The 57,671-nt window shown below is 41.4% G+C and carries 47 protein-coding genes and 1 pseudogene (2 of these 48 cut by a window edge); 21 read left to right on the forward strand and 27 right to left on the reverse strand.

Translation table 11 applies throughout. The features are described 5' to 3' along the window. The 12 genes from A6749_RS09885 to A6749_RS09940 form a co-directional block, all read right to left on the reverse strand. A protein-coding gene (locus A6749_RS09885; RefSeq protein ID WP_066388798.1) for a response regulator crosses the window boundary here: on the reverse strand, positions 1–598 show its 5' portion. The gene continues 71 nt to the left of window position 1, outside the view; the window shows 598 of its 669 coding nt (coding positions 1–598); its start codon is at positions 596–598; the stop codon falls past the left edge of the window. Continuing rightward, positions 591–2,168 (reverse strand): ATP-binding protein, encoded by a 1,578-nt coding sequence (locus A6749_RS09890; protein WP_066388802.1) that lies wholly within the window; start codon positions 2,166–2,168, stop codon positions 591–593. The genes A6749_RS09885 and A6749_RS09890 overlap by 8 nt, the downstream gene beginning before the upstream one ends. A gap of 609 nt (positions 2,169–2,777) precedes the next feature. Further along, positions 2,778–2,972 (reverse strand): histidine kinase, encoded by a 195-nt coding sequence (locus tag A6749_RS09895; protein WP_236719649.1) that lies wholly within the window; start codon positions 2,970–2,972, stop codon positions 2,778–2,780. Between the two features lie 508 nt (positions 2,973–3,480). Next, the gene (locus tag A6749_RS09900) at positions 3,481–5,079 is read right to left on the reverse strand and encodes a helix-turn-helix domain-containing protein (protein ID WP_066388808.1); all 1,599 of its coding nucleotides are present in this window, start codon (positions 5,077–5,079) and stop codon (positions 3,481–3,483) included. 33 nt (positions 5,080–5,112) lie between these two features. After that, the gene (gene hutU / locus A6749_RS09905; RefSeq protein WP_066388812.1) at positions 5,113–6,762 is read right to left on the reverse strand and encodes a urocanate hydratase; all 1,650 of its coding nucleotides are present in this window, start codon (positions 6,760–6,762) and stop codon (positions 5,113–5,115) included. 25 nt (positions 6,763–6,787) lie between these two features. Further along, positions 6,788–7,780: an electron transfer flavoprotein subunit alpha/FixB family protein gene (locus tag A6749_RS09910; protein ID WP_066388818.1), complete on the reverse strand. Its 993-nt coding sequence runs from the start codon at positions 7,778–7,780 to the stop codon at positions 6,788–6,790. Positions 7,781–7,792: 12 nt separating this feature from the next. Beyond that, positions 7,793–8,560, reverse strand: coding sequence for an electron transfer flavoprotein subunit beta/FixA family protein (locus A6749_RS09915; RefSeq protein ID WP_066388819.1), 768 nt, complete (start codon positions 8,558–8,560; stop codon positions 7,793–7,795). Positions 8,561–8,629: 69 nt separating this feature from the next. Beyond that, positions 8,630–10,294: a urocanate hydratase gene (gene hutU / locus A6749_RS09920; RefSeq protein WP_164745765.1), complete on the reverse strand. Its 1,665-nt coding sequence runs from the start codon at positions 10,292–10,294 to the stop codon at positions 8,630–8,632. A gap of 152 nt (positions 10,295–10,446) precedes the next feature. Further along, a complete protein-coding gene (locus tag A6749_RS09925; protein WP_066388823.1) occupies positions 10,447–11,586 on the reverse strand; it encodes an acyl-CoA dehydrogenase family protein in 1,140 nt (379 codons plus the stop codon). 95 nt (positions 11,587–11,681) lie between these two features. Next, a complete protein-coding gene (locus tag A6749_RS09930; protein ID WP_066388825.1) occupies positions 11,682–12,866 on the reverse strand; it encodes a CaiB/BaiF CoA transferase family protein in 1,185 nt (394 codons plus the stop codon). 313 nt (positions 12,867–13,179) lie between these two features. After that, positions 13,180–14,601, reverse strand: a complete 1,422-nt coding sequence (locus A6749_RS09935; protein WP_066388827.1) for a sodium:solute symporter family protein — start codon at positions 14,599–14,601, stop codon at positions 13,180–13,182. Between the two features lie 460 nt (positions 14,602–15,061). Beyond that, positions 15,062–15,607, reverse strand: coding sequence for a helix-turn-helix domain-containing protein (locus A6749_RS09940; protein ID WP_066388828.1), 546 nt, complete (start codon positions 15,605–15,607; stop codon positions 15,062–15,064). Between the two features lie 359 nt (positions 15,608–15,966). Between A6749_RS09940 and dapA the strand changes: the two genes are divergently transcribed. From dapA to A6749_RS09990, 10 genes are all read left to right on the forward strand, one after another. Further along, positions 15,967–16,833: a 4-hydroxy-tetrahydrodipicolinate synthase gene (dapA, locus tag A6749_RS09945; protein ID WP_066388829.1), complete on the forward strand. Its 867-nt coding sequence runs from the start codon at positions 15,967–15,969 to the stop codon at positions 16,831–16,833. A gap of 16 nt (positions 16,834–16,849) precedes the next feature. Next, positions 16,850–18,331, forward strand: a complete 1,482-nt coding sequence (locus A6749_RS09950; RefSeq protein ID WP_066388830.1) for an aldehyde dehydrogenase — start codon at positions 16,850–16,852, stop codon at positions 18,329–18,331. A 79-nt stretch (positions 18,332–18,410) separates the two neighbouring features. Then, positions 18,411–19,718, forward strand: coding sequence for a fosfomycin efflux MFS transporter AbaF (gene abaF / locus A6749_RS09955; protein ID WP_066388836.1), 1,308 nt, complete (start codon positions 18,411–18,413; stop codon positions 19,716–19,718). Positions 19,719–19,926: 208 nt separating this feature from the next. Continuing rightward, a complete protein-coding gene (locus A6749_RS09960; RefSeq protein ID WP_066388838.1) occupies positions 19,927–21,519 on the forward strand; it encodes a phosphodiester glycosidase family protein in 1,593 nt (530 codons plus the stop codon). Between the two features lie 402 nt (positions 21,520–21,921). Continuing rightward, on the forward strand, positions 21,922–22,635 hold the full coding sequence (gene deoD / locus A6749_RS09965) for a purine-nucleoside phosphorylase (RefSeq protein WP_066388840.1): 714 nt from the start codon (positions 21,922–21,924) through the stop codon (positions 22,633–22,635). A 478-nt stretch (positions 22,636–23,113) separates the two neighbouring features. After that, positions 23,114–24,523 (forward strand): MFS transporter, encoded by a 1,410-nt coding sequence (locus tag A6749_RS09970; RefSeq protein WP_066388842.1) that lies wholly within the window; start codon positions 23,114–23,116, stop codon positions 24,521–24,523. Then, positions 24,520–25,698: a phosphopentomutase gene (gene deoB / locus A6749_RS09975; RefSeq protein WP_084797769.1), complete on the forward strand. Its 1,179-nt coding sequence runs from the start codon at positions 24,520–24,522 to the stop codon at positions 25,696–25,698. The genes A6749_RS09970 and deoB overlap by 4 nt, the downstream gene beginning before the upstream one ends. 17 nt (positions 25,699–25,715) lie before the next feature. Beyond that, positions 25,716–26,453, forward strand: a complete 738-nt coding sequence (locus A6749_RS09980; protein ID WP_066388844.1) for a GntR family transcriptional regulator — start codon at positions 25,716–25,718, stop codon at positions 26,451–26,453. Between the two features lie 464 nt (positions 26,454–26,917). After that, positions 26,918–27,466: a hypothetical protein gene (locus tag A6749_RS09985; RefSeq protein WP_066388846.1), complete on the forward strand. Its 549-nt coding sequence runs from the start codon at positions 26,918–26,920 to the stop codon at positions 27,464–27,466. A 969-nt stretch (positions 27,467–28,435) separates the two neighbouring features. Continuing rightward, positions 28,436–30,832: a DUF362 domain-containing protein gene (locus A6749_RS09990; RefSeq protein WP_201787873.1), complete on the forward strand. Its 2,397-nt coding sequence runs from the start codon at positions 28,436–28,438 to the stop codon at positions 30,830–30,832. Between the two features lie 236 nt (positions 30,833–31,068). On the opposite strand, the gene A6749_RS09995 is transcribed toward A6749_RS09990, so the two are convergent. Further along, positions 31,069–31,896, reverse strand: a complete 828-nt coding sequence (locus A6749_RS09995; RefSeq protein WP_066388847.1) for a MerR family transcriptional regulator — start codon at positions 31,894–31,896, stop codon at positions 31,069–31,071. 122 nt (positions 31,897–32,018) lie between these two features. On the opposite strand from A6749_RS09995, the gene norA reads away from it, so the two are divergent. Then, positions 32,019–33,209, forward strand: coding sequence for a multidrug efflux MFS transporter NorA (gene norA, locus A6749_RS10000; protein ID WP_066388848.1), 1,191 nt, complete (start codon positions 32,019–32,021; stop codon positions 33,207–33,209). Here the strand turns inward: norA and A6749_RS10005 are convergent. Next, complete coding sequence (locus A6749_RS10005) at positions 33,206–34,234, reverse strand: sulfurtransferase (RefSeq protein ID WP_066388851.1); 1,029 nt, start codon at positions 34,232–34,234, stop codon at positions 33,206–33,208. The genes norA and A6749_RS10005 overlap by 4 nt on opposite strands. A gap of 424 nt (positions 34,235–34,658) precedes the next feature. Here A6749_RS10005 and A6749_RS10010 point away from each other — a divergent pair, with 424 nt between their 5' ends. The 6 genes from A6749_RS10010 to A6749_RS10035 all read left to right on the forward strand — a co-directional run bounded on the left by A6749_RS10010 (position 34,659) and on the right by A6749_RS10035 (position 41,437). Further along, positions 34,659–35,516, forward strand: coding sequence for a MurR/RpiR family transcriptional regulator (locus A6749_RS10010; protein WP_066388860.1), 858 nt, complete (start codon positions 34,659–34,661; stop codon positions 35,514–35,516). A 76-nt stretch (positions 35,517–35,592) separates the two neighbouring features. Next, a complete protein-coding gene (locus tag A6749_RS10015) occupies positions 35,593–36,777 on the forward strand; it encodes a M20 peptidase aminoacylase family protein (RefSeq protein ID WP_066388861.1) in 1,185 nt (394 codons plus the stop codon). A 16-nt stretch (positions 36,778–36,793) separates the two neighbouring features. After that, entirely contained in the window at positions 36,794–37,627 is an 834-nt protein-coding gene (locus A6749_RS10020) for a GNAT family N-acetyltransferase (RefSeq protein WP_066388862.1), read from the forward strand. Beyond that, positions 37,624–38,733, forward strand: coding sequence for an o-succinylbenzoate synthase (menC, locus tag A6749_RS10025; RefSeq protein WP_066388864.1), 1,110 nt, complete (start codon positions 37,624–37,626; stop codon positions 38,731–38,733). Before A6749_RS10020 ends, menC begins: the two co-directional genes overlap by 4 nt. Before the next feature lie 388 nt (positions 38,734–39,121). Continuing rightward, complete coding sequence (locus A6749_RS10030) at positions 39,122–40,201, forward strand: YkvI family membrane protein (RefSeq protein WP_066388867.1); 1,080 nt, start codon at positions 39,122–39,124, stop codon at positions 40,199–40,201. Between the two features lie 375 nt (positions 40,202–40,576). Beyond that, complete coding sequence (locus A6749_RS10035; RefSeq protein ID WP_066388869.1) at positions 40,577–41,437, forward strand: transporter substrate-binding domain-containing protein; 861 nt, start codon at positions 40,577–40,579, stop codon at positions 41,435–41,437. 219 nt (positions 41,438–41,656) lie between these two features. On the opposite strand, the gene A6749_RS10040 is transcribed toward A6749_RS10035, so the two are convergent. The 5 genes from A6749_RS10040 to A6749_RS10065 form a co-directional block, all read right to left on the reverse strand. Beyond that, a complete protein-coding gene (locus A6749_RS10040; RefSeq protein ID WP_236719650.1) occupies positions 41,657–41,851 on the reverse strand; it encodes a histidine kinase in 195 nt (64 codons plus the stop codon). Between the two features lie 352 nt (positions 41,852–42,203). Further along, complete coding sequence (locus A6749_RS10050) at positions 42,204–43,187, reverse strand: glutaminase (RefSeq protein ID WP_066388873.1); 984 nt, start codon at positions 43,185–43,187, stop codon at positions 42,204–42,206. 70 nt (positions 43,188–43,257) lie between these two features. Next, positions 43,258–44,685: a M20 family metallopeptidase gene (locus A6749_RS10055; RefSeq protein ID WP_066388878.1), complete on the reverse strand. Its 1,428-nt coding sequence runs from the start codon at positions 44,683–44,685 to the stop codon at positions 43,258–43,260. Between the two features lie 50 nt (positions 44,686–44,735). After that, on the reverse strand, positions 44,736–45,980 hold the full coding sequence (locus A6749_RS10060; protein WP_066388880.1) for an MFS transporter: 1,245 nt from the start codon (positions 45,978–45,980) through the stop codon (positions 44,736–44,738). Between the two features lie 280 nt (positions 45,981–46,260). Then, a complete protein-coding gene (locus A6749_RS10065) occupies positions 46,261–47,565 on the reverse strand; it encodes a hypothetical protein (protein ID WP_066388882.1) in 1,305 nt (434 codons plus the stop codon). Between the two features lie 406 nt (positions 47,566–47,971). Here A6749_RS10065 and A6749_RS10070 point away from each other — a divergent pair. From A6749_RS10070 to A6749_RS10080, 3 genes and pseudogenes are all read left to right on the forward strand, one after another. Then, positions 47,972–48,591 (forward strand): annotated as a pseudogene (locus A6749_RS10070) (purine-nucleoside phosphorylase). A gap of 24 nt (positions 48,592–48,615) precedes the next feature. Next, entirely contained in the window at positions 48,616–49,341 is a 726-nt protein-coding gene (locus A6749_RS10075) for a GntR family transcriptional regulator (RefSeq protein WP_201787874.1), read from the forward strand. A gap of 50 nt (positions 49,342–49,391) precedes the next feature. Beyond that, complete coding sequence (locus A6749_RS10080) at positions 49,392–50,084, forward strand: SDR family oxidoreductase (RefSeq protein WP_066388884.1); 693 nt, start codon at positions 49,392–49,394, stop codon at positions 50,082–50,084. A 330-nt stretch (positions 50,085–50,414) separates the two neighbouring features. Here the strand turns inward: A6749_RS10080 and A6749_RS10085 are convergent, their stop codons facing one another. After that, the gene (locus A6749_RS10085; protein WP_066388887.1) at positions 50,415–50,870 is read right to left on the reverse strand and encodes a hypothetical protein; all 456 of its coding nucleotides are present in this window, start codon (positions 50,868–50,870) and stop codon (positions 50,415–50,417) included. Between the two features lie 33 nt (positions 50,871–50,903). Here A6749_RS10085 and A6749_RS29370 point away from each other — a divergent pair, with 33 nt between their 5' ends. Then, positions 50,904–51,119: a hypothetical protein gene (locus tag A6749_RS29370; RefSeq protein ID WP_407937543.1), complete on the forward strand. Its 216-nt coding sequence runs from the start codon at positions 50,904–50,906 to the stop codon at positions 51,117–51,119. A 5-nt stretch (positions 51,120–51,124) separates the two neighbouring features. Here the strand turns inward: A6749_RS29370 and A6749_RS10095 are convergent, their stop codons facing one another. The 7 genes from A6749_RS10095 to A6749_RS10125 form a co-directional block, all read right to left on the reverse strand. Beyond that, on the reverse strand, positions 51,125–51,979 hold the full coding sequence (locus A6749_RS10095) for a sulfurtransferase (RefSeq protein ID WP_066388894.1): 855 nt from the start codon (positions 51,977–51,979) through the stop codon (positions 51,125–51,127). A 405-nt stretch (positions 51,980–52,384) separates the two neighbouring features. Beyond that, positions 52,385–53,308 carry an aminopeptidase gene (locus A6749_RS10100; protein ID WP_066388896.1) on the reverse strand — a complete coding sequence of 308 codons (924 nt, stop codon included), beginning with the start codon at positions 53,306–53,308 and terminating at the stop codon, positions 52,385–52,387. Positions 53,309–53,393: 85 nt separating this feature from the next. Continuing rightward, a complete protein-coding gene (locus tag A6749_RS10105) occupies positions 53,394–54,158 on the reverse strand; it encodes an IclR family transcriptional regulator (RefSeq protein WP_066388898.1) in 765 nt (254 codons plus the stop codon). 109 nt (positions 54,159–54,267) lie between these two features. Continuing rightward, complete coding sequence (locus A6749_RS10110) at positions 54,268–55,536, reverse strand: M20 family metallopeptidase (RefSeq protein WP_066388899.1); 1,269 nt, start codon at positions 55,534–55,536, stop codon at positions 54,268–54,270. Further along, positions 55,536–56,486, reverse strand: a complete 951-nt coding sequence (locus A6749_RS10115) for a DUF1177 domain-containing protein (protein ID WP_066388900.1) — start codon at positions 56,484–56,486, stop codon at positions 55,536–55,538. Before A6749_RS10115 ends, A6749_RS10110 begins: the two co-directional genes overlap by 1 nt. A gap of 12 nt (positions 56,487–56,498) precedes the next feature. Then, positions 56,499–57,476 (reverse strand): ABC transporter ATP-binding protein, encoded by a 978-nt coding sequence (locus A6749_RS10120; protein WP_066388904.1) that lies wholly within the window; start codon positions 57,474–57,476, stop codon positions 56,499–56,501. Continuing rightward, positions 57,451–57,671: the 3' end of an ABC transporter ATP-binding protein gene (locus tag A6749_RS10125; RefSeq protein WP_066388906.1), read on the reverse strand. The gene runs 811 nt beyond the window's last position; 221 of the gene's 1,032 nt are visible here — the last part of the coding sequence; the start codon falls outside the window, past its right edge — the gene reads right to left on this strand; it ends in the stop codon at positions 57,451–57,453. Before A6749_RS10125 ends, A6749_RS10120 begins: the two co-directional genes overlap by 26 nt.

The following is a 57,671-nucleotide window of genomic DNA, read 5'->3' on the forward strand; positions in this document are numbered from 1 at the left end:
TACCAGCTAGGAAATCTAAATATTTCCTAACTGTTACTCTGGCCATTCCTAAGTTTTGTCCTAATTGTTCTGCCGTTATCGGGGGTTCCGCAGACCCTAAACCAAGCAAAATTTGTTTCATGGTAAATTCATTCAAGCCTTTTGGCAAATCAATTCCATTTTCTGAATTCCCCAGCCATTTATCAATATCCTCTTGATTTAACATCTGAAGTGATTCGATTTTGCCCACCATTTTACAGTAATTTTGAAGTGATTGTTGGAATCGTTGCAAACGAAAAGGTTTTACCAAATAATCAATGGCTCCCAACCGCATCACTTCCTGGATCGTACCTGCATCACGAGCGGCAGTAATCATAATAATGTCAGAAGGAATTCGTTCCGTTCTTAGTTGGACCAATACATCCAACCCCGAAATATCTGGCAAAAACATATCTAGCAAGACAAGCTTTGGCTTTAGCTTTTTTATTTTTTCCAGGGCATCTTTTCCGGATGTAGACATTCCAATAAGAGAGAACTCGTCCATTTTTTCCAAAAACCCTATATTTACCTCTAATACAATTGGTTCATCCTCAACGATAAATACAGAAATTTTATTCATTGTCGATTCCCTCTCCCACTTTTATTGAAAAGATCGTTCCACCATCAGGTTCTGTTTTAGCTGAAATTTTCCCTTTATTTGATTCCACAATTTGTTTAACTAATGCCAAACCAATTCCTCTGCCTTCTTTCTGTTTGGTGCTATATCCGTATTCAAAAATTTTCTCCGCATCTTCCGGTAAACCGCTTCCATTATCCCGAACCTCAATATATAGAAATGTTGCATTTCCCTGGAGTAAAAGATGGACGATACGTTGCTCGCGTATTAAACAGGCTTCCATCGCATTATCCAATAAGTTCCCGATCACCGTGACCAGGTCCCCGCTTGAAAATCCATTTATCACTTCCAATAAACAGGATTTTTCATTGATGATCAATGAAATCCCTAGTTCTTTGGCCCGCGATCTTTTCCCCAAAAGAAGACCAAGAACGGAGTAGTCAGAAATATGATCTTTTAAAAACTGTATAACGGTTTGTTCATCTGAAATCTCATCAACAATCATACTTAAGGCCTCATCCGATCGTTCTAATTGAATCAATCCGGCAATACTGTGCAGTTTATTCATATATTCATGGTTTTGGGAGCGCAAGGCATCCACAAGTGTTTTAATCCCCGTTAATTCTTCTGCGAGCATGTTGGCTTCCTTGCGATCCGTCATCATGATTAACGAACCGACAGGACGTCCATTCACATTTATGGGGTATATTTTAACTAAGTACATCACTTTCCGGCAAAGCAAAGGACGGTAAACGACTTCCTTACTTATAGAAAATTGCTTGCCCAGCCATGTTTCCGGAAATAGCTCGGAAATATTTATCGATTCCCCGAAAAAATTTGTATATTGAATAGCCAACCGATTCATAAACGTTATATTCCCTTTATCATCGGTTGCCAAGATGCCGATATCCATCGACTGCATCATACTCGAACGTTCTTCCACTAAGCGGGCAATTTCATAAGGTTCCAGATTGAGCGTTTGTTTTTTTAGATGATTCGCGATAAAAAAGGAACCGATAAGACCGATTAACAATCCCCAAAACAATGAAATAAACATGTCCTTCTGATATTCCAAAATAAGACTTTGAAGGGTGGGAGACATAATCCCAACCGTCACAACACCAACCTGTTTTACTCCTTCTGCATTCATAATTGGTACAAATGCGCGAATCGCATAGCCTAAAACCCCCTGAGCCTTTGAAATATATTCATGCTCCGATAATGAAGGTAATTCATCCCCGCCTTCAAAGGGTGTACCTAACTTGCTTTCGGAAGGGTGAGAATAGCGAATCCGATCCATATCAAAAACAACTATATAATCAACATTCGTCGCTAACCGCACCCTCTCAGCCATTGGCTGAATAATTCTTGCTCCGCCATTTTTCCCGACATTTGTTTTGATATCAGGCAGCTGAGCAACGGTTCGCGCAATCGCTATCGCGCGTGCCCCAAGCTCTTTTTCAAATGCAGTGGAAATATTAAGGATCATGAGCCAACCGCTTGTCATAACGGAAAAAACCACTAAAATAAATGAAAAAATAAATATCTTCATTCGTAAAGAAACTCTTGTCATTACAGTACCCCGCTGCTAAAAAACACACTATTAAGATGATTATTTCTGAAAAATATTCAAGCCAACACTTGATTTACCAACTAATATTATAGCATTTTTCAAAACATACATTTCGAAAAAATTAGAATTACGAGAATAGTAGAACAGCGGGTCTGGGAGTTGGTGATAGAGGAAGGATGAATGACTGGGAGAAAAATTTGCCCATGATGTTCTCCTTATCGTCGCAAACAAAAAAAGTAACCATCGTGCCAAGCGGACGAACGGCTACTTTTTTAAAAATAAACCAAAAATATCGCGTATATAATCCAAGATATAAAACTCGCAAAATCACCCAAAAAATAAACGGAAGCAGTTCTACAAATTTCTCAAGGATGTCAACCAAACAAACGTTTATTTAAAAATGCCAAATTACGCACTGCTAAAGGGTTTTATATGGAATGCAGCTAAAAATTTTGTCAGTCAAACAAACGTTTATTTGAAAGTGGCTCCAGCCCGCAACAATACAGTACGTTAGCGTTGTTTCTGGGATAAACAATGTCGATTCCTGTGAGTGAAGGTCTGTAACAATTTAATGCGTTAAACTTTAGCTGAGTGGGGGTCTGCCCCCAATTAAGGCCGCTTCTTCCCTTCGTTCTCTGGAAAAAGAAAATAGGATATGACTCCTGAGAATAGCCCCGCTCCGATTGCAATAATGAGTCTAGTGCCAAATTGTATATCTGAATACCCATCATTGAGCATCCAAAGTGCTACAACCATAACGATAATCATGATGGGAACGACAAATGTAAATCTTTTCTGCTTCAAATTTCACCTCTCCCTTCTGGCCCCTTTTTACCCTATTATACAGAAAAGAAATGGATAGATAATAAAAAAGGAGAAGGAGGACTGCTAAAGGCGTCCCACTTTTTAACGAGAGCAACATTGTTTTTCAGGGGAATTTTTTTGCATAAAGGAAACATTTTGTAAAAACTTAAATATAATAAAAATAAAGGAAGTTGATTTGGATGTATTTGTCTAAACGAATTAGAAAGAAAATTATAGTAAGTGCTTACCTTTGCAGGCTGTTTGGGGTTATTGGGCAAGAAGATTATCATTCAATGGTTAATCAATCAAAGTCTAATCATTAAGTTCGTCCCCGCAGGTGATCGTTCTGTCGGTGCTACATTGTCGTATAAAGTAGTTCGTTCCTATTGAAAGCTGCCAATTACGGCAGCTTTTGTGCATTTCCGGTCTGACCCAGATTCGCCGACTTCTATTACACTCTTTAACGCGGTAAACTTTAACTGAGTGGGGTCTGACCCCGCATCCCCATCTACCCTTGTGATCCGAGCAGGGAGTTTCGGTATTTGCTTGGGGTTTTGCCGGAGATGGCTTTGAAGACGCGGCTGAAGTAACGGGCATCTTGGTAACCGACGGCGCTGGCGATCTGGTAAATGGTTAGGTCTAGGTCCATCAGCATAGATTTTGCTTTATCAACGCGGAGATTGGTAATATATTCAATAAAGGAAGAACCGGTTGTTTTTTTAAACAGATTACTAAAGTAGTTGGGACTTAGATGTACATGGCTGGCTACTTGTTCCAAGGAAATATTTTCAATGTAATGGTGTTCAATAAAGGCAATCGCTTTTTGGACGGATTTAAGCGTTTCTTCGTTATAGTCTAGGAATGCACGCTCCAGAAGCTGTTTGATCGCCTCTTGGAACCACTTTTTCATTTGGCTCGTATTCTCGACCATCAGTAAATCACGGGCATACTCAAGATGAATCGAAATAATATCCTGCGGCTTTGCCCCGCCATTAATGGCTGACCTGGCTAAAGTCGTTAACAAATCCAGAATTTGCAGTTTAAGAACCTCGGGGTCGACATTCTGCTGCGTAAATACAGTATTCCACACCTTTTCAAGGCTTTCCTTGACACCGGTAAAGTCACCAACCGTCAGCTTACTTGCCACCGTTTCAATTTCACTATTCGGCAGTAAAGCGGTCTCGTTTTCAAACGGCTGAATATCGGCTATATGTAAAATCGCATTCGTCCCAGAAAAAAACTTATAGGTTTGGGCCTGTAACGCTTCTTGATAGGAAACATGTAAATTGCGGGCGTCCTCATAATAGCTGCCGATCCCTATGGTAACGGTATATCCTGTTTTTTCATTAAGATGCTGCTTCATTCTTTCTGCATAAGAGACGGCTAACTGCTTGTATTCCTCCTGACTGCTGCGCAATGGAATCGACAGCAGCACAGTAATTTTGTCAGCCGCGGTAATGACGGGCAAAATGTCCCGAATCTCTAAATCCCGAAACGTTTGAATCGCCGCAATAATCTCATTCCGGATTGTTTGCTCCCAAAGCTTGCTTTTGTTTTTGGTCAAGCGAAAAAATTCATCAATATGAAGAATCATCGCTGTATTCGGAACAACTGATAAGCCGGCCCACTTGCTGCGATCCCATATTTCCTTCGAATTTTTCACATTGCCAAAAATTAAATCGTAAGCGAGATGGCTTTTTAACGAAATAAGACATTCTTTTGCTAGCCTGGCTTTGCGATCACTATTATCCTCTTTCGCCATTGCCGCTTTTACTTCATGAAGCAAATAGTAAAGACTTGTTTTGTCCGTGGATTTGGTAAGGCAATCAAACGCACCCTTCTTAAAAAATATCCGTTGTTCCTGAATGGTAAATTCCGATTTAAGAACAATCGTATAGTCAGCGAGTTTCCTCCCCAGGATGGAGCGGTCCAGCTGATCCATATCAAGGAGCAGAACCGGGCAGGGGTTTTGTCTCAGTCTATTTACCCAATCACCCGCGGCATCATATACTTTCACGTTAAAGTGAAATTTGTACTCTATGTTGACAGATTCAATCAGCCCAATGGCTGTTTCATCGTTTGAAATAATAACTAGTGTATGAGCCATTTTTAAAACACTCCCTAACAAGAAGAGTTGATTTTAAAGCGGTTTATTAATCCCGTAGGTTTCCAGCATCTTTTTCGCAGTCGGGTAGCCGGCGTCAGCGTGGCGGATGATATTTAAGCCGGGATCAATTTTTAACAGACGCTTTAATTTTTCAAACGCCTCTATACTTCCGTCTGCCACTGCGGTCATACCGGAATGGATCGAGTTGCCGATGCCGACACCCCCGCCATGCTGGATGCTGACCATAGACGCCCCGGCACAGGTGTTTAACAACCCCGTTAGAATCGGCCAATCCGCCACCGCATCGCTGCCGTCCATCATCCCCTCTGTTTCCCGGGTTGGAGCTGACATCGTGCTGCCTTCCGAATGGTCCCGTGTGATGGCGATCGGTGCTGACAGCTGTCCTGAAGCGACCATGTGATTAATGATTTCGCCTAATTGATCACGCTCTTTGTAGTTGAGCCAGCATGTACGTGCCGGCAAGCCGTAGAAATAGATTTTGTCCTGGACATAACGAATCCAGCGGCATATCCGCTCATCACTGCGAAACTCAGATAATATGACTTCATCAATTTTATAAATATCACTAGGGTCGCCCGATAAGGCAATCCAGCGGCACGGACCGCGCCCTTCACAATAAAGCGGCCGTAAATATTCAGAAATAAACCCTGGAAATTGAAACGCTTCTTGATAGCCAGCCTTCAGCGCCTGGCCGCGGATGTTGTTGCCGTAATCAAACACCACCGCGCCGCGCTCCTTAAACACATTCATTGCCTGTACATGGGTAACGATTGTTTTTGAGGCTAACTCGACATATTTTTCTGGCTTTTTATGACGTAAAAATTGCGCCTGATCCAACGTGACACCACTTGGTATATAGCCGTGGAGCAGGTCATGTGCCGCTGTTTGATCGGTTACCACGTCGGGCGTCACGCCGCGCCCAATCAACTCACTGTAAACATCAGCTGCATTCCCAAGAAGCGCAATGGCCAGCGGTCTTTCATGCTTTGCCGCTTCCTCAGCAAGTGAAAGGGCTTCATCGATGGAATGTACAAGGATGTCACAATAATTATTGAGCAGCCGCCTTTTAATCTTTTTCTCATCGATTTCTACGACGATAGCAACACCGCCGTTCATTGTAACCGAAAGTGGCTGGGCCGAACCCATACCGCCTAAGCCAGATGTAAGGACAATTTTCCCTTTGAGAGAGCCGCCAAAATTCCTTATGGCCACTTCACTCATGGTTTCAAATGTTGCCTGCAGGACACCCTGGACCCCGATATAGGCCCAGGAGGCTGCGGTTGCTTGTCCATACATGGTGAGCCCTTTTTCCTCTAAGCATGAGAACTCCTTCCATGTAGCCCAGCTTGGCACCACCATCGACGAGGAGGAGACGACCCGCGGGAAAAATGGGAAGGTGCGGAAAGAGGCAACTGGTTTTCCTGATTGAATTAATAATGTCCAATCGGGTTCCAGCTGCTTTAGCTCCTTAATAATCACCTCGAGCATCTGCTTGTTACGCGCTGCTTTCCCTGTTCCCCCGTAGACGATCAATTGTTGATTATTTTCGGCTACCCGGGGATCTAAGCTGTTCATTAATAATCGAAGTAAAGCCTCCGTCTCCCAGCTTTTGCACGAAAGCTCTTTACCGATTGGTGAGGAATACGTTTTCAAACCTGTGATGCCTCCTTCCGCCGTTACTATCTTATTAACTGACTACTGCTTCGGATGTTTCGATGATTTGTTTAAATTCTTTTGTTAACAGGGGCAGTACTTCAAATAGGTCACCGACAATACCAAAATCCGCTATTGAAAAAATATTGGCTTCCGGATCTTTATTAATGGCCACAACTACTTTGGAATTGGACATCCCCGCTACATGCTGAATCGCACCTGAAATACCGCAAGCAATGTAAAGATCAGGTGTTACCACTTTTCCCGTTTGCCCGATTTGCAAGGAATAATCGCAGTACTCAGCATCACAAGCACCGCGGGATGCACCGACTGCACCGCCAAGCACATCCGCTAGCTCTTGAAGCAGCTTAAAGCCCTCGGCTCCTTTTACACCGCGGCCGCCCGAAATAATAATTTTAGCTTCGGACAGGTCCACCCCTGTCACAGCCTTTCTGATAACCTCTTTGACAAATGTACGTAAATTCTTTATCTCTACTTTAACCGACTGGATCGCTCCTTGTCTTGTCTGATCTTTATTAAGGACAGCGATATTATTAGGGCGAATCGACAGCAGGACAGGCCCATCGATTATATGTTTTTCTTCAAAGGCTTTCCCAGCATAGATGGGACGGGTACAAATGATTTGACCGTCTGTTACCGCGATATGGATGACGTCTGAAAGTAATCCAGCATCCAACCGGGCAGCGATTTTTGGCGACAAATCCTTTCCTAATGAGGTATGACCAAATACAATTGCTTCCGGCTGTTCCTGCTCAATTATTTGCAGCAGTGCTTGACCATAACCGTCAGATGTATAGCTGTCAAGCTGTTCATTCTCGGCAAGCAGAACACGGTCTGCACCGAAATGAATCATTTCTTCAGCCATTTCCTGCTGTCTACCCCCGATTAACAGCCCGACAATCTCCCCTCCTTCAGCCACGGCGGCAGCTGCCGCAATCGCTTCAAACGTTACCTTCCTTAAGGAACCATTTCGAACTTCCCCGACCACGAGTACTTTTTTCATCATCCAGCCTCCTCTTTAAATGACTTTCTTTTCATGATAAAGAATAGAAACAAGCTCTTTTACTTGATCAGCCAGTTCGCCTTGGAGCACGTATCCCTCTTCTTTTTCCGGAGGTAAAAAAGTCCGTACCTTCTGAATACTCTTCGCAAGCTCCTCTTCGTCTAAATCGATATCATCTAGTTCCAGTGTGTCTAGCGGCTTTTTCTTGGCCTTCATAATTCCCGGTAAGGATGGATAACGCGGTTCGTTTAGTCCTTGCTGGGCCGTAACGAGCAGCGGCAAAGACGTCTCAATCACTTCTGTATCCCCCTCGACATCGCGCTGAACCGTAACCTTTGTTCCATTTAATTCAAGGCCCGTTACCGTTGTCACGTACGGGATATGTAGTAACTCAGCTGTACGCGGCCCCACCTGACCAGTAGCGTGATCAACAGAAGCATTCCCAGCCATAATGAGATCCGCTTGTTTGTCCTGAAAATAGGCCGCTAAAATTTTCGCACTGATGTGTGGATCCAGCTCCTCTTCATATTCAATTAAAACCGCCTTATCACAGCCCATCGCAAGGGCCGTCCGCAGCTCAGTTTCCGCGTCCTCTGATCCGACCGTCACAACCGTCACTTCTCCCCCATGCTTTTCACGTAGAAGCAATGCCTCTTCAATGGCATACTCATCATATGGATTGATAATATACTTAGCGTCACCCGGATCAATTTCCCCCTGTTGAACGACGATTTTTTCCTCTGTATCGAACGTGCGCTTCAGCAGCACGAATAATTTTAACATCCTTCTTCCTCCTTTTTTCGACGAAGGGAATAGAGGGGTTCCCTATTCCCTTCGTACGATTGATACCTCTTATTGCTCAAGCATCGGAATGCGGACACCCCGCTCTTTTGCCACCTTGATCGCTTTATCATAGCCCGCATCAGCGTGGCGAATAACCCCCATTCCAGGGTCGGAAACCAATACCCGTTCAATCCGCTGCGCTGCCTCCGCGGTGCCATCTGCAACAAGCACCTGTCCAGCATGCTGCGAGTATCCCATGCCAACACCGCCTCCATGGTGAATACTTACCCAGCTGGCGCCGCCGCACGTATTAATCAAGGCATTTAGAATCGGCCAATCAGCGATCGCATCACTGCCATCCCGCATCGCTTCGGTTTCACGATTTGGCGAAGCCACCGAACCACAATCCAAATGATCACGCCCAAACACAATCGGTGCACTCAATTCACCGCTAGCCACCATTTCATTAATTTTTAAGGCAAATTTATGCCGCTCTCCGTAGCCCAGCCAGCAGATCCTTGCCGGCAGCCCCTGCCATTTCACCATTTTCTGGGCCATTTCAATCCAGTTCACAAGGGCAGGATCGTGCCCAAACATTTCAAGCGCCACTTGATCAGTTTTGTAAATATCCTCAGGATTTCCTGACAATGCTGCCCAGCGGAACGGGCCTTTGCCTTCACAGAACAATGGGCGAAGATAGGCCGGAACGAAGCCGGGAAAATCAAATGCATCTTTGACGCCCATTTTTTGCGCATAAGCACGGATGTTATTGCCATAATCGAACGTTTCCGCTCCGGCTTTTTGCAAATCAAGCATCGCTTGAACATGAACAGCCATCGACTCCATCGCTTTTTGTTCGTAGGCTTTCGGGTGGTCTTTCCTTAATGCCAGTGCTTCTTCATAGCTCATGCCATGTGGCACATAACCATTTATCGGATCATGGGCGCTCGTTTGGTCGGTAACGATGTCCGGGATAATGCCGCGTTTCACCAGTTCTGGATAGATGTCAGCGCAATTGCCAACAAGTCCGATTGACGCTGGCTCCCTTTTTTCGGTAAACTCTTTTACCATCGCAAGGGCCTCATCAAGACTTTCGCATAGGTAATCACAGTAGCCCTCTTTGATTTTCCGTTCAATTCGCTGACGGTCGACCTCCACTACCAGGATGACACCTTTCGCCATTTTTCCTGCAAGCGGCTGGGCCCCGCTCATGCCGCCCATCCCTCCGGTTAAAATAAACCGGCCGCTTAAATCGGGCGTACCGAATGCTTTTTTCCCAGCCTCTACAAAGCTTAAATACGTTCCCTGTAAGATCCCTTGGGCTCCGATATAGATCCAGCTTCCGGCCGTCATCTGCCCGTACATCATCAAACCCTTTTCTTCTAATTCATAGAAGTGATCCCAGTTTGCCCATGCCGGGACAAGATTGGAATTGGCGATTAACACTCTTGGCGCCATTTCGTGTGTCCGAAATACACCAACCGGCTTGCCGGATTGAATTAACAGGGTTTCATCATTTTCAAGTTTCTTTAAGGATTCGACGATCGCATCAAAGCACTCCCAGTTTCTCGCGGCCTTGCCAATCCCGCCATACACAACAAGCTCGTCCGGATTTTCCGCTACCTCAGGATCTAAATTGTTCATCAGCATCCGCAGTGCCGCTTCTTGCACCCAGCCTTTACAAGAAAGCTCCGTCCCTGTCGGCGCTTTAATCACTCGCTTTGTTTCATTAATTGCCACCATTGTATTTCCTCCCTCTATAAATGTTGGTTTATCAATGATTTGACCTATTTCGGTGTGACAACCGCCCCTTAATTGGCTTATTGGAACCGGGCTGTTCGTGGTACAGGTAAACTTCCGCGAGCCAGCCCTATTTTTTGAAACAATTATTTTAACAAGTGGCCGGCAATGACCATCTTTTGAACTTGTGAAGTTCCTTCAAAAATTTCCAAAATCCGCTGATCGCGGTACATCCGCTCCACTGGATATTCCTTCATATAGCCGAAGCCGCCATGGATTTGCACTGCTTTATGGACCACACGGTGCGAGGCTTCGGAGGCCATCAGCTTGGCAATTGCCGCTTCTTTTGAAATACGATAGCCTTTACGGTCCTTCAGACTGGCTGCGTAGTACGTATACATTCGGACCGTTTCCACATCTGCTTCCATTTCTGCGAGCATCCACTGTAAGCCTTGGTATTGCGCGATTGGCTTGTTGAAGGCGATTCTTTCTTTTGCATAAGATACGGCTTGGTCGAGTGCTGCCTGCGATAGTCCTACAGCCATTGCCGCTATTCCAATCCGGCCGCGGTCAACGACCTGCATCGCAATCTTAAAGCCTTCACCTTCTTTTCCGACCCGGTTTTCTTTCGGAATTCGGCAGTTTTCAAAAATCACTTCATGGGTACGAGCACCCCGGATCCCCATTTTGTCGTCTCCTGCTCCGTATGTAAGTCCTGGTGTACCTTTTTCGACAATAAACGCGCTAATTCCTTTCGTTCCAGCAGCGGTATCGGTTTTGGCATAGACTACCAAAATGTCTGCTTCGGCGCCGTTGGTAATGAAATGCTTCGTGCCATTGAGGACATATTCATTGCCGTCCAATTTGGCGTTTGTTTTCATGGAGCCGACATCCGTGCCGCCGTTTGGCTCTGTCAAGCCAAAGGCGAACAGCTTTTCACCGGTACAGCCTGGGACCAGGTATTTTTGCCGCTGCTCTTCGTCAGCTGCTAAAAACAGGCCATCGATTCCTAAATAATGCGCGGTTAAAATCGACCCTGTTGCCGCGCAGGCATAGGTAATTTCTTCTACCGCAATCGCTTCAGCAATAGAATCCGCACCGACTCCTCCGTCTTGTTCGGGATAGGCAATCCCCATTAAGCCAAGTTCTGCCAGTTTGGGCATATGTTCTGTCGGGAATCGGTTCTGTTCGTCAAGCTCAGCCGCGGTTGGTAGCAGGACCTCCCGGCTGAAATCTCTTACCATGGCCCTTATACTTTGTTGTTCATCTGTTAATTCGAAATTCATGATTTAAGTCTCTCCTTTTTTAAATAGTTTGCTATTTCTGTATTCGCTTTGCTAAAAATATTTCAATTTCACTTTTTACAAAATAAATGGATTCGTTATACTTTCTGTCCTTCTAAAGCCTGTAATCTAGCAGATTCCCATTTCAACACATCTTTTAAGATCGCTTCGGTATGCTCGCCAAGCGACGGGGACGCTTCTTTTATAACCGCAGGCGTGCGCGAAAGCTTCACAGGGTTGCCCGGGATTTTAATTGGGCCGGCAACTGGATGTTCGACTTCAATGAGCATTTCCCTTGCGTTTGTATGCTCATCTTCACAAATGTCTTCGATGGTTAAAATAGGTGAACATGGAACTCCCGCTTCGGAAACAAGCTTGACTGCTTCTTCCACGCTGTAGCTGTTCAGCCAGGTTTCAATAATGGCCTTCAGCTCAGTTTCGTTTTTAGTTCGTAAGGGATCTGTGTTAAACCTCGGGTCCTCAGCCAGTTCCGGCTGCTGCATGACGGCTGCTAATTTGTTGAATAAAGAATCGTTTGCCACCGCAATCACCACAAAGCCGTCTTTGGCTTTAAAAATATCAAACGGCGAGCTGATCGGATGACGGCTGCCAATCCGCTCTGGAACAATCTGATCGACCGTATAACGCATGACATTGCTTTCTAAAAGAGCAAAAATGCTGTCTACCATGGCAACGTCGATTAATTGTCCTTCTCCTGTGCGTTCTCTATGGAATAAGGCTGCCATGATACCATATGCGGCATAAAGCGCCGCACTCATGTCCCCTAATGAGGCACCGGAGCGGGTCGGCGGATTTTCCGGATGGCCTGTAATGCTGGTCATCCCGCCCATGGCTTGGGCCACAAGGTCATAGGCTGGTCTTTGACTGTAGGGACCATATTGCCCGAAGCCGGAAATAGAGGCGTAAATGATTCCCGGATTGCATTCTTTTAAACTTTCATAATCAAGCCCCAATTTTTTCATGACACCAGGTCGAAAATTTTCGACGACTACATCCGATTGTTTGACTAACTCTTTGATCGCTTCAATAGCATGTGGATTTTTTAAATCCAGGGCCATACTTTTTTTCCCCCGGTTTAGATAGATAAAGTAACCGCTTTCTTCATTTTGAAACGGACCAAAGTGTCTCGTATCATCCCCATGTCCAGGCTTTTCTATTTTAATCACTTCCGCACCCATATCGGCCAACATCATCGTACAATACGGTCCGGCTAGTACTCTCGTAAAATCTAACACTCGAATCTTTTCAAGCGGTCGCTGCATTTCCCTTCCCCCTTTTAGTTTGTAATTTTATTATCCAGCCTGAAGAAATAACTTTATAGTCGGAATTTTTACTCTTTTGTAGACTATTTTAAGGTCAACCGAAAAAAAATCCACTAAAACCCAGCGATAGAGGCAGCAGTCGATCTTCCTATTATTAACAGTTGGTGTCAGGCACCAAATTCCATTTTCTTGAAGTTGTTATAGCTAATGTGATTGCATCAATAAGAAAAACCGGGCAAAAACCGCCCGGTCCCTGATTATTTGACAAGGTTATCATTTATTGAAAGAAGCATGAGAACCCTCTCCGTGCTGCCTAAACCACATCTCTATTTTGACGAGTATCTGTTTTCTGCATGATAGGACCTGTTGTTGGTTTAGATAGAAAGGTTATGAATAAAATGGTTACTAGGCTGGCCACAAGACCGTACAAGATGGGAACAATAGATGTCGTTCCTTCTGTAATTAGACCAATTACAATGGCGATCGTACTGATTAGTATGGAAAAAAAGACGGCCTTTGACGTGACTCTTTTCCAAAAGAAGGAGAAAATGATTGGGAAGAAAAGAGCACCCGAAAGAATGGCAAATGCAATATCCAATGCGACAAGGACATCTTGAATCCAGAGTGCACAAATCATTGAAAATACACCAATACTTAGAGTAGTTAATCTAGAAGTCCGTAAAAACTGCTTTTCATTCATGTCAGGTTTGATAAAACGCTTAATAACATCATTTACTAGTAAGGTGGAAGAAGCAATCAATGTTCCTGACGCGGTAGACATTAGCGCAGATAGCACCCCGGCCAATACGAGCCCCAATACTCCTGGTGGAAGTGTTGTTACCGCCATACTGGCAAACGCATTCTGCGGTGTGTCCAAATTGGGAATCACGACAAACGCGCACATTCCGATAATCGCAACAGCAACAGCATACAAGAGGGAATATCCGCCTGCTGCAAACGCACCTAGACGGGAAACTTTTAAGGAGCGAGCAGTGAAAACACGCTGCCATACATCCTGACCGACGATAATCCCTAAAGCGTAAAGCAAAATGCTTTTAAAAATATCAATTCCGCCTGATGTACTTAGATTAAAATAGTCTGCGGGCACACTAGCGTGCAATCCTTCCCATCCGCCGGCTTTGCCAAGACTCATCGGCAACATCACAAAGAATATCCCAATAGTCATCACCGCAAACTGAACAATATCTGTCATTGTTACAGACCACATGCCGCCAAGCACGGTATAGAATAAGACAATTCCGCCTGCTACCAAAGCAGAGATGGTGAAATTCCAGCCAACCCATACATTTAAAACGCTTCCAATTGCAATAATCTGAGTGACTGTCAGCATCGTGGTATAAGTAGCCGAAACCAAGGAACTAATCAGCCGGGCTTCTACCCCAAAACGATTTTCGAGCATTTCACTAATCGTTAACACTTTTAATTGAAAGATTTTTTTTGCTAGAAAAACCCCAATAAGCGCTAGTCCAATTCCTTGCGAAGTAACAAACCAAATGCCTGACATCCCGGATTGGTACCCTAGCTTTGCAGTCCCAATGGTGGCAGCGCCGCCAAGAGTCAGAGCAGCTAAGCATCCGAAATACATAGGAAAATTCAAATTCCGTCCAGCGATGATGTAATCTTCGGATGTTTTAGCTCTTCTTGCTCCAAGAACTCCAACCAGGGCAATGACTAACAGATACAGGACAATGACAGAAACATCGATAATACTCATTTTTTTCCCCCTTTGTAATAAAAAATTAGTGCTTTTGTTAAAATTTTATATTGATATTCGTTTCAGAATAAGTGTAATATTCTTATAATTTGTGCATAATTTTATGTACGTAAAGTTTTACTACATTAAAGGAACTTAGTTTGATCATTTTTTCCGGCTCCAAATATCAAATTTTGGAGCAAATAGAAACTAGTAATCTAAAAGATCAAAAGATTACTAAATAAAGAGGTTCGACATTTTGTATTGCTAGAAAACACAAAAAGCCAGGCGATTTAGCCTGGCTCACATCGTTTTTCCTTTTTCACAAATTAACTTTCTAAAACTCCAGCAGCCTCCAAAATGTCCTTCATTCGCTTTATGAAGTTCAAATTCCCTTTCCAAATAAAAAACATCGTTAATTACCTTTATTTAAGCAGACCTTCTATGGTCGAGAAATTCTAATTTCAACAGTGCCAGCGTGCTATACAGGAACACTAGAAATACAAAGGAATTTCACGATCGAATCGGTTTTATTCATCCAGTTGTGGGGGGTTGTGGAATTTAGGAAAATACAGTCAAAGGGATTCAATTCGTGTTCCTCGTTGTCAATTAGGACAGTAAGCTTTCCTTCTAGAACGTAAAGAAATTCCTGCCCCGAATGGGAATATGAATCCTCTCGATTAGCGCCTGGATTAAGCAAGACTAATATAGGATTAAATTGTGGATTTCCAATGTTGCCCGATAAGTCCTTGTAAAAAAATTGGTTATCAAGGGTATTCGTTATACTAATTACGTTTCTCATAATCTTTGTTTCGGCTTTCCTATCAGCTTCTGAAAAAAAGTAGCTTGGATTAACTCCAAGTGCTTCAGAAATTTTTTTCAACGATTCCAGCGTGATCGATGATTTTGAACGTTCTACTTGAGATATAAAGCTGATGGAAAGATTCGTACGATCGGCTATTTGTTTTAATGTTAACCTCTTCTCTTTACGTAAACTCTTTATTTTTACTCCGATTAAATCGCTCACTTTTCCCCACTCCCTTTACATAAAAATTAAGTGTATTTTAATGGTTAACTTGTTAAATTCAGGGCCACGAAAATATAATAAAACTCCTTACAATCAGGTTTGGTAGACCTAATGAAAGGAGCGCGCATGGATAGGATAACACACAAACCATAATTATTGTACTATTAAAATTTTTACATTGAACTGAAGTGGCACTGTAATTAATCTGAGGAGAGATTTTTATAAAATATTCTAAAAATTTTATTTACAGTGAAAATCCACTGTGTTAATATCTAGATAATTGAAGTACCACTTCAATCTAAACTTCAATATCAACTAATCTATTACAAAATAACATTACAAATGTGAGGAGAATGAAGATGAATTTTCATGGCATTTTGGTTCCTTTAGTTACCCCTTTTAAAAACGACAAAAGCTTGGATGTAGAAACCCTGCAGCAATTGACGAAAGCCTTTATCGAAAAAGGCGTCACTGGCTTGGTGGTCTGTGGAACCACTGGCGAATATTACGCCTTAAACGAAGCAGAGCGTGAAAGCGTTTTAAAAACCGTTGCAGAAGTCGCCAAAGGACGCGTTACTTTGATCGCCGGTATCAATGATTTATCAACTGAAGGAGCGGTTAACCGTGCCAAACAAGCTAAAGATTTAGGCTATGAAGGCTTAATGTTAGCGCCAACTCCTTATAGCCTGCCTGACCAAACAGGTGTCATTGCCCATTACGAAACAGTGGCTGCGGCAACCGATTTACCTATCATCATGTACAACTTCCCTGCTCGCATTGGCATTGAAATTGAATACGACACGGTCGTGCATCTCGCAAAAAACCCGAACATCGTTGCAATTAAAGAAAGCAGCGGCGATTTTAGCCGTGCTTTACGCTTACTGCAAACCCCATTTGAAGATTTTGAAGTGATTTGCGGCTGTGATGATCAACCCGTGGACTTTTTCTTCTGGGGGGCGAAAAGCTGGATTGCCGGTGCAGGTAATGTGTTCCCAGAGGAGCAGGTAGCCCTGTTCAATGCGGCGCAGGCTGGTGACTGGGACAAAGCCCGTCAAATCATGACCGATATCTACCCTGCTATTTACTCAATGGAGTCCGGCAACTACAACCAAAAAGCCAAGCTTGGCTGCCTGAAGGGTGAAATTGAGGTTGGTACGGTACGCCTGCCTTTATCTGATATATCAGAAGAAGAAAAAGCAGAATTCCTGGCTTTCTTTAAAAAATAATCTGGAGGAGAGACAAATGACCGTAACAAAAGAACAAGTCTTTGCCCTCGCCGAAGAAGGCAAACTATGGGCAGGCAACTTAATTGATGGTTATACAAGTACAGCTGGCAAATTAGAAAACCGCACCCCCATCGACAACAGTCTAATTGGCTATATTGCTGATGGTGACGCACGAGATGTTGACGCAGCTGTTAAGGTGGCTAGAGATACATTTGAATCTGGTATTTGGAGCCACTTATCCCCCGGCGAGCGCAAAAAAGTGATGATTCGCTGGGCACAGTTACTGGAAGAACACAGCGAAGAACTGGCCGCGTTGGATTGCGTGGATGCCGGCAAACCTATTACCGAATGCTTGAATACCGACATGCCAGCAACCATCGATACATTTTACTGGTATGCTGAAGCCGTTGATAAAATCTTTGGCAAAGTGGCTCCGACGGGTCACGATGCATTGGGCTTGATTGTCACTGAACCTATTGGCGTGGTTGGAGCAGTGCTGCCTTGGAACTTTCCCGCGCAAATGTTTGCTTGGAAAGTGGCGCCTGCTTTAGCAGCAGGGAACTCGGTGATTGTGAAACCGGCTGAATTAACTTCACTTAGCGCTTTCCGGATGATTGAGCTTGCTTATGAAGCAGGTGTGCCTAAAGGCGCTTTAAGCCTGGTATGCGGCTTGGGCGAGAAAGTCGGAGAACCATTGGGCAGGCACATGGATGTGGACATTGTCTCATTCACGGGTTCCACTGAAGTGGGCAGGTACTTCTTGAAGTACTCAGCAGAAAGCAACCTCAAAGAAATTGTCCTAGAGTGCGGCGGCAAAAGCCCGCAAGTGGTGTTTGAAGACGCTGATTTGGATGCGGCAGTTCCGCATATTCTATCTGCTGCCTTCTGGAACATGAGTGAAAACTGCAGCTGCGGTTCACGTTTAATCGTACATGAATCCATCAAAGATCAATTATTGGATAAATTAACATCCGGTTTAACAGACTGGAAAGTAGGTAACCCCATGGATGAGTCAGTTGCCATCGGTCCCATGGTCGAAGAAGCACACTTTATGAAAGTGAAATCGTTCTTGGACATCACACCTAAAGAAGGCGGCCGCTTAGTTACTGGCGGCAACATTCGCGGTGATCTGGGAAGCGGCTGGTACATCGAACCGACTATTTTTGACAATGTAACCCCAGAAATGACCTTGTTTCAACAGGAAGTTTTCGGTCCGATTTTAGCAGTTAGCACTTTCAAAACGGAAGAAGAAGCGATTGCCCTTGCCAATAACACCTCTTACGGTTTGGCTGCTTCTTTTTACAGCCAAAATGTCCAACGCACAATGCGCGTCGCACGAGCTATTAAAGCTGGGACCGTTTCTGTGAACGGCTTTAGCGAGGGCGATATCACCACCCCATTTGGCGGCTTCAAACAATCCGGCTTCGGCGGCAAAGACAATGGCCTAGAAGCCTTTGAACAATATGTACAAACAAAAGTAATTTGGTACATGAACTAATGGGACACAGGGACAGGTTCCCTGTCCCAAATGGGACGATGTACCTGTCCCTCTGTCCCACTAATTTGGGGGAGTTAATATGGTGAAAGCAGATAATAAGGTGCTTAAAAAAGTTGTTGCTGCATCTATGATTGGATCTGTAGCTGAATGGTATGAGTTTTTCTTATATGGTACCGCTTCTGCTCTAGTTTTTGGAGAATTGTTTTTCCAGCAGACTGGAAGCGCTATCGACGGAATCCTGGCTGCATTTGCGCTCTATGCAGTAGGCTTTTTAGCCAGACCTATTGGAGGATTAGTTTTTGGACATTATGGTGATAAAATTGGGCGTAAAAAATTATTACAGCTTAGTTTAATTATCGTTGGAATTACGACATTCCTAATGGGATGTATTCCAACATTCAATCATATTGGCTACTGGGCTCCTGTCTTACTCGTTAGTTTACGTTTAGTTCAAGGTTTTGCTTTTGGCGGAGAATGGGGAGGAGCGGTTATTTTAGTATCTGAGCACAGCCCTGATGATCGACGCGGTTATTGGGCCAGCTGGCCGCAGGCAGGCGTCCCGCTAGGTAATCTAATCGCCACTATTATTCTCTTAATTTTATCGAAAAGCTTAAGCACCGAGCAATTTATGGACTGGGGCTGGCGTGTAGCATTTTGGTTCTCTGCAGTTGTAGTACTAATTGGCCTCTGGATTCGAAAAAGTGTAGATGATGCCCCTGTTTTCAAAGAGGCACAAGAAAAACAAGCTCAATTAGAGGAGCAGCAATTAGGTATTATAGAAGTGATTAAATATCATAAAAGAGCGATTGTTGCTGGTATTGGGGCCCGTTTTGCGGAAAACATCTTATACTATATGGTTGTAACGTTCTCCATTAGTTATTTAAAACTTGTGGTCAATAAAGATACTTCACAAATTTTATTACTAATGTTTGGTGCCCATGCAATTCACTTTTTCTTTATTCCGTTAATGGGACACTTAAGCGATATTTGGGGACGTAAGCCCATCTATATTACAGGAGCCATATTAACAGCGTTTTGGGGATTTATTGGGTTTCCAATGATGGATACAGGCAATGACTGGATCATCATGACGGCCATAACGATTGGTTTATTCATTCAATCGATGACGTATGCACCATATTCAGCTTTAATGACAGAGCTATTTCCTACCCATATCAGATATACAGCTTTGTCTTTATGCTATCAAGTAGCACCCATTTTAGCAGGCTCCTTAGCTCCATTAATTTCATTAAGTCTGCTAAAAACATTTAACAGCTCGATCCCAATTTCAATTTATTTAGTTCTATCAAGTATCATTTCAATTTTAAGTATGATGGTAGTAAAAGAGACAAAAGGAAAATCCCTTACTTTTAAAAAAGCAATTTAACAATTTTCGTCAGCCTTACTCATTTGTTTGGGTAAGGCTGATGAAAATCAGCATATAGCTTCAGAGTATCCCTAAAGCTAGCATGTTGTTCCCTTCTCTTCAAATCCCACCATTACCTCCCCCAATAATTTACATGATCTTTACTAAAGAACCATCTAATCCAAACATTCCCTTGCTAGAATGGAAAAAACGCTGAAAGGAGAAAAAAATGAAAACACTTCTAGCAAAAAAAATAATGTTGGTGCCTCTTACTTTAGCTGCCGTTTTATCACCTATGACAGCCTCATTTCAACTAGACGACTCTACTGCTTATGCAGAATCTCAGGAATTTAATCAAGCAAGGGAGCTTCCTCTTGGAGAATCTGGTCTAATAGAACAGAGAAATACAAAGGTTTTGGCCCCCGGTCTAACCCATACCTCTATTATAAGGGGAGAAAAAAGCTCTGAGAGTTACTTTACAGTGGATGTAGATTTCGCTGCTGAATATTCCAATGCAAACGATATGGCAAATCGGCTTGTATCCAAAGGCTTTAAGCCTATGATCCTTACCATTAGGAATAGTCCACATAATGATATTGAAAAAGAGATACTCGGCTACTTAGTTCGTGTTGGCAGCTTTAAGGTACAATCAGAGGCCGATCAGTTAAGAAAACAAATAGCGGCTGCCGGCTTTTCCGGGTTAAAGACAACCTATTCAGGCTATGATGATGAAAGTGTTACTGGTCCTTGGTCCATCCAAGTACTTGAGATTGACAAGAATCAGTTTAAGGGGAAAATTTCTACGGCCCTCGCGATGGATCAAATAAGTGGCAAAGAAACTGTATCCAGTATCGCTCAACGTTTGAATGCCTTGGCAGCCATCAATGGAGGATATTTTGTTGTGGGAGCAACAGATGGAACACCTGGAGACCTTGCTGGGATTTCAGTTCTAAATGGACAGCTCATAAGTGAAGCCATCAACCAGCGCTCAAGCCTTATTCTATCTGGCACCAAAGAAAAGGCTCAAATCAAATCAATATCTACATATTTAAATGTACACTCCTCAGATGGTGCAACGCGAGAATTAGATGGATTAAATCGAAAAAATGGCCTCATTCGAAACTGTGGCGGTGTCGGTGGTGATCTTGTTTCTGAGCAGCCGATGCATGATGTAACCTGTATAGACTTGAGCGAATTAATACAGTTTACATCGATATACGGAACGGAAACACCATCAGGAGACGGACTTGAAGTAGTACTAAATGAAACGGGCGAAGTTACCGCAGTCCGTGAGCAGCTCGGCGGACAGATTCCGGTGAACGGATCCGTTATCGCTGGAACGGGTCAGGCTGTTGAATGGCTAAAGGAACATGCCAAACTTGGAATGAAATTATCTGTTCAAACCGAACTGTTTAGCGAAAAAGGAAAAGTATCACTAAATGAACAGACAAATATTATCAATGGCGGACCGCAGTTGTTAGAAAATCATAAGATTGCCCTAACAGCTGCAAAAGAAGGATTTTACCATGATAAGGAGTTCTTCTACCGCTTTGGAATCTATCGACACCCACGAACGCTGGTGGGAATTAAACCAAATGGAAATTTATTATTGGTAACAGTAGATGGAAGAAATCCTGAAAAAAGTATCGGGCTCAGTTTTGAAGAAAGCGCAAAGCTCATGAAAGCATTAGGGGCAAAGGATGCGATAAATTTAGATGGCGGCGGATCGACCGCAATGGCGATCAATGGACAGCTGATAAACACCCCATCGGATGCAAGCGGTGAACGCCCGGTTGCTGATGCGATTATAATTTTGCCTTAGTTTTTATTTTTAGAAAGAGAACCAAGGGAATTCCTGATATGAAACAAATTATTAAATTATGAAGGAGGACTGCTATAGGCGTCCTCCTTCATAATTTAAAGCAACATCCCCATTTTCCACCATGTTTATTATTCCTATTTTGAGTAACTTCTTCCTTACATTTTAGGTGTAACTATTTTTTTCGGATTGCGGATAATATGTGCAATCTGCTTACCATCTGCTGCCATTGCGGTTCCATCCATACAGCACCTCTCGCCCACCAAAATCCAAATCTTACCTTAATTTCAGCAAGGTACTGTTCGCCATGAAAGTGCTTGCACCAAACAATAAATTATGATATTTTTAACTTGTTTAAAAAATAGACATGTCTAAACTTCAACAAACTAAAGGAGCAAAAAAACGATGGTTACGACAAAAGAAACACCTCATATTAAACCAAACGGTGTAGAAATAGCTGAAACAATTCTATTACCTGGGGATCCTTTAAGAGCAAAATTTATTGCGGACACCTATTTAGAAAATGCCCAGTGCTTTAATGAAGTGAGAGGAATGTTAGGGTACACAGGTACGTACAAAGGAAAGAAAATCTCTGTTATGGGAACCGGAATGGGTCCGGCAAGCATGGGGATTTATTCTTGGGAATTAATTAATGTCTTTGGGGTTAAAAATTTAATTCGAATCGGTACATGTGGTGCCATGCAAGAAGACATTAATTTATATGACGTTATTTTAGGCATGGGATCTGCAACGGATTCCAATTATGGTCATCAATTTAATTTACCTGGAGAATATCCATTAACGGCTTCCTTCGAACTTTTGCAAAAAGCAAAGAAAGTTGCTGATGAAAAAGGCCAGAAGGTTCATATCGGGAACATCTTATCAAGCGAAGTATTTTATCATGCTGATCCAACCGTGATGAAAAAATGGCAGGATGTCGGAATCTTGAGTGTTGAAATGGAATCTGTTGCATTATATTGGAATGCCATCCAAGCACGTGTAAATGCTCTATGTATTTTAACGGTGAGTGATCATTTAATTACAGGAGAACACACTACTCCCGAAGAACGTCAAACAGCATTTACGAAAATGATGGAGATCGCATTAGAGCTGGCGTAAATTGGTGAGTAATTTAGACAAGCATCTTTCACATCATAAATGTGAAAGATGCTTGTCATAACAATTGTTGCACGCGCAGGTGAGATTTACTTGCGTGTAGCACCCTTTTTCTTGCGGATAGCAGGCTGTTACTTGCGTCGATGACTACATTACTTGCGCATTCGTAATTTACTTGCGTGTAGCACCCTTTTTCTTGCGGATAGCAGGCTGTTACTTGCGTCGATGACTACATTACTTGCGCATGCATAATTTACTTGCGTGTAGCACCCTTTTTCTTGCGGATAGCATGCTGTTACTTGCGTCGATGACTACATTACTTGCGCATTCGTAATTTACTTGCGTGTAGCACCTTTTTACTTGCCGATAGATAGTCATCACTTGCGGATAAGCCAACATTACTTAGTGGAAAGCGTTATCTTATATTAACTTTATTAAAAACCATCATAGAATCATGCATATTAGCGGAGGTATATTCATCATGAATAGCTCAATTGAAAAACAATCGATTGTAAACGTAAGCAAAATAGTTCCGGTTATATTAACATTAATGATTTTTTCACTCGTTATCGATAACTCTTTTAAAATTATTTCTCCCGATTTAGTAAAGTATTTTGGTGTATCAGCAAGTACGGTAAGCTGGCAAGTAACGCTGGCAGGACTAGTCATTGGGATCGGTGCAGTTGTTTATTCATCTCTTTCTGATTCGATTAGTGTACGAAATTTGCTGGCAGCGGGGATTATTTTAATTTGCGCAGGATCTTTACTTGGTTACATTGTACACACGAATTACTGGTTAATCGTTGTTTCAAGAATCATTCAAGCTGCCGGTTTAGGGGCAACAGAAACACTTTATTTAATTTTTGTCGCTAAATACGCAAGTCCGGAAGATCAAAAAAAATATATGGGCTTTAGTACGAGCAGTTACCAGCTGGCGACAGTTATTGGTATCTTAGCAGGCGGATTTGTTTCGACTTATCTGCAATGGCAAAACTTGTTTTTAATTCCTTTACTAAGCTTATTATTACTGCCATTCATTCTTAAATATTTACCAAAAGAAGAAAGAAAGAAAAATAATGTAGACTTTATTGGACTTATTTTAATCGCAGCAGTGGCTACTTCCATCATGTTGTATATGTCCTATTTCAATTGGGAACTGTTTATTCTCTTCATTGCAGCTGTTATAGTGTTCTTATTTTATATTACTAAAAAGAAAAATGCTTTTATCACCATTGAATTCTTCAAAAACAAACAATTTTTATTTGTATTAATTGTAGCATTTATCATTTATTCTACTTATGCTGCTTATGCGCTAAATACACTATCGTTCTTGTTAACCACTGTATATAATATTAAATTGGATACTGTTTCATTGATGTTCATTCCAGCATGTTTGTTAGCAGCATTAGTTGGGGCGTTATCAGGGAAAATAGGGAAATATTTAAGCAGCAAGCAATGTGTTTATTTAGCCATGAGCTTAATTACGATCAGTATTTTAATGGGTACCTTCTTTGTAGATACATCTATTGCATTATTTGTTATTTCACTAATCCTATTTTCATGCAGCTTTGCCTTGTTATATGCGCCGTTAATCGATACAAGTATTAAAAAAGTTCCAACTGAAAAAGCAGGGGCAGCATTAGGATTCTATAATTTATGCATCAATATTGCGATGTCAGCTGGTTTCACGTATTCATCGTTTTTAATAGATAAGAAGGATTTACAATTTGGCTTTTTAAAATTTACGACAGCTAATTCAGTCGCATTGAATTATGGTTCGATTATACTGATTATTGCAGGAATTGCTCTATTAGCTATTATTTTATTCTGGCTATTAGTTGGTCGTAAATTAGACAATAAAACATTAAATCAAGGGAAGCGAGCAGCTTGAAGAAATTTAAACGTATACACTTAATTGTCATGGATTCAGTAGGGATCGGAGAAGGAAAAGATGCCGAGCAATTTAATGATGTCGGCTCTCATACACTGTTACACATTGCAGAGTATATGAATGGACTGAATGTACCTAACCTGGCGAAATTAGGTCTGTCTAATATTGAAGAAATCCCAGGTGTACCAAAAGCGGACAAACCTTTTGCCTATTATACGAAATTACAAGAAAAATCAGTTGGCAAAGATACTATGACAGGTCATTGGGAAATCATGGGGTTAAATATTGATAAACCATTTAATGTGTATCCAAATGGTTTTCCAGACAAATTAATAAAGCAAATCGAGGAAATAACAGGCCGTAAAGTAGTAGCGAATAAACCTGCAAGTGGAACAGCTATCATTGATGAATATGGGGAGCATCAAATGAAGACGGGAGATTTGATTGTCTATACATCCGCTGACCCTGTACTGCAAATTGCAGCCCATGAAGAAATCATCCCTCTAGAAGAATTATATGATATCTGTGAAAAGGTTCGAGAAATCACCAAAGACCCTGCCTATTTAATTGGTCGAATTATCGCTAGACCATATGTGGGACAGCCTGGGAACTTTACCAGAACATCCAATCGTCATGACTATGCATTAAAACCATTTGGTAAAACCGTCATGAATAGTCTGCAGGATGGAGGATATGATGTCATCGCCATCGGAAAAATTAATGATATCTTTGATGGTGAAGGGGTTACAGAAGCCATTCGTACGAAAGACAATATGGATGGCATGGACAAATTGCTCGAAGTCATCGAGAAGGATTTTACAGGAATGAGCTTCTTAAATTTAGTCGATTTCGATGCCCTATATGGCCATCGCCGTGACCCGGAAGGCTACGGGAAAGCTTTAGAAGCATTTGATAAACGTTTAGATGAAGTGTTAGAATCTATTCGAGAAGATGATTTGTTAATCATTACGGCTGACCATGGCAATGATCCAACATTTGCAGGTACAGACCATACACGTGAATTTATCCCCGTGCTGGCTTACTCGAAGCAATTAATGGACTCTGGCAAATTACCTGAAAATGATACATTTGCTGATATTGGTGCAACGATCGCAGACAATTTCGATGTGGAAATGCCTGAAAACGGTCATTCTTTCTTACCATTTCTTAAATAAAGGAACTGACTGACTGAATGAATACAACGATACCAGATAAATTGAAAAGACCACTGTATATATATGTATATGACGAGCTTCTTCTTCTAATTTCAAAAGGTGAATTTCCTGTAGGCAGCAGACTCCCTTCTGAACCAGATTTAGCAAAAAAACTGGGAGTTAGTCGCGCAACATTAAGACAGGCTTTAGCACTTTTGCAGGATGATGGATTAGTAAGAAATATTCGCGGGAAGGGCAACTTTGTTATCGATTCCTTTTACAAGCAGCAGGCTAGTGTTCAGTTAGAAAAACTAAGTAACCCTATGCACAAGTGCCATATCAGCACGTTTGACAGAATCGATACCCATTACCGACTGGAAACGCAAACAGAATATACAAAACAAGTATTGAAAAGAGATTTATCTGGAGTAGCAGCAATCGAACGTTTGTATCGAAAAGGGAACGATTTGGTAGGCTATGCTTTTACGTTCATGTCCATGGAAACGGTCGAAAGGTTATCCTTGGACTTAGATAATAAGGAGCTACTGCTCGATTTTCTAGAGAATCAAGCCTATGAGAATGCAAATCACGGAGAAATGGAAATAAAGTACACCCATACCGTGAATCTAGCCGATCAAAAAGAAAAACTAATTGGCCGAAATGAATGTTTTCTACTATTAGAAAGCCTTTACGGCAATGCAGATTATCCATTAATGTATAACAAATTTTATATACCACAGCAGTTTTCGAATATAAAATTAAATATTTATAAATAGCTGATAGAAGAACACACCGTTGATTCCATGGAACATGGAGATAGTTGTAGAAATTTACGTTATTTATGCGAACCACCCTTTGCTTGTGATGGCAGTGCTACGGCGCGGGGTGGTTTTCTTGTTTTCTAAAAAGTTTTTTCCGAAAAGAAATAAGCGCTTGTTTTAATTCAGGGCGAGACAGGAACGCAGTCTGAAAATGAGCATGATTTTGCCCGGGTACTTCCTGAAACCCAGCTCTTCGGTTATTTAGAGGATTATTCTTGATAATTCAATGCAACTCCCCTTTAGCCGTGGAAAAATATTGGCGTCCAAATGATTTAGCTTTTAAAGAACTTTAATCGATCCAGCCTTCCCCTTATACTCTAATATTTTTTAGTTATATTCTTTGTTTATCGGGTACGTACATAAATAACATCCTTTACACACTCAAACGAATTGACATCTTGTATTGTAGGGGGAGCGATATGTTTGGATTCGGTGACATTATAAAATTTTTAATCTCTTTTTTTGTGATTCTTCCGATGGTTACTCTTATCCATTTAAGCGGACATATTTTTTTTGCTACGCTTTTCGGGGGATCCGAGAAAAAAATCAAAATCGGATGCGGGCCGATCGTATGTTCCTTTTGGAATGTGGAATTAAGGAGATATTACTTTTGGAATGGGGCCTGCGAGTTTAAATCGTTAAGGCATGATAACCGTGTGACGAACACCTTCATTTACCTTGGAGGATCATTATTCAATCTGGCAGGTATATTTTTAATACAAAATCTCGTATCTGAAGGAATCCTGGATAAGTCCGTTTTTTGGGATCAGTTTATCTATTTCTCCTTTTATATGTTGTTTTTCTCGCTATTTCCTATGGATTTTTCGGATGGGTCGCCCAGTGATGGGAAGGCGGTTGTACTCACATTGAAGAACCAGCATGAACGGAAAATCAGTGATGATATTCAATTCAGGAAAATAGAAGAGCAAAATGAATCCAAGGAAACTTTCAAGGATCATAATAATTAACCGATCCTTTTGGCTTTTAAACGTCTATTCTTTGTAGAAGAAACTGGTCCGTTCGTATAACTAAAGAAAAACGGTCAACACATACAAGAAAATGGGCGATAAATGTCTAAGCAGTTGATATAGAGTGCCACTGGGGTTGAAGGAAATAACTTTTGAACATTTATTAACTAACACACTGAGCACTTGAAATTCATCAATCTTCGACAAAAAAATAATTGGCCATTTTAATGCTTTTATTTTTGTCGATATCCCCTCATATTTTGTAGATATTTCCCGGGAATTTGTTGAAATTTGAATAACACCACCATAAATTGAATTTACCATGCGATATGCGTTTCTGTTTGTCTTTTACAATGAACATTATGATTTTTAAATGATTGTGGGCAAGAATCAAAATTTTGATATGTATCGGGTATTGTAATTTCTGTTTCATTGGTACCTTTTGTTATTTTTCAGATTCATATCGTATACCATTCCCCCCTTCTTAAAGTTCAAAATCCGGGGATTTTCATATATATCGCCTAGCGATACGAAACAAAAAACGGATTAGACACGGGTATGATAGCCTTGGGTTTGCAACCAAATTCCCCAGTTATCTCCGGGAACTTTAACTCTCCAATTTTATAAACCTCGACATATATCGGATGATTACTTTGTATGGATTAGATTCCGAGGAATGTATCATTAAAATTGCTTCACTGGTTGTAAATATTATATTGAACGCTACGGGAATTTTTTTAGGTAAACAGTTTTTTATAAGACAAGTATGAGGTGGCATAAGTATATACAGATAGGGATATATGGTGAAATAATCGATTATTTTCGCTTTCAAAGTTTATGCCTTAAGGAAGTGCTAATCAACATCCAAGACAGATATAATCTTTAGAAGTAAAGATGAAATTTTGGAGTTCCGTGGACCGTATTAGAATTATTTGATTTCACCTTGTCCGAAATCTTTGCAGAAAGTGAGTGAATAAATTGAAGCCCGAAATTGTCAAATCACCATTGGGGAAAGTGCATGTCGATTATAAGGGAGAGCCTATCTCTGGTGTTAGGATGGATGTTTCTAAAGCCTATGGTGAAATACCTATGTTGCTCCAGAAGGTCATCAATGACAACGATAACCATGCCTGGAAACAGATCAAAAAAAAGATTGATTATATATATTCAAATCTAAACTATGCGTTAGCAGGACTAGACAAGGAGACTTCTTTTGGTAAGGAGGTGCAAAAACAGATTAGGTCGGGTAAGAAATTGTTTTTCAAACCAAACCTGGTCAGTCCATTAGTGATCAATCCAACAACACATGGCGAAGACATAGCTGCAACCGCAGTGACTGAATGGCCTTTAATCGCCGCTATAATGAGATGGTTCCACGACAAACTAAATATCAGCTATTACGAGATGGCAATTGGTGAGGCTTCTACAAGTACTTTCTTATTTTCATCCCTTTTAAGCAAAACCGAAGGAAAAATCATTACAACAGAAGCAATTATTGAAGGACGAAGTGGAGATTTCTACGGTGGGTGGGGATTTTTCTTTGTTCGCAAGTACCTATCAGAGCGTCATCCCTCATCCCATAAAGATGATCCTATGAAAGGCTACGAGGACAGCGTTGCAGGAAGGTTCATTCCACCAGGAAGAGCTCGAGATCGACTGATGGTCTATGACCTGAACAAGCTTCATGATGGGTTCATAAAAGAAAGAACGGTAGCAGTGCCCGGTGGAACTGTTTTTAAGGAAATAACCCTTCACAAAGTAATTGTTGGTGGAGATCCTCATGACAAAAAAGACTTAAAAGATTATCCAGGCTGCGTACTGGTTAACGTCCCTAAAACAAAAATGCATGCACAAGACCTGATAACCAATGCGATCAAGAACCTTGGTATCGGCCTTTATCCTACTCAGAAATATTCTTCGTCCAAAATCGTTCCGAGCTATAAAGATAAGTTACCACATTCGCCCTGGGTTTTAAAGATAGATCCTGAGACTCATTTACCTGTCAAAGATGAGACCGGAAAATATATCGCTACAAAGACGGATGGACTTTCGGGAGTTCAATCCGACGTGATCCTGGCAGTGCAAAGCCAGAATGTGTTCATGCTGCATGTTATTGATGGTATAAATATTATAAATCTAAACCATAATGGTGACCCAATTGCTGTCAGAGTTCCGGAAGGCTATGTTTGGTCCTCTTTGGATTGTGTAGCCCTCGATCTTTTCTGCGCCAGATACTGTTTCAAGACGGTTCCCATGGATCAAGCACTGAAGCTTCAGAAGGTAAATCAATGGCCTACAGAGTTTGTCCATCATTCGCCTGAAGCCGTTATTAAAGGAAGAAATATAGAAACACAAATTGGGCTTGATTCGCCTCTGTTCAGGTATAACTTGTATCGTTATGCAGAGGAGCGAGGGGTGGGACAGCAGAAGTACTATGTCGTAGGTTGGGATAGTTTGACCAGGACACCATTGGCTTCTATTAAGGGTCATCTTGGCAGGATCGATGATAAAAAATTCCTTGAACTTATGACGCACACTATGTATTTTAATTATGGTACAATTCTCCAGGATTTTCAAAAGGGTGTTTTTAGTTATGCAAAAGCCTGCGATCAACTAACCGGTACCTCGCTCTTTAAAAATCTCATAGATACCTTCGACGAGAATGATGACGGCGTAATCGATTACGATGAGAAGGGGCGAGGAAATGAGACAGCTCAAATAGTCATACTGACCTATTCTCTCGATATTTTGGCAACTCAACCATATGGCGATCTCAAACGTAATTTTATCACTAATAGCCTAATAAAATATACTAATGAAAATTGGAACCCGCACGGTCACAATTTTATGAGCGATATGATTCTGGAAGGTGGATTGGCACAAGCATTTATAATGTCACAATCTGAAAACGTAAAGGAAGACCTTTTTATTTCAGGAATGAGTTATGGTAATGGCATGTGGCCCAGCTGGCATACAGCCCAGTATGTACTCATTACTAGCTTTATATACGGATCCCAATCTCCCAAGAACATCAGCCTTAGCTCTCTATACGGGAGTGCTTTCCAATATGCCGATAAAGTTCTAAATGCAGGGGCTTACACAGGGAATATTTCTCAATTTAACGTTGATAGTGATGATATCCAATATGGCGATAAAATTCCTGATAATGATGTAGATGATAATACCAGCAATCCTGATTCGATCAATAAATATTTTGAAGCTATTGCTAATGGTGCAGATCCTCTAGGCTTTACGTTTTATGTTCCGAAAGGGTACGGGAGCCTAGAAGGGGTAAAAATCCCCAATGTAGAGGAGACTGCAGACCCAGGAAAGACCTTCACTGTTCACTTTGAGTTTGTATGGTGACGTTTTGAGTTACGATATATAATAAAAAAAGAAAAGTGCTACCAACACTTCTCCCTTCAACCTCTACTGTCAGAGTGTTGGTTGTTTGTGTATATTTATTTTCGAGAACCACCCTTATGCTTGCCAGCGCGGGGTGGTTTTCTTGTTTTCTAGAACATTTTTCGAAAGAAAAGTGCGCTAGTTTCACGCAAAATTCCTTTAAGAATTTCTCTTCGAATTTCAAGGACAATAGAAGATTATTTTTGTTCCACTTGCATCATAATTTTGGTCACATATTGTTCCTTATGATTCATGACAACTGTATCGTAAATATACTCTTCAAAAACATACTTTCCTAATGCTAAATTTAAATGTTCCATCTCTGAAAACAGCCGCTTATAGGTTTTATTGATTGATTCCTCATCTCCAATATGATATCCAATTAGAAATTCACCTTTTACAGCCTTAAAATACGGATAACCTACCTTTGGATTTGGCTGCTCAATATATAAAAAGCTATAATTAGAGTATTCCCCCTTTAGGACCTGCTCTCGTTTCGTTATACTACCTATCGGATATCCCGAATCAAGCTGAGATATGCTCAATTCATTAATAAAATCTGAAATGACCTCTACAAATTGTTCATCAGATATATTTTCAATATTTCTACTTAGATACAGTGTTGCTTCTGGTAGTTGTTTAAGTGTAACTTGTTGAAAATCAAGGTGTGACGCTTCTTCCATTAAGGTTATTTTTGCATCAATCATTTTTTCCTTCATTTCAATCTCCTGACGCATTTTCACAATCTCTTGCTTTTGCTGATACATTAACTGTAAAAAACTTTCAGGCGATTTATTTTTCATATAATGTTGAATATCATTTAGCGACATACCAAGATCCTTTAATAAATCAATAACAAAGAATAGCTCTATTTGGTGAATAGAATAATAGCGATAGCCTTTTTCATTTTTCCATAGGGGCGACAGTAGTCCAATTTGATCATAATAAAAGAGTGTCTGTTTGTTTACTTTACAAAGCCTCGCAAATTCACCAGTAGTTAAATACTTACCATTTTTTTTATTCATTTTGACAGCACCGCCTTGACTATATAGTAACTATATACACTAGGATAAAAATTGTAAATAAATGATAAACAACATTACGTTTTTTTTGGAGTATGTAGTTTGGTTAAGGAGAATGTAAAAAAATGAAGAATAATAAAGTCGCCTTAGGGCTACTATTAATGAATTTATTCATTGCCTTTTTGGGAATCGGTCTGGTAATTCCCGTCTTACCTACACTGATGAATGAATTAGGGATAACAGGGACAACAGTGGGTTATTTAACTGCAGCATTTGCCATTGCTCAATTGATTGTTTCACCATTTGCAGGGAAAGCAGTCGATCATTGGGGCAGGAAAATTATGATCGTCATTGGCTTATTTATTTTCGGTATCTCGGAATTTCTATTCGGGATCGGCAAAGAAATTGAAGTGTTATTTATTTCTCGTATTTTGGGTGGCATTAGTGCTGCTTTTATTATGCCAGCTGTCACAGCTTTTATTGCTGATATTACTAATCTGGATACCCGCCCGAAAGCACTCGGTTATATGTCTGCTGCCATTAGTACAGGATTTATTATTGGTCCGGGTATCGGTGGATTCTTAGCGGAATTTGGAACACGTGTACCATTCTTGTTTGCAGGTGCACTTGGTACATTAGCGGCTATACTTTCCATTATTTTATTATCTGAGCCGAATCGTAAAGAAGATCATAATGAACAAGGCTCATATAGCGGGAGTGGCTTGAAACGTATTATTGCACCAAAATATTTCTTTGCGTTTATTTTAATCTTTATTGCATCCTTTGGTTTAGCAGCTTTTGAATCGTTCTTTAGTCTATTTGTGGACCACAAATTTAAATTTAAACCATCCGATATAGCCATCGTTATCACAGGTGGTGCCATTTTGGGTGCAATTTCACAAGTCATATTGTTTGATCGGCTTACAAGAATTTGGGGTGAAATTAAACTGATTCGATACAGTTTAATACTATCAGCCTTCCTTGTCTTTTTAATGACCGTTGTTCACTCCTATTTCTCTATTTTACTTGTTACATTTCTTGTTTTTGTAGGATTTGATTTGTTCCGACCAGCTGTTACTTCATATCTTTCAAATATCGCCGGCAACGAACAAGGCTTCGTTGGTGGAATGAACTCTATGTTTACAAGTTTAGCAAACATTAGCGGCCCCATTTTAGGTGGGATATTTTTTGATATAGATATTAACTACCCTTACTACTTCGCGACTGTGATATTAACTCTGGGAATAGCTTTAACACTTATCTGGAAGAAGCCCGTAAAGGAACCCGCTAACATAGTGAAGGCTGAGTGCAGCTAATGGGACAGGGGGACAGGCACCTTGTCCCACCTTTTTGCCTGTCGTGGGACGAGGGACCTGTCCCCCTTGTCCCTGGCAGCTGCAGGGTAAAACAGTCGTATTCGGGGGAAGCCTTTCCATTTAATTATATTAAGGATTGTGTCTATATAGTTTATTACAATGAACTTTCGTTGGAATGATGCAGAAGAATTGCCCCCGTTACTCCATTCCATCCATCCTCCATCGTATACACTTATATTGGGCCATCCCATAAGATGAGCAATAAAGAACGCTTCACTTGCTCTCCAGCCGGTACCACAATAAAAAATCACCTTTTTATCTGGGGGAATACCTGATCCCTCCCATAATTCTTTAATTTCCCTAAGACTTTTGAGGACACCATTTTTCTCTTCAAAATCTTCCATATGATATGGATCAGAACCCGCATATCCCCATACGGCATTTGGGATACGTCCCTTTTCTTTCATATAATCATAACCAGTGGTTTTACCGGAATATTCATTCCAACTACGAACATCAACCACAATAGAATCTTTATCGTATAAACTTTTTTCAACATCCCTTCTTGTAGAAAGATAGTTTGACTTTGGTTGTAGTTTAAAGGGACCTTTGCTTGCCGGCATGATCGAAGGATGTTCTTCCACAAGATATCCAAGAGATTTCCATCCATCAATTCCGCCATTCAACAAACGAACATCTTCTACACCTGCGTACATGAATGCCCACGCAGCTTGAGTGGCAGCCATGATCTGTTGCCCGTAAACAATTACTGTGGTTTCATTAGAAATATCTAATTGATTTAAAACGATTTCTAGCTTCTCAATGGAAACAAGATTCCATAATGGGCCATCCTCTATTAAATTTGTATCCAAATAAATGCTCCCCGGAATAAACCCATTCTTATAGTCCGTTAGTTTACCATACCCAACACAGACAACAATAGGGTTCGTTTGATAGGCGGAAACATTCATAAGTTTCTTAAGCTCGATTGGTGAAAGTAACTTGTGTTGATTTTTAAATGACACGCTATCCCCACCTTTATATAGCCACATTCCACAATATGTAAGTGCAATTTATCTTATGGCTTGTATGAGTATTATAATGCTGCAAAAACTAGGCGGCAATAATAAGGGACCGCCCTATGCCTATATTATTTAACCATCAGCAAACAAAACAAACGTTAGTTTAAAACCTCATTTTAAAAAATGACAGTAGCAGTTTATTATTCCTCAAGTGAGGTTTAGCAGGACCGCAGTTTGGTGCAATTAACAAATTCCGCCAATTTTTACAATTTATTATTATAATTTTCGAAAAATTCTTCCGTTTATCAGTTGCTAAATTTTCAGAATCATGATACTTTTTATACTATCAAAGTGAAGTTTATACTTCATCTTACAAATTTTTGAATGGACAACTTCATTATATTATTAGCAGGAAAAGGTGTTTGACATGCATGACTTCGAACAAAGCATCAAAGATAAGTTTCCAGAGCTTTCCAAGGGTCATAAAAAAATTGCTAAATATTTGCTGGAACAGCCGCAACAGTTTGCGATCAAGTCAGCAGGGCAAATTGGGACAGAAGTGGGCGTGAGCGAAACAACTGTCATCCGCTTTTGTTATTCCTTGAAATATGACGGATTTTCCGACCTGCAAAAAAAGGTGCGCGAAACCTTGCTGCTGCAAAAAAGCAGCTTGGATCAATATTATTCGAACAAGTTGAAGCTCTTGGATGAGCCACATTTTTTCGCCCAAGTGATGGAACAGGATTGTCAAAACATTAGCCGAACCGCATCACAAATGGCTGAAAGAGATGTTCAGAAAGCCGTAGAACATCTTATTGAAGGGGAACAAATCCTGATTTGCGGCCTGCGGTCATCCTTTGCCCCGGCTCATTGGCTGTCTTTCACATTAGGGCTGATGCGGGAAAATATATTCTTATATAAATCAGATACGGACGGACTCGGGGCCGTGATTGACCGGCTGAATGCCCGCTCCGTTTTTGTTGCCATCTCGTTCCACCGCTATTTAAAAGAAACGATTCATATGGCTGAGCTGGCCAAGCAGCGGGGGGCGACGGTCATCGGGATCACCGATTCGCCGGTGGCGCCTGTCAGTAAATTTGCCGATGTGCTGCTTACCATCTCGCCATCCGGCAAATCAACGCTTGATACGACACCGTCACTCTTTTCATTGTTAAACGCAATCGTGGCGAAAGTATCCGTCCAAGACAAACAACGGTTCGAAAAGCGGAAACAACAATATGAATCACTCGATATCAAACATCTATTCTACGATGAACCGCTATAAAGAGCGGAAGTGTCCACTCCAGACGGACAATTGTCCACGGATGGTGCCTGACACCAAATTCCAAAAGGAGGAAATTATGAAGGAGCAGTTAGTAGATTTGAAGCAAAGGCTTCGTGAGATATTTGCTTATTTACATGAGCATCCGGAGGTAAGCTGGGAGGAGACTGGGACGACGGCTTATCTTGTCAGGCTGCTTAAAGCGGAAGGTTTTCATGTACAAACCTTTGATGATTGTACCGGGTTGGTTGTTGAATTTGGAGAGGGGCCTTACACCGTAGGACTAAGGAGCGATATGGATGCACTCTGGCAGGAGGTCGATGGAACGTTTCAAGCCAATCACTCCTGCGGACACGATGCCCATATGACAATGACCCTTGGCGTTCTTTTGCTTTTGAAAAAACTAAACTATCAACCTAGCGGCAAGCTGAAGTTTATTTTTCAGCCTGCCGAAGAAAAAGGAACCGGGGCGCTTGCCATGGTGGAAAAAGGCGTCATCGATGACCTCGACTTTCTATACGGCGTTCACCTGCGTCCAATCCAAGAACTACAATCAGGCGATGCAGCAGCTGCCATTTATCACGGCGCCGCCAAATTCATCGCCGGTGAAATTATAGGCGAGGATGCCCACGGTGCAAGACCTCATTTAGGAAAGAACGCCATTGAAATCGGCGCCTCCATTGTACAGGAGCTTAGCAAAATTCATGTCAACCCGATGGTTCCTTACTCGGTGAAAATGACAAAGTTTCATGCTGGCGGGGAAAGCAGCAATCTTATCCCCGGGCGAGGCGCGTTCCATTTGGATCTGCGTGCTCAGACAAATGACGCAATGGAATTCATCACGCAAAAAGTCGAAACCATCACAAAGGCGATTGCCGCCATGTACGAGGTGGAGATTCCACTGGAAACAAAAGCGGAAGTTGTTGGGGCCAGCGTTCATCCTGTCGCACATGAGCTAATGGCGCAGGCCATTATGGAAACACTTGGAGCAGAGCATCTGGTGGAGCCTGGCCCGACAAGCGGCGGTGAGGATTTTCATTTTTACACGGTGAAGCGGCCGCAGCTAAAAGCCACCATGTTAGGTCTTGGCTGTGACCTGCAACCGGGATTGCACCACCCTAAGATGAGCTTTAACCAGAACGCTTTAATAGATGGCATCGAAATTTTAACGAGAACAATCCTGAACACCTTTGCCTGGCTGGAGGAAGAAAATCAGCAAGACGGCTGCAATGGAAAAACATCAACCGGCAGCCTCCGGGCATAAACGGGAGGAACACAACATGGCAGAAACAATTGAATTACGACAGCTTACAACCATTAATGAGCTCCAGCAAGTGCAGCAGCTTGAGGAAGCCGTATGGAACATGAAGCCGATCCCGATTCATCAAACCTTGACGGCTGTGAAAAACGGCGGAATCATGGTCGGCGCCTATCAAGGTGAGAAATTGATTGGCTTCAGCTACGGTTTTGCCGGTTTTCAAAACGGACGCACCTACCTTTGCTCTCATATGCTCGGGATCGACGAGGGCCTGCGCGGTCAAGGCATTGGTGCTCTTTTAAAAGAGGCACAAAAACAAGCGGCCATTGATAAGGGTTACAAGGTAATCACCTGGACGTATGACCCGCTCGAGAGCGTGAATGCCTTTTTAAATTTAAGCAAATTAAAAGCGATTTGCAGCACTTATATTGAAAACTGTTACGGAGACATGGAAGATTCACTTAACCAAGGATTAGCCTCCGACCGATTCCAAGTGGAGTGGTGGATTCAAAGCCGCCACGTAGCCGAGCGTAACATGGACGATGCGGCTGCTGCCAAACGTATTCCGTACGAGCTGACGGCGGCCGGCCAGCCAAAGCTAGTCAATGTTGACGCTTCTTTGTTAAACGAACAAGAAGCATGGCTCATCCCTATTCCAAAGCATTTTCAAGAAATCAAGAAAGATCACCTTGAACTAGCTCTTGATTGGCGCTTAAAAACAAGGCGTATTTTTCAAACCCTGTTTAATAAAGGCTATGCCGCAGTGAAGGTTGTCAAAACAGCGGATGAACCTGTCCATTATTATTTAGTTAAAAAACGCGATACGCTTCCATTAGAAAGTGAGGATCAGAAATGAAGATTAAAAACGTCATTCTAAGGCATTTGAAAATGAAAATGAAATTCCCGTTTACAACAAGCTTCGGAACGTTCCTTGATAAAGAATTCATCCTTGTAGAGGTCCAGGATGAAAACGGCAGATCCGGCTGGGGTGAATCCGTTGCCTTCATGTCACCTCTTTATAATGAAGAAACGTTAAAAACAAACTGGCATATTCTTGAGGATTTCCTCATCCCGCTCGTGCTTGATAAGGAAATTAATCATCCGGACGAGGTTTTTGACCTGTTTGAGCCAATTCGGAAAAACAATATGGCTAAATCGGCAATTGAAGGGGCAATTTGGGACCTATACGCCAAGCGCCAAAATATCCCGCTGGCAGCAGCCCTTGGTGGTGAGAAAAAGGAAATCGAAGTGGGCATCAGCATCGGCATTCAGAAATCGGTTGATGAACTTTTAACAATCATCAGCGGGGCGGTAACCCAAGGCTATCGCCGAATTAAAGTCAAAATCAAGCCTGGCTGGGATGTCGATGTCATCCGTGAAATCCGCAAGCCGTTCCCGACGATTCAGCTGATGGCTGATGCCAACTCTGCCTATCGTCTAAGCGACATCGACCTGTTAAAACAGCTCGATGAATTCGACCTAACAATGATTGAACAGCCGCTCGCATCTGATGATATTGTCGATCACGCTCAGGTACAAAAACAGCTGACAACACCGATTTGTCTTGATGAAAGCATTCACTCAGTGGAAGATGCCCGTAAGGCAATTAGTCTCGGAAGCTGCAAAATTATTAATATTAAAATCGGCCGGGTCGGCGGCTTGACGGAATCGAAACGAATTCATGACCTTTGCCAGAAGCACGGGCTTCCGGTATGGTGCGGCGGCATGCTTGAAGCGGGTGTCGGCAGGGCTCATAATATCGCGTTAACGACACTGGCTAACTTCACAATGCCGGGCGATACCGCTGCCTCTTCTCGCTATTGGGAAAAGGACATCATCGAACCGGAAGTCACCGTCCATGACGGCCTGATCACCGTTCCGAATGCACCTGGAATCGGTTATGATGTTGATTTGAATACGATTGAGAAATTGACGGTTCGGGAGCAGATTTTTTCTAAGTAAGTGATATTTATTTTGGATTCGCTGATAATCTGTGTAGATTCGCCGATATTTGTGAGAAAAATTCGCCAATAACTGTCTCAGATTCGCCGATATTTGTGGAAGTTTCGCCGATAAATTTTCGAAGCCCATGAATGAAGTATATTTTTATCCGGAATAATTCCTTTTTAGAGCTTAAACTACGGAAAAACAGCCTAAAATAAAAAACCTGGCATGCACCCGATCCGGATATCAGCGTTAGCGAATTTAAGCTTTATATTAGCGAATTTGACGGTTTTATTAGCGATTCTGCATCCCATAATAGTGAAGCATAATTGGAGGGGTCAGCCCCCTCCTTGTAACTTTAATTTTCATAATTTTTAAACAATTAAATAAATCGGAGGGTTTTATAATGAAAAAGAGCTTACAAATAGCTGGGGCCTACGTCGGCGTGATTGTCGGTGCGGGGTTTGCATCCGGGCAGGAAATTTTACAATTTTTCACCAGCTTTGGCTTAATGGGAATCGTCGGCGGCGTGATTGCGACTTTTTTCTTTGCCTTTTTGGGGATGCAGTTGACACAGCTCGGTTCCAAGCTGCAAACGGACTCTCATAAAGATGTAATTTATCATATTTGCGGCCGTTATTTGGGAGTGGTTGTTGACATCGTTGTTACCTTCTTCTTATTTGGCGTGGCGGTTGTCATGATGGCAGGAAGCGGCTCCATTTTTGAACAGCAGTTTGGGCTGCCGGCGATAGCGGGAAATGTTGTAATGGCTGTCTTAACTATTTTAACAGTATGCTTAAATGTGCAAAAAGTATTGACCATCATCAGCTGGATTACACCGTATTTAATGGTTCTTGTCATCATTATTACCGGCTACTCACTGTTTACAATGGACCAAAGCTTCAGCGCCCTGGAGGCAATTGCCAAACAACAACCGGCGGCAACATCAAACTGGCTGCTTGGCGGACTGCTTTATGTGTCTTATAATATTGCCGCAGGGGCCGCGATGCTGGCAGTTATGGGCGGAAGCACAAAAAACGCAAAGGAAGCGCGTCGAGGCGGAATTCTTGGCGGACTTGGACTCGGACTATTAATTTTACTTATTAACATTGGAATGTTTGTTAAAATGGATAGCTTGCAAGGAGTGGACATGCCGACGCTCCTTTTAGCCAATCACCTTCATCCTGTCCTTGGAGCACTCATGTCGATTGCCTTGCTCGGAATGATTTATAACACTGCAGTTGGCATGCTTTACGCCTTTTCTGCCCGTATCATGAAACCGTCTAATCCGAAATTTAAACTGTCTGTTGTTGTATTTGGTGTCCTTGCCTTCGCTGCCAGCTTCATTGGCTTCATCAAACTTGTCGGAACTGTTTATCCAGTAATGGGATACCTCGGCTTTACCTTAATTGCCGCGATTATTGTTTCTTGGTTCCGTTCCCGGAAAGAAAATGATGTAGATCAAAAACCGACGATTGTGGGATAATCTTTAAAAAAAACACGGATTAACTCTACAAATTCAAACAAAACACACTGTAATTCACGTATTGAATCACAGTGTGTTTTTTTGTCTTGACCGTTTATTCAAAGGATGAAATCCATAGTCCCGTTGTAGTTGAGGGAAACAGGATTATGGCAGTCGGAAGAACCGAGGAAAAGTCTTTTAACCTGTAGGAGAAAGGTTGACTACTTCCAGGTTACTATACCCCCATTTAATAGCCGAATCTATACATCCTTCAATGGTAGGTCATCATCCTAATCCTAGTACCTTTGGCGGAATTTTTGTTTCTTTGAAGGAATTCTATAGCCTCTATTGAATCAAATAATCTAACACTATTGAAGAAAATGGAGGAGAACTCACATGTTTAAGAATTGGAAAAAGGGTTTGCTAGCTGGAATGATCAGTATATCCTTGCTAGGTACAGGTTATGTAGGTCACGATTTGATTTCCACACCTAACGCTTTGGCTAAATCTGCATCCGAAAATGCACCTGGCCATCAAAAGAATATTGCGGCTTCACAGTTAGATAAAATTATGGAGAGGGGATATATACGGGTAGGTATGACCGGTGACTACAAGCCTTTTACCTATCTGAACCCAGAAACAAATGAGTATGAAGGTTATGATGTAGATGCTGTAAAAGAACTCGCCAAAGACCTTGGCGTTAAAGTACGTTTTGTATCAACCACTTGGCCTGACATGATGAAGGACCTGCAAGCGGACAAGTTTGATATCGCTGTTGGCGGCGTCACCCGTAATACAGCCAGGCAAAAAACAGCTTATGTTTCACAAGGCTATATTACATTCGGTAAGGTCCCTTTGATACGTGCAGAAGACAAAGACAAATACCTCACCATTGAAGACATCAACAAGCCTAGCGTGCGCGTCGGCGTAAATCCGGGTGGAACAAATGAATCGTTTGTCCGTCAGTATCTGACCAATGCCAACGTAACCGTTGTTCAAAACAATCTGGATATCCCGCATCTGGTTGCGGACGGAACGTATGACGTGATGATCACAGACACTGTGGAAGCAATGACGTATGCCAAAGCTGACCCAAGACTGTATGCCGCTCTAACTGATAAACCTTTCACCAAGAGTGAAAAAGGTTATATGATCCCCCGCGGTGATTTCATCTATGCCAGCTACCTGGAAATGTGGATGGATGAAATGAAGCTGCAGGGAAAATTTGATGTGCTCTACAAAAAATGGATGGAATAGAACGCTTAAGAATCCCAACCGCTATTAAAGTAACAACTTTGCTCAGCCGCTATGACAGGCACGTTTTTCCGAAAGTAATGAGCGCTGGTTTCACGCATTATTCCTTTTAGAATTTCTTCTAAGATATAAATTCCTATCAATCTTCGACAAATTTCGGGGAAAAAGAGTCAGTCCCCCGGCACTTTAACGTAACGGGGGACTGACCCCAAATCCCTGAAATTAACGACTTTTCTTTTCTTCATTTTCTGGAAAAAGAAAATAGGATATTACTCCAGATAATAGTGCTGCTCCTATTGAAATGAGCAGTCTAATTCCTAATTGTATGTTTGAATACTCTTCATTGAGCATCCAAAGTGCCACAGCCATAACGACAATCATGATGGGAATGACATATGTAAATCTTTTCTGTTTCAATTTTCACCTCTCCTTTCGCCATCTTTTCCCCTATTATATAAAAGAAAGCTTATCAAACTGTTGATCAAAACTAAAAATGCGTGCCATATGCAAACATATACACTGTTAGGACAATTTTCAGGCTCTTTTTTCTGAGTTTTTTGCCCCATAGGCCTTTTCTGTGGGGCAGTTTTCGGGCAAATAGATACCTTTTCTTTTTTACTGCCCCCCTTTTTTCTCATGCCATGGGCAATAGAAACATTTAGATAGCACCTCCACCCTAATACGCACGTTGAAAAGAAAAGCAAAAAATAAGAGTCAAAGAATTAGTTCCTTTGACTCGCTGGATGTACCAAAAGGTCTGACCCTATCATCAGAAAATATTAAAATCCCATTCTCTTGCAATATGTTTTAATAGCATACTCCCTGCTAGGCTATTCCCATATTCATCTATAGCCGGCCCAAAAAGTCCGATTCCGCATCCATGTGGAAATGGAGAATCAGGAGAACTGACTCGTGCCGGAACTGCTGCCATGATTCCCCCGGAAACGCCGCTTTTGGCAGGTAAACCGATATGGGCTGCGAATTTACCAGATGCATTATACATTCCGCATGTGACCATCAATGCTTTTGTTAACCTGGCCACTTCCTTGGAGAAGATCTGTTCCCTCCGAATAGGATGAAATCCGTCATAAGCAAGAACCAATCCAATCATGGCTATGTCTTCTGTATTGACTACAATAGAACACTGCTTTAAATACACCTCTAAAGCTTCTTCCACAGTTGATTCTAGAAATCCAGTTTCTTTCAAATAATAAGCCAAGGCCCGATTTCGATGGGCCGTTTGCCATTCCGACTGAAACACCTCCTCATTGATAGATGGGCGTTTTCCTACCATTTTTTCAAAAAATATTAAGAACGATTCTATCTTTTCCAGGGACGATCTTCCTCCAAGTAAGGAAGCTACGGTAAGGGCCCCCGCATTAATCATCGGATTAAACGGTCTTCCCGGCTTATGCACTTCTAATCGAACAATGGAATTAAAAGCGTCTCCCGTAGGCTCTACATCTACCCTATCCAAAACATATGGAGTCCCAAAATCTAAACAGGCAGCTATAAAGCTGATGACTTTCGAAATACTTTGTAAGGTAAAAGTGGCTTCACACTCTCCAGACTTTAAGACCGTTCCATCAGGCCCGACCATTGCAACACCTAATTGGGATGGATTCACCTTTTCTAAGGCCGGTATATATGAAGCACATTGACCTTCTTTGGCATAGGTTCGATAGTGCTCTACCCATTTATCTAAATAGACTTGATTCCTTTTGTCTTGATCAAATGAGATTGCTATAGCCATATTCCATCTTTCCTTTCTTTCGCAAAAAATAAATGATGAGAATTAAATAAATTCTCATCATAAATTGATTTTATACGCGGGCTTCCTTTTGAGGCGGCACTACATTTTCAGGAATGAGAGAAACATAGGATTCCCCTTCCAAGCGTTCTTTCCATTCAGCTTTCGCCTTTTCGATGATAACTTGATTTTGCATTGCTTCAATCGCAGTACAAGCGATAACTTTCCCGGCTTGAAGCATGCCTTTATGGGCAATAGGCATAGCACCTTGCGACACTACCTGCCAGGTGTGAAGAGGCGTTCCTAGCGCAAAGCAAGTTGTCAAACATTGCATCGTTGGAACAACCCAGCTAACATCCCCAACATCGGTGGAACCCGATAATGCCGCCTCATCGCCGAGCGGTGGAATGATCTCTGTAATGGCTTTATCTTTTAATTTCTTTGCCGTTTCTTTATCCACCCCTGCCAAATCAGCATCAATGTCTCCCTGGGAAAGTGTGGCCCGGATCTTTTTAGCAAACAGCTTGTCAAATTCATCATAAGTTGGAACACCGACAGCAGTTAAATTTTTGTACATAATCTCTGCTAATGTTGTATTCGGGATTAAATTCGAAGCAGTCCCTTCAAACTCAACCTCCATTGTTGTTCCAGTCATCAAGGCCGCACCTCTTGCAATATCATAAACACGTTCATATAATTCTGTTACTTGCTGCTTTTTCGGTGCGCGGATTAAATAGACTACTTCTGCATGGGGTTGTACGACATTCGGTGAAGTCCCGCCTGTATCTGTAATTGCATAATGCACTCTCGCTTCCGGAATCATATGCTCTCTTAAATAATTGACACCGACGTTCATCAATTCCACTGCGTCAAGGGCACTGCGGCCTAAGTGAGGGGCAGCGGCAGCATGCGCGCTCTTCCCATTAAATATAAAGGTCGCAGAGTAGTTTGCAAGCGTGCTGACGTTCCAAATACTTGGTATTGTTGACGGATGCCAGGAAAAAGCCAGATCAACATCATCAAACAATCCCGCACGAGCCATAAACGCTTTACCAGATCCCGCTTCTTCAGCCGGACAACCATAATAACGTACCGTCCCCTTCAAACCTGTTTGTTCCATATAATCTTTAACGGCTACTGCAGCGGCAAAAGACCCGGTTCCCAGCAAATTATGGCCGCATCCATGCCCATGGCCGCCTGAAACAACTGGGGCATGTTCGGCAAGGCCTTTTTTCTGGCTTAAGCCCGATAAAGCATCGAATTCCCCTAAAATAGCTATGATTGGTTTACCAGTTCCATAGCTTCCAATAAACCCCGTTTCCAAGCCCGCAACATTTTTCTCAACCTGAAAGCCTTCAGCTTCCAACGCTTTACATAAATATTCCGATGATTGATGTTCTTCAAAGTAGATTTCAGGGCATTCCCAAATTTTATCACTTAGCTCGATCATCTTGTCTCTTTTTTCTTCGATAAGATGAGAAACAACTGTTTGTAAATTCATTTACAAGACCTCCTTAAAAGTTTTTCCAGCATTAAATACCTTTTTATGGATCAGGCTTCTAATGCAAGAGCTTCTTCCTCGTTTTGTTTAAGAAGATCTCCTTTTTTATTATTTATGGTTAAAAGTGCTCCAATACAGACAATGGAAAACCCGATTAACATCCAAAATGCAGCATAAAATGAACCATTAAATGCATCAACGATAAATCCTATCGCCATTGGGGTGATAAAGCCAGCCAATTGACCTCCTGTATTGGCAATTCCCATAGCCGTACCAGTGACGGACGTCGGTAATTGTTTAAGCACAATGGCTGGTAATAGAGTCATAACAAAGGCAATAAACAGGTTCACAATCGTTTGATACGTAATAAAAGTCGGGACATTTGAAGCGGTAAACATTAAATACAGCAATATCCCAATACAGGCACACGCAAAGCCTCCTGCCAATCTTTCTCGGCCTTTTGGCAGCTTATCGAGGATATAACCACCTAAATAAATCCCTGCTAACATAGTGATACCTGGAATTGTCTGAACCCAGCCAAGTGAAACTAAATCAAGACCGCGCGTCTTCACTAAATAAGTCGGGATCCATGCTGCAAGTCCCCAGTTAACGGCATAAATACAGAAATAGGCAACAACCAAATTCCATACCATAGGTGTTTTTAACAACGAACTGAATATTCCCTTTTGGCCCGAAACAGCGGTTTGGGTGATACTGCCTTCTGAGCTGCTCTTTGGAGGTTTAATAAAGAACCAGTAAAGAGCTGCAATAATCACACCTGAGGCTCCCATTATGACAAATGTGGTACGCCACCCAATCGTCGTAAGCAGCCCTGCGGACGCAATCGGGATAATAAGTGCGATAATACCGCCTGACGAAAGCATCACCGACATGGCTCGAGCACGTTCTGCTTTAGGAAACGTAAGCGAGATGATTTTCGAACTGGCAGGCTGAAATCCACCCTCTCCGATACCAAATAGAAAACGAATCATAACCATGGAGGCTAGGGACCAAGCTGCACCAGTCAATCCAGTAAAGATTGACCACAGAATAACTGCGGCAAGGAGAACTTTCCTTGGTCCGAATCGATCTGCCAGCCATCCCCCAGGCATTTGCATAATCGCATATCCGGCAAAGAAACTGCTAAGTAATAGCCCTGTAGAGGATGCACTCAAATGTAAGTCTTCCGTAATGGACAATACGGCATAATTCATAATATAGCGATCTAGATTACCTAAAGACCAACCTAGAAAAAGTAGAGCTAGAATCCAATTTCTTGTGCGTTTTGATATCATATGATGCAACTCCTTATTTTTAAAAATAAAATAATTTTTCGGATTCGATCGTTAAAGAATGTCCCCCCAATTTTTTTGGAATAATTTTGAAAGTGCTTTCATTTCTGTGACATCTAGGATGTTGATCTTTAAGGGATAACAACACGGGAGATTTCGGAATATATTTACGAACATTTAGCGAAATTTTCGCTTTGTATATTTATTTTACGAAATATTCCGACCCCATTCAATAGTTTTTTTTTCCAAACGTAAAAAAAATAAGCATCCATAATAGGAATGCTTATTTCAATCGATAAATTTTAATGGGCCTTCCACGGTCGTAATGCGACTCTTCACCAATACTCTCCGCTAAACCTGCATCACACAGTTCAGCCACAATCCGCTGGGCATTTCGTTCACTCATCTGAAGATTAGCAGCCAAATCCTTCGTCGTAAAATCACGCCAGCGCATTTTTTGGATTAAAGCGTCAATTTTCTTAAACGTTTTGACACTAATGCTTCCCTTCTTTAATTTCTCTAAAAAATCTTTATCATCCGTACGATAGCTATAAGTCAGTTCTTGCTCCTGTCCAACTGACTCAATAATGGTTTCGTCATCCTGAATCATAACAACAATCCCTTGTTCCTCTTTTTTCTTGGACTGTTGGAGAGCACGATGAGCATTTATTTCCGCTGATAATACCGTTTTTCCAAATCCAATTCCGACAGAAACCGTTGTCTTCGCTTCAAGCGACAAGTAATGGGCTTTATCCTTTAATGACTGAATCTCCCTTTCAATAGCACCGCGGGAACTAAAAATCGTATATCGCCCATTTCCTTCCTCAAAGAGAGATCCATCTATTTTCTCACAAAGCTGGATCAGCGTTTCCTTCATCCTCAGCTCTAAATACTGGACTTGATAAGTTTTCTCCATTTTCTCTTTAATCAAGTCAAAGTCTTTTACCTCGATTTTTTCAACGCCAATCTGAGTATCTTTATAGTAAGAAGTCTTGATCTTTTCGAAAAAAATCCTGATGGTTTGAAAAATTTCAATACGCGTAGGTGACATTAAATTGGCAGGAACACCTGCTTTTTGCAGCGCCTCATTCACACTTGGGTAACATGTCAAAGCACCATCAGTCTTTTTTTGTTTCCATAAATCATAATGGAAGTTAAATAATTCCCTGGAATCAATGTCAGCTTCAAAAGTTTTCACATAAAGATCTTTTACCGTTTCTTTTAATTGCAGCAAGCTTTCCCCTTCCACTGCATGTGTGGCCGGAATCATGTCGATGCTTACCCGTTCTAGTAATCTCCCTTGAGAATAATTGAGTTCCATGAAACTTTTATAGGTACTAGATTCGGTGGAGAAGATATAGACCATTTTTTCATCTGAGGATACTATCTTTTTAGCCACCATATACGGGATATATCCTGAAAAAAGCCAGAAATCAACCTGGCTATCATGTTCTCCTACAATTATCTCTACCTCCCTTGCCTCTGTATAGGAGTAAGGGATAAATTCCATTTCTTGTTCCATTTCATTCGCTAGTTTAAGAATTCTCTCTACCGACAAACTCGGACCAACTACGCCGATTCGATACATTCGTTTATCCCACTTTCTAGACTCTTGTATGAGAATATTGTAACTTGAGCATCTAACTAAATCCACTTCTTTGCTATTTGTGACATCCTCCCCTTTACGTGTACTCTTTTTTTTAATAAATTGGGCGGTGCCAGGCAAGAATATTTAAAATCCCTATATTTATCAGATAAAAAATAAAAACACTTATAAAAATTTATATATACTTATTTATCCAGGTGACAGAGTGATCCTGGATGCCTCGAACCAAATGCAAATCGGGCACCCCTATTAATCTTTAAGCTCCTGCAAATGAAACTTTGCGTGGGGAAAACTACCATGTAAGCACTTGCATCCAATAATAAATTATGATACTTTTGGCTTGTATAAAAAATAGACATGTCTACCACTAAAGGAGCAAAAGAACACGATGAATACTACTAAACAAACGCCTCATATTAAACCGAACGGAGTAGAAATAGCTGAAACGATTCTATTACCTGGGGATCCTTTAAGAGCTAAGTTTATTGCGGAAACCTATTTAGATAATGCCCAATGCTTCAATGAAGTGAGAGGAATGTTAGGGTATACAGGTACATACAAAGGGAAGAAAATCTCTGTTATGGGAACCGGAATGGGTCCGGCAAGCATGGGGATTTATTCTTGGGAATTAATTAATGTCGGATTCCAATTATGGCCATCAATTTAATTTACCTGGACAATTTCCATTAACTGGTTTCTTTTGAACTATTGGAAAAGGCAAAAAAAGTCGCTGATGAAAAAGGCCAGAAAGTTCATATTGGAAGCATCTTATCAAGCGAAATATTTTATCATGCTGACCCAACAGCAATGAAAAAGTGGCAAGACATGGGCATTTTGAGTGTTGAAATGGAATCTGTAGCATTATATTGGAATGCCATTCAAGCACGTGTCAATGCATTATGCATTTTAACAGTTAGCGATCATTTAATAACTGGAAAACAGACTACTACTGAAGAACGTCAAACGGCGTTTACGAAAATGATGGAGATCGCATTGGAACTAGCGTAATTTAGGAACTGAATGAATACCACTATGCCTGATAAATTGAAAAGACCACTATATATATTTGTATATGACGAGCTTCTTCTTCAAATTACGAAAGGGAAATATCCCGTTGGCAGTAAGCTTCCATCAGAACCAGATTTAGCAAAAAAGCTAGGGGTCAGCCGTGCAACATTAAGACAAGCTTTAGCACTTTTGCAAGATGATGGAGTAGTAAGAAATAGTCGCGGAAAAGGAAACTTTGTCATTGATTCCTTTTACAAACAACAAGCTGGCGTTCAATTAGAAAAATTAAGCAACCCTATGCATAAGTGCCATATAAGTACTTTTGATAGAATCGATACATATTACCGGCTGGAAACGAAAACAGAATATACGAAACAAGTATTAAAAAAAGATGTATCTGAAGTAGCAGCTATAGAACGTTTGTATAGAAAAGAGAACAATTTAGTAGGCTATGCTTTTACGTTTATGTCCATGGAAACGGTAGAAAGTCTTTCCTTGGACCTAGATCATAAGGAACAACTGCTGAATTTTCTAGAGAACCAAGCGTATGTAAATGCGAATCATGGGGAAATGGAAATAAAGTATACACATACCGTCAATTTAGCCAATCAAAAGGAAAAATTAATTGGTCAAAATGAGTGTTTCTTACTATTAGAAAGTCTTTACGGTGATGAAGATTATCCTTTAATGTATAATAAATTTTATATACCGCAGCAATTTTCGAAAATAAAATTAACTATTTATAAATAGTTAACACGCAATAGATGTCATGTATTTTTTAAGCGAAAGGAATGTATCATATGGATATAAAGGTTGTCGTTATTACAGGTGCCGGAAGTGGATTAGGTGCTTCTTTGGCAAAGAAATATTCTGAATTAGGAGCCCATGTATGTTTACTTGGAAGGACTAAATCAAAACTTGATCAAACGGCTGAAACATTAACCCAGAGCCATTCCATTTACGAGGTAGACGTTACATCTAAATCAGAAGTGGCAAAGGTCATGCAATCGATTAAGGAAGCAGTTGGACCAGTTGATTTATTGATTAATAACGCAGGAGTCGGTGCATTCGATTTGTCCGAAAATATTGGAGAAGAATCTGTTCACAATATGATTGATATTAATCTAAAGGGAACAATTTTCTGTACACAAGAAGTACTGCCTGACATGAAACAGCGGAATCAAGGATTGATTGTAAATGTCGTATCGACTGCTGGAGTGGAAGGGAAAGTGAACGAGACAGTTTATTGCGCAAGCAAATTTGGTGTGCGTGGATTTACCGAGAGTTTAGCAATTGAACTACGGGATACTGAAATTAGGGTGTTAGGCGCTTATATGGGCGGAATGAAATCGCCATTTTGGGATGGCATTTACGAACCAGAGCAAACAAAGCATTTGATGGACCCTGATGATGTAGCCGATATTATTATCGAAAACACTAAACCACGAGCTTCTCTTTCCGTAACAGAAGTTATTATTAAAAACAAGATTTAAATAAACAACCTGGAAGAATGGGGGCAGACTGTCGATTGTTGAATTTGGGACAGGTCTGCCCCATCGTTTTTCACCAAAAGATTCTTTAAAAATGACATAACCTGCAGTTTATCCGCGCTTTTTCGGTTAATATCCGCGAATCTGAGCTAGTTATCCGCGAATTGCCGGGGGATATCCGCGAATTAAAAAACAACCATCTTTTAAGAAATGGGGCCTTATTAAAAATGTCCTTCAGCCGGGTTTTGAGGAACATAACTCTGTTGCTTCATAAGATGTAATACACTAATAAAATTTAAGCCCATAGGATGACACTAGAACCTCTCTTTATATCTATAGCTTCTCAATCTCCTCTTTCAGAAACCCTGTAAATTCAGCAATTTCCTCTGCCGTCTTGCCCTTTTCTTTCATTTTCTTCGCCACCAATAGCAGTGCCTCCTCTCTCCCTTCTTCTCTTCCTCTTCTTTCATACGAACTAATGATTTCCATGACTTTTTCGCCTTCTTTTGCACTCATCGCTTTCACCTCTTCAATTACTTTTTCCTCTTCTTCCTTTGTTAACTGTAAATACGTATCGAAAAACCCCATCAGCAGGGTCAACCTGGCTGGATCTAGCTGCATTCTTAGCACCATTTGCAAGAACTCTGTTTTTACTTCTATTTTCTCCCTTTCAGTATATCCCATTTTACTTAAAAGAGCCGCTGCAACGGGGTTGTCCTGACGAATATAATTACGCCAGTTTTCTGTTTTCAATTGAACGGTTAAATAATGAAAGTCGATTACTTGCATAAACGGAAAGTTCATGGAAAAACGGTCAGGTTCATGATGGATGGCATCGTAACTAAAGATGGCAATGCAATTGCCTTTGCACAGGAAGGCATTCACGTAGGTCTTGTTGGACGTACGCTTGAGAATTTACAAAAAGTAGCTGAGGAACTTAAACAGTATGATGTGAAAGTGGCAATTTGTTCATACATGGATAAAAAATGTCGAGAAATAGAGGAAAGTAAAAGGGGGGGGTTATTTCTAAAAACCTAAATGAATCATGCAGAAGAACCGTCCCCGTGACTCCATTCCATCCATCCTCCATCGTATACACTTATATTGGGCCATCCCATAAGATGAGCAATAAAGAACGCTTCACTTGCTCTCCAGCCGGTACCACAATAAAAAATCACCTTTTTATCTGGGGTAATTCCGGATTCCTCCCATAATTCTTTAATTTCTTTAAGCCTTTTGAGGACACCATTTTTTTCTTCAAAATCTTCCATATGATATGGATCAGAGCCGGCATATCCCCATACGGCATTTGGGATACGGCCCTTTTCTTTCATATAATCATAACCTGTGGCTTTACCAGAATATTCATTCCAACTACGAACATCAACCACAATAGAATCTTTATCGTATAAACTTTTTTCAACATCCCTTCTTGTAGAGAGATAGTTTGACTTTGGTTCTGGTTTAAAGGGACCTTTGCTTGCCTCCACGATCGAAGGATGTTCTTCTACACGAAATCCAAGAGCTTTCCACTCATCGATTCCGCCATTCAACAAACGAACATCTTCTACACCTGCATACATGAATGCCCACGCAGCTCGAGTGGCAGCCATGATTTGTTGTCCGTAAACAATAACTGTGGTTTCATTAGAAATATCTAATTGATTTAAAACGATTTCTAGCTGCTCAATGGAAACAAGATTCCACAGTGGACCACCTTCTATTAAATTTGTATCTAGATAAATGGACCCCGGAATAAATCCATTCTTATAATCCGTTGGTTGACCAAACCCAACAAAGACAACAATAGGTTTTTGTTCCGTTTGATATCCGGGATCATCCATAAGGTTCTTAAGCTCGATTGGTGAAAGTAACTTGTGTTGATTTTTAAATGGCACGCTATCCCCACCTTTAAATAGCCACATTCCGCAATATTTATAAGTGCAATTGATCAAATGGCTTTCATGAGTATTATATTGCAGTAAAAAATGAGCGGCAATAATATAGGACCGCCCTATTCATATATTATTTATCCATCATCAAACAAAACAAACGTTAGTTTAAAACCTAATTTTAAAAAATGACAGCAGTTGGTCCTTAATAGTTACCCACAATCCTCCAAGACACGCTGCGAGTGAGTGGCTAACTCTTACTCGACTGGAATCCCGCCCGCTATGTTACGACCTTGCTCGGTCTCTTTGACAGACACTTGTATTAAAGCCATAAAAATAAATAACAACCGGCACTGATTTATAGTGCCGGTTGTCTACTGTCTTGATAAATGTTCCTTATTTAGCGGTCACTTAAACAATTCGTTCTCCATCAATGAACACAATAGGTTCTTTGATGACACAATCAATATGAACGCCGGCTTCTGTTTGGCCGCCAAAGGATTTGTTGCTTCCAAATGCAATATGAACGGTCCCAAAGACCTTTTCATCCTCTAATACGTTGCCGGTTAACCGGGCTTTTTTGTTTGTACCAATTCCGAACTCAGCAATGGTACGGCCCTCCCCGTCACCTAAAAGTCCCAGCAGTTGTTTGCCTTTTTCACCGCTTGCTGCTGCTAATCTTCCGTTTTCAACATGTAAAGTTACGGGTTCATTTAAGACACCAATTCCTGAAATAGAGCCGTCAATGGTGATTGTACCATTTGCCGAATCCTCAAGCGGTGCAATATAACTTTCCCCTGATGGGAGATTTCCGGATTCACCCTTTTCCCGGAACACACCGGTACTTGGAATCGCTTTTCTCCCTTTAATCGTGAAGATTAACGTGTCATTTCCTTTTCTAATTTCCACCTGCTCGCCATTTTCAAGGATTTCACAATACTTCGCTGTCAGCCTCTCCACTTCCGAATAATCAGCCGTAATGGCTCCTTCTTCCAGCATATCTAAAGTCAGTCCAGGCATGGTGGCAATTCGTGAACCGCCTTTAGCGGCTTCTTTTCTTGCCTTTGTATGTGTAAGCGAGTGTTTTGTGATACAAAAAACAACATCAGCGGAGCGCATGGCCTCACTGACGATACGAGGAGGTTCCTCTCCCGACTTTGACCTAGTGGCCATTTCCATTAATACCGTTTCATTTCCTAATTCTGTCCCTGCTGCTTGGAAAATCTTAGCTATGTCCAATAGTTCCGAATCCGTTACAATTAAAACCTGCTCATCTTTTCTCACATACAAATTTTGTTGGAGAACAGATTTAGCTACTTCTATGTATTTTTGCATCTGTAACTCTCCTTTAATATTATGAATACTAGGCGGCCGTAAGCCTTTACAAAATTTTGCAGCTGCCTTTTGGCCACCTATATAGTTAAAGCCGTATCTTTAATTGATATTTTTCCATCATATCGGCTAATTCATCCCTAGCCTGTTTTAAAATAGGAATCGATTCGTTTATTTTCTTTTGCGACATTCGATAATTCGGTCCGGATACGGTTAACGAACCAATAATTCGATCTTGTTGGAATAGCGGAACGGCGATCGCAATAATATCTGGTGTGTATTCTCCCTCGCTCATGCCCCAGCCATTTTCCCTTATCACCTGTAATTCCGCTCTTAACTCGTCCGGATTCGTCTTTGTTTTTTCCGTATATTGCTTTAATTCGTACGTATTTAAATAGTTTTCAACAAAATCATCCGGCATAAAGGCCAAAATACTGCGATAAGAAGCACCTACATATAAAGGCGCCCTGCTTCCGACTGATACAGAGAACTTCACCTTATTATCAGGTTCTATGGCTTCAAAGGTAACGGCCTGATCCTTATCTAGTAAGGTAAGAAAAACAGATTCGCCCGTCTGTTTGAATAATTCCTCCAATACAGGGTGAATGATCTGTTTCAGATTTAAACTATTATACATATTCATCCCTAGTTCCCATGCAGCTAGACCTAATGAATATTTCTTCGTTACTGGATCCTTCCGTATGAAATTATTAGATTCAAAGGTTTCAAGAATCCGATATATTTTTGCGTGATCCATATTCATCTCTTGGGCAAGTTCCCTTCCGCCCCATTCCGGCTTGCTTCTTGTAAACATCCGAATAACCTTTAGTGAATCATCTAATGTCTTTAGCATATAATCCTCCCCCACCCAATCACAAAACTTGAGACATCCTAATCTATCATACCAAATTCTTAATAAATCTGGATGAAAATAGAAGGCCTCAAGTTTCTAAACGCTCATCTTATTTGGAATAGAGAAAATCAATCACAGCTGCAATATAGACTTTTGCGCAAGTAATGATTTGTTCCGTTTTTACTCTTTCGTTATATCCGTGAATCGTCGGTAAATAGGCCGGACCATATTGAAGTACTGGAATATCGTATTCTCTAAAATGTTTGGCATCACTGCTCGCCCATTGCATCACGCCATACGCTTCCTCATCTGTGACGAAGGTAATATTATCAACAATCGCTTTACATACTGGATCATTGGCATCCGTATAATTTGCTTGACTTCTGAAACCGAAGCGGCGTAATTCATATCGAATTCCTAATTGATCCAATTTGTCCGTTAGTATGTCCGTTACTTCCTCTTGCGTAATGCCAAACGGCAAACGGCAATCGACTTGAACTTTACAGCTTTCAGGAATGACATTTGATTTTGTACCGCCTTCAATAGTGCCAATATTTACGGTGATTTTTTCAAATACATCGATGTATTTCAATCGTTCGGTCTCTACTTCCCGCATGTATCGGTGGGTTACCTCAATTAACGGTTTAACACTTTCCGGAATTTCGATGGTTAAATCCCATAATTTCTGAACCTCAAGAAGTGCTTTTACCATATCACTGATGGCATTTTGACCAGCCAACGGAGATAAGCTTCCATGTCCCGGCTCGCCAAACACTTCAAGCTCAAACCAGTATGAACCTTTTTGACCGATCGTTGGATTTCTTGGTGAGGACGGCTCCGCAATTAAACAGCCATCGCCTTTTACGAGGCCCTTTTCTAAAAGCCATGGTACCCCAAATTCACCGCCAGTTTCTTCGTCCGGAACAATGACAAGTGACAAGCTTCCAGGGAGCTCAATATTCAAACGTTTTAAGATCGTTGTGGCAAAAATTAAACCTGAAAGCCCTGCCTTCATGTCACTTGCCCCTCTTCCAAGCATCCAGCCGTCTTTTATTTCCCCGCTGAATGGATCAAAGTCCCACTTCGAACGATCTCCCGCAGGAACAACATCGGTATGGCCACAGAAAATCAGATTTTTTCCTTCGTTACTATTTCCCACTGTGGAGATTAGATTATACATTTTATCTGCTGACTCATGCCATTCGACTGATATGTCAAATTTACCTAAGTAATCGGCGATAAATTGGCTAATTTCTGTGGAATCACCAGGAGGGTTTTCACTTGGGATTTTAATTAACGAACTGCATAGTTCCAGTAGTTCATCTTTTCTTGATTCCACTTCATCTATTAATCTTTGTTTTAATTCGGTGGTATCCATTATTTCACAACCTCCTGGTTACCTTTAGTTTGTAAGTGTGTCATTTTTCCATATAGATTTTCTAAATGGTTGAATTCCTCCGCGTTAAAGAAAGAGCATTTGTTATCGCCGTACACTTTAGCCACTTCAATTGCAAAACGGACAACCTGCTCCACGTCAGTTAAATGAGTGGCACCTGTACCACATCCGGCAACAGTTGTTTGTGTCGTAATCGCCACGCCTACAACTGGACTAGATGTTGCAACAGAAGGCTGAAGGATACTATTAATATGAAATACACCGTTTCCATATGGAGTGATATCCTGTGTGGTAATAGGCATGGTAACAGGAAGAATTCCGGTTGATTGTGTATAAACCTGTAACAGATCATCACTTACTTTTAAAATATAGCCTTCTTTTACAGTCGGAGTGAGAGCAAAGCCTTTATGGTTCAGAATCATATTTCCTTTTGTTGTATCAATCGAGAGAATGGCATCCATTTCAGCAGTTACCTCGTGCTGATTCATGGTTAAAATATCGACTGGGGAATTCATAAATGGTACCGGGTCATGCGGTAAGGTTGGTGCAGTTGGACAAATATGGGTTGTAATGATGACATCTCCGTTCAATTGATCCCCTTTTTTGGTCATGTCCAATATTTTAGCCGCAGCTGAAATAGCGGATAAAGCGCCATCTCCGTCAGAAACAAAACCTGTCATTTCAGGGCGAGCGCCGATTCCGCCAAGGCGCCCGATAATCCCTAATGTTGCCGCATCTCCGCCTTTTGACTTTCCATTTCTACCAGGGATGGTAATTTTAATAAAATCCGTTGAACCAAGTTCCCCTTTAACGGTTTCAACAACCACTTCCCCTTCTCCTTGAATCGCATCTAAATAGGCTTTAACCTCTTCCCCTGTTACGTATTGATTATCTAATAATTCATATAGCTCAATGACATGTTTAAAAGACATTTTTCGTTCCTCCTATTGTTCGTTAAGTAAATGACATGATGCAATATGGCCATTCCCCGTATCGATTAACTGCGGTGCTTCCCTTTTACATCTGTCCATCGCAACCGGACAACGTTCGTGGAAATGACACCCCGATGGCGGGTTAATAGGGTTAGGCACAGAATCTTTTAAAATAATTCTTTCCTTCCGGTCGTGTGGATTTTCTTTTGGAATAGCAGATAATAACGCTTTTGTATACGGATGCTTTGGATCCTCATAAATTTCCTTGTATGTTCCCATTTCCACGATTTTCCCTAAATACATCACGGCAATCCTGTCGCACATGTATCGGACCACATTCAAATCATGCGAAATAAAAATATAGGTTAAATCAAATTCCCTTTGCAATTCTTTTAATAGATTAATAACCTGTGCCTGTACAGATACATCAAGCGCGGACACTGGTTCATCACAAATGATAATGTCCGGATTCAAAACTAAAGCTCTTGCAATATTAATCCTTTGCCTTTGGCCGCCGGAAAATTCGTGAGGATATCGTTTGGCATGATACTGGCTTAAACCGACGACTTCCAACAATTCTTCTACTCGTTTCTTTTGTGATGCCTTGTCGCCAATACGATGAATCACCATGGGCTCTGCGATTAATTCCCCGATTGTCTTTCTCGGATCCAAAGAGGCATACGGATCCTGGAAAACCATTTGGATGGATTTTCTCGTTTCCCGTAGCTTTTTCCCATCCATCCCGATTAAATTTTCACCTTTAAACTGTACCGTCCCGCTTGAAGGTGTAATCAGCTGGTTCACTAAACGAGCCATGGTTGATTTTCCGCAGCCAGATTCTCCAACCACCCCTAGGGTTTCACCGCGATAAACATCAAAACTGACCCCATCGACAGCCTTCACGCTTAGTCTGGATTTTACAAAAGGAATGGGGCTTTCCAATGGAAAATGCTTCTTTAGTTCCCTAACTTGTAACAATGGCTCTGTCATGGGCTGTTTTCTCCTTTCTGTCTAAGCGGTTTTCCTTCGTTTGAAAATGACAGGCAGCATAATGGTTTTCTCCGACCTCTGTCATTTTAGGCTTGTTAGTAAAACAAACATCTTGTGCATATGCACACCGTGCCGCAAATGGACACCCCGTTATCTCCTGCCTAAGATCCGGGGGACTGCCAGGGATGGTTGTCA

The sequence above is a fragment of the Neobacillus mesonae genome, assembly GCF_001636315.1.
Classification (GTDB): domain Bacteria; phylum Bacillota; class Bacilli; order Bacillales; family Cytobacillaceae; genus Neobacillus; species Neobacillus mesonae.

Coding starts and splice junctions, on each gene's coding strand:
- A6749_RS09890 (WP_066388802.1), bottom strand. CDS start 2,168: ATGACAAGAGTTTCTTTACGAATGAAGATATTTATTTTTTCATTTATT.
- A6749_RS09900 (WP_066388808.1), bottom strand. CDS start 5,079: ATGGCTCATACACTAGTTATTATTTCAAACGATGAAACAGCCATTGGG.
- A6749_RS09910 (WP_066388818.1), bottom strand. CDS start 7,780: ATGATGAAAAAAGTACTCGTGGTCGGGGAAGTTCGAAATGGTTCCTTA.
- A6749_RS09915 (WP_066388819.1), bottom strand. CDS start 8,560: ATGTTAAAATTATTCGTGCTGCTGAAGCGCACGTTCGATACAGAGGAA.
- A6749_RS09925 (WP_066388823.1), bottom strand. CDS start 11,586: ATGAATTTCGAATTAACAGATGAACAACAAAGTATAAGGGCCATGGTA.
- A6749_RS09930 (WP_066388825.1), bottom strand. CDS start 12,866: ATGCAGCGACCGCTTGAAAAGATTCGAGTGTTAGATTTTACGAGAGTA.
- A6749_RS09935 (WP_066388827.1), bottom strand. CDS start 14,601: ATGAGTATTATCGATGTTTCTGTCATTGTCCTGTATCTGTTAGTCATT.
- dapA (WP_066388829.1), top strand. CDS start 15,967: ATGAATTTTCATGGCATTTTGGTTCCTTTAGTTACCCCTTTTAAAAAC.
- A6749_RS09950 (WP_066388830.1), top strand. CDS start 16,850: ATGACCGTAACAAAAGAACAAGTCTTTGCCCTCGCCGAAGAAGGCAAA.
- abaF (WP_066388836.1), top strand. CDS start 18,411: ATGGTGAAAGCAGATAATAAGGTGCTTAAAAAAGTTGTTGCTGCATCT.
- A6749_RS09960 (WP_066388838.1), top strand. CDS start 19,927: ATGAAAACACTTCTAGCAAAAAAAATAATGTTGGTGCCTCTTACTTTA.
- deoD (WP_066388840.1), top strand. CDS start 21,922: ATGGTTACGACAAAAGAAACACCTCATATTAAACCAAACGGTGTAGAA.
- A6749_RS09970 (WP_066388842.1), top strand. CDS start 23,114: ATGAATAGCTCAATTGAAAAACAATCGATTGTAAACGTAAGCAAAATA.
- A6749_RS09980 (WP_066388844.1), top strand. CDS start 25,716: ATGAATACAACGATACCAGATAAATTGAAAAGACCACTGTATATATAT.
- A6749_RS09985 (WP_066388846.1), top strand. CDS start 26,918: ATGTTTGGATTCGGTGACATTATAAAATTTTTAATCTCTTTTTTTGTG.
- A6749_RS09995 (WP_066388847.1), bottom strand. CDS start 31,896: ATGAATAAAAAAAATGGTAAGTATTTAACTACTGGTGAATTTGCGAGG.
- norA (WP_066388848.1), top strand. CDS start 32,019: ATGAAGAATAATAAAGTCGCCTTAGGGCTACTATTAATGAATTTATTC.
- A6749_RS10010 (WP_066388860.1), top strand. CDS start 34,659: ATGCATGACTTCGAACAAAGCATCAAAGATAAGTTTCCAGAGCTTTCC.
- A6749_RS10015 (WP_066388861.1), top strand. CDS start 35,593: ATGAAGGAGCAGTTAGTAGATTTGAAGCAAAGGCTTCGTGAGATATTT.
- A6749_RS10020 (WP_066388862.1), top strand. CDS start 36,794: ATGGCAGAAACAATTGAATTACGACAGCTTACAACCATTAATGAGCTC.
- menC (WP_066388864.1), top strand. CDS start 37,624: ATGAAGATTAAAAACGTCATTCTAAGGCATTTGAAAATGAAAATGAAA.
- A6749_RS10030 (WP_066388867.1), top strand. CDS start 39,122: ATGAAAAAGAGCTTACAAATAGCTGGGGCCTACGTCGGCGTGATTGTC.
- A6749_RS10035 (WP_066388869.1), top strand. CDS start 40,577: ATGTTTAAGAATTGGAAAAAGGGTTTGCTAGCTGGAATGATCAGTATA.
- A6749_RS10050 (WP_066388873.1), bottom strand. CDS start 43,187: ATGGCTATAGCAATCTCATTTGATCAAGACAAAAGGAATCAAGTCTAT.
- A6749_RS10055 (WP_066388878.1), bottom strand. CDS start 44,685: ATGAATTTACAAACAGTTGTTTCTCATCTTATCGAAGAAAAAAGAGAC.
- A6749_RS10060 (WP_066388880.1), bottom strand. CDS start 45,980: ATGATATCAAAACGCACAAGAAATTGGATTCTAGCTCTACTTTTTCTA.
- A6749_RS10065 (WP_066388882.1), bottom strand. CDS start 47,565: ATGTATCGAATCGGCGTAGTTGGTCCGAGTTTGTCGGTAGAGAGAATT.
- A6749_RS10075 (WP_201787874.1), top strand. CDS start 48,616: ATGCCTGATAAATTGAAAAGACCACTATATATATTTGTATATGACGAG.
- A6749_RS10080 (WP_066388884.1), top strand. CDS start 49,392: ATGGATATAAAGGTTGTCGTTATTACAGGTGCCGGAAGTGGATTAGGT.
- A6749_RS10085 (WP_066388887.1), bottom strand. CDS start 50,870: ATGCAAGTAATCGACTTTCATTATTTAACCGTTCAATTGAAAACAGAA.
- A6749_RS29370 (WP_407937543.1), top strand. CDS start 50,904: ATGATGGATGGCATCGTAACTAAAGATGGCAATGCAATTGCCTTTGCA.
- A6749_RS10100 (WP_066388896.1), bottom strand. CDS start 53,308: ATGCAAAAATACATAGAAGTAGCTAAATCTGTTCTCCAACAAAATTTG.
- A6749_RS10105 (WP_066388898.1), bottom strand. CDS start 54,158: ATGCTAAAGACATTAGATGATTCACTAAAGGTTATTCGGATGTTTACA.
- A6749_RS10110 (WP_066388899.1), bottom strand. CDS start 55,536: ATGGATACCACCGAATTAAAACAAAGATTAATAGATGAAGTGGAATCA.
- A6749_RS10115 (WP_066388900.1), bottom strand. CDS start 56,486: ATGTCTTTTAAACATGTCATTGAGCTATATGAATTATTAGATAATCAA.
- A6749_RS10120 (WP_066388904.1), bottom strand. CDS start 57,476: ATGACAGAGCCATTGTTACAAGTTAGGGAACTAAAGAAGCATTTTCCA.